51 protein-coding genes and 1 pseudogene (1 of these 52 running past the window's edge) are annotated in these 57,671 nt (G+C 60.8%); 30 read left to right on the plus strand and 22 right to left on the minus strand.

Annotation, left to right across the window (positions count from 1 at the left end):
* Nucleotides 1-137 precede the first annotated feature (137 nt).
* From hutC to PMI28_RS09020, 21 genes are all read left to right on the plus strand, one after another.
* Entirely contained in the window at nucleotides 138-848 is a 711-nt protein-coding gene (hutC, locus tag PMI28_RS09120) for a histidine utilization repressor (protein WP_177318976.1), read from the plus strand.
* Nucleotides 845-1,414: a HutD/Ves family protein gene (locus tag PMI28_RS09115; protein ID WP_007989244.1), complete on the plus strand. Its 570-nt coding sequence runs from the start codon at nucleotides 845-847 to the stop codon at nucleotides 1,412-1,414. The genes hutC and PMI28_RS09115 overlap by 4 nt, the downstream gene beginning before the upstream one ends.
* Nucleotides 1,415-1,934: 520 nt before the next feature.
* Entirely contained in the window at nucleotides 1,935-3,617 is a 1,683-nt protein-coding gene (gene hutU / locus PMI28_RS09110) for a urocanate hydratase (RefSeq protein WP_007989246.1), read from the plus strand.
* 136 nt (nucleotides 3,618-3,753) lie between these two features.
* Nucleotides 3,754-5,226 carry a purine-cytosine permease family protein gene (locus PMI28_RS09105; RefSeq protein WP_007989248.1) on the plus strand — a complete coding sequence of 491 codons (1,473 nt, stop codon included), beginning with the start codon at nucleotides 3,754-3,756 and terminating at the stop codon, nucleotides 5,224-5,226.
* A 69-nt stretch (nucleotides 5,227-5,295) separates the two neighbouring features.
* Nucleotides 5,296-6,264, plus strand: coding sequence for an ABC transporter substrate-binding protein (locus tag PMI28_RS09100; RefSeq protein WP_007989251.1), 969 nt, complete (start codon nucleotides 5,296-5,298; stop codon nucleotides 6,262-6,264).
* 70 nt (nucleotides 6,265-6,334) lie between these two features.
* Nucleotides 6,335-7,186: an ABC transporter permease gene (locus PMI28_RS09095; protein ID WP_007989253.1), complete on the plus strand. Its 852-nt coding sequence runs from the start codon at nucleotides 6,335-6,337 to the stop codon at nucleotides 7,184-7,186.
* Complete coding sequence (locus tag PMI28_RS09090; protein WP_007989255.1) at nucleotides 7,183-8,013, plus strand: quaternary amine ABC transporter ATP-binding protein; 831 nt, start codon at nucleotides 7,183-7,185, stop codon at nucleotides 8,011-8,013. Before PMI28_RS09095 ends, PMI28_RS09090 begins: the two co-directional genes overlap by 4 nt.
* A gap of 154 nt (nucleotides 8,014-8,167) precedes the next feature.
* Nucleotides 8,168-9,691: a histidine ammonia-lyase gene (hutH, locus tag PMI28_RS09085; protein ID WP_007989257.1), complete on the plus strand. Its 1,524-nt coding sequence runs from the start codon at nucleotides 8,168-8,170 to the stop codon at nucleotides 9,689-9,691.
* A 114-nt stretch (nucleotides 9,692-9,805) separates the two neighbouring features.
* A complete protein-coding gene (hutH, locus tag PMI28_RS09080) occupies nucleotides 9,806-11,338 on the plus strand; it encodes a histidine ammonia-lyase (RefSeq protein WP_007989259.1) in 1,533 nt (510 codons plus the stop codon).
* Nucleotides 11,339-11,447: 109 nt separating this feature from the next.
* The gene (locus PMI28_RS09075) at nucleotides 11,448-12,854 is read left to right on the plus strand and encodes an amino acid permease (protein WP_007989261.1); all 1,407 of its coding nucleotides are present in this window, start codon (nucleotides 11,448-11,450) and stop codon (nucleotides 12,852-12,854) included.
* A gap of 17 nt (nucleotides 12,855-12,871) precedes the next feature.
* Nucleotides 12,872-14,077, plus strand: a complete 1,206-nt coding sequence (gene hutI, locus PMI28_RS09070) for an imidazolonepropionase (protein WP_007989263.1) — start codon at nucleotides 12,872-12,874, stop codon at nucleotides 14,075-14,077.
* 10 nt (nucleotides 14,078-14,087) lie between these two features.
* On the plus strand, nucleotides 14,088-14,891 hold the full coding sequence (gene hutG / locus PMI28_RS09065; RefSeq protein WP_007989265.1) for an N-formylglutamate deformylase: 804 nt from the start codon (nucleotides 14,088-14,090) through the stop codon (nucleotides 14,889-14,891).
* Between the two features lie 259 nt (nucleotides 14,892-15,150).
* The gene (locus tag PMI28_RS09060; RefSeq protein ID WP_007989266.1) at nucleotides 15,151-16,107 is read left to right on the plus strand and encodes a choline ABC transporter substrate-binding protein; all 957 of its coding nucleotides are present in this window, start codon (nucleotides 15,151-15,153) and stop codon (nucleotides 16,105-16,107) included.
* A 147-nt stretch (nucleotides 16,108-16,254) separates the two neighbouring features.
* Nucleotides 16,255-17,160: an alpha/beta hydrolase gene (locus PMI28_RS09055; protein ID WP_033063495.1), complete on the plus strand. Its 906-nt coding sequence runs from the start codon at nucleotides 16,255-16,257 to the stop codon at nucleotides 17,158-17,160.
* 104 nt (nucleotides 17,161-17,264) lie between these two features.
* Nucleotides 17,265-18,236 carry a prolyl aminopeptidase gene (gene pip / locus PMI28_RS09050; RefSeq protein WP_007989268.1) on the plus strand — a complete coding sequence of 324 codons (972 nt, stop codon included), beginning with the start codon at nucleotides 17,265-17,267 and terminating at the stop codon, nucleotides 18,234-18,236.
* Nucleotides 18,233-18,670: a D-aminoacyl-tRNA deacylase gene (gene dtd, locus PMI28_RS09045; RefSeq protein WP_007989269.1), complete on the plus strand. Its 438-nt coding sequence runs from the start codon at nucleotides 18,233-18,235 to the stop codon at nucleotides 18,668-18,670. Before pip ends, dtd begins: the two co-directional genes overlap by 4 nt.
* A 321-nt stretch (nucleotides 18,671-18,991) precedes the next feature.
* The gene (locus tag PMI28_RS09040) at nucleotides 18,992-20,806 is read left to right on the plus strand and encodes a glucan biosynthesis protein G (protein WP_007989270.1); all 1,815 of its coding nucleotides are present in this window, start codon (nucleotides 18,992-18,994) and stop codon (nucleotides 20,804-20,806) included.
* The gene (gene mdoH, locus PMI28_RS09035; RefSeq protein ID WP_033063496.1) at nucleotides 20,799-23,369 is read left to right on the plus strand and encodes a glucans biosynthesis glucosyltransferase MdoH; all 2,571 of its coding nucleotides are present in this window, start codon (nucleotides 20,799-20,801) and stop codon (nucleotides 23,367-23,369) included. Before PMI28_RS09040 ends, mdoH begins: the two co-directional genes overlap by 8 nt.
* 295 nt (nucleotides 23,370-23,664) lie before the next feature.
* Complete coding sequence (locus tag PMI28_RS09030; RefSeq protein ID WP_007989272.1) at nucleotides 23,665-24,462, plus strand: transporter substrate-binding domain-containing protein; 798 nt, start codon at nucleotides 23,665-23,667, stop codon at nucleotides 24,460-24,462.
* Between the two features lie 147 nt (nucleotides 24,463-24,609).
* Nucleotides 24,610-25,569, plus strand: coding sequence for an amino acid ABC transporter permease (locus tag PMI28_RS09025; protein ID WP_033063497.1), 960 nt, complete (start codon nucleotides 24,610-24,612; stop codon nucleotides 25,567-25,569).
* Complete coding sequence (locus PMI28_RS09020) at nucleotides 25,562-26,296, plus strand: amino acid ABC transporter ATP-binding protein (protein ID WP_007989275.1); 735 nt, start codon at nucleotides 25,562-25,564, stop codon at nucleotides 26,294-26,296. Before PMI28_RS09025 ends, PMI28_RS09020 begins: the two co-directional genes overlap by 8 nt.
* Nucleotides 26,297-26,450: 154 nt before the next feature.
* On the opposite strand, the gene PMI28_RS31650 is transcribed toward PMI28_RS09020, so the two are convergent.
* The 11 genes and pseudogenes from PMI28_RS31650 to ubiE form a co-directional block, all read right to left on the minus strand.
* The gene (locus PMI28_RS31650) at nucleotides 26,451-27,323 is read right to left on the minus strand and encodes a methyl-accepting chemotaxis protein (RefSeq protein WP_443200732.1); all 873 of its coding nucleotides are present in this window, start codon (nucleotides 27,321-27,323) and stop codon (nucleotides 26,451-26,453) included.
* A pseudogene (locus PMI28_RS31655) lies at nucleotides 27,306-28,460 on the minus strand (methyl-accepting chemotaxis protein); the annotation flags it as partial. The pseudogene PMI28_RS31655 and the gene PMI28_RS31650, both read right to left, overlap by 18 nt.
* A gap of 149 nt (nucleotides 28,461-28,609) precedes the next feature.
* A complete protein-coding gene (locus tag PMI28_RS09010) occupies nucleotides 28,610-29,317 on the minus strand; it encodes a 16S rRNA (uracil(1498)-N(3))-methyltransferase (protein ID WP_007989277.1) in 708 nt (235 codons plus the stop codon).
* On the minus strand, nucleotides 29,314-30,108 hold the full coding sequence (tatC, locus tag PMI28_RS09005) for a twin-arginine translocase subunit TatC (RefSeq protein WP_007989278.1): 795 nt from the start codon (nucleotides 30,106-30,108) through the stop codon (nucleotides 29,314-29,316). The genes PMI28_RS09010 and tatC overlap by 4 nt, the downstream gene beginning before the upstream one ends.
* Entirely contained in the window at nucleotides 30,105-30,545 is a 441-nt protein-coding gene (gene tatB, locus PMI28_RS09000) for a Sec-independent protein translocase protein TatB (protein WP_007989279.1), read from the minus strand. Before tatB ends, tatC begins: the two co-directional genes overlap by 4 nt.
* A gap of 10 nt (nucleotides 30,546-30,555) precedes the next feature.
* The gene (locus tag PMI28_RS08995; RefSeq protein ID WP_007989280.1) at nucleotides 30,556-30,828 is read right to left on the minus strand and encodes a twin-arginine translocase TatA/TatE family subunit; all 273 of its coding nucleotides are present in this window, start codon (nucleotides 30,826-30,828) and stop codon (nucleotides 30,556-30,558) included.
* A gap of 25 nt (nucleotides 30,829-30,853) precedes the next feature.
* Nucleotides 30,854-31,186, minus strand: coding sequence for a phosphoribosyl-ATP diphosphatase (locus PMI28_RS08990; protein WP_007952422.1), 333 nt, complete (start codon nucleotides 31,184-31,186; stop codon nucleotides 30,854-30,856).
* Nucleotides 31,179-31,580 carry a phosphoribosyl-AMP cyclohydrolase gene (gene hisI / locus PMI28_RS08985; RefSeq protein WP_007989281.1) on the minus strand — a complete coding sequence of 134 codons (402 nt, stop codon included), beginning with the start codon at nucleotides 31,578-31,580 and terminating at the stop codon, nucleotides 31,179-31,181. Before hisI ends, PMI28_RS08990 begins: the two co-directional genes overlap by 8 nt.
* An 81-nt stretch (nucleotides 31,581-31,661) precedes the next feature.
* Nucleotides 31,662-33,266, minus strand: a complete 1,605-nt coding sequence (ubiB, locus tag PMI28_RS08980) for a ubiquinone biosynthesis regulatory protein kinase UbiB (protein WP_007989282.1) — start codon at nucleotides 33,264-33,266, stop codon at nucleotides 31,662-31,664.
* A complete protein-coding gene (locus PMI28_RS08975; protein WP_007989283.1) occupies nucleotides 33,263-33,886 on the minus strand; it encodes a ubiquinone biosynthesis accessory factor UbiJ in 624 nt (207 codons plus the stop codon). The genes ubiB and PMI28_RS08975 overlap by 4 nt, the downstream gene beginning before the upstream one ends.
* Nucleotides 33,886-34,656: a bifunctional demethylmenaquinone methyltransferase/2-methoxy-6-polyprenyl-1,4-benzoquinol methylase UbiE gene (gene ubiE / locus PMI28_RS08970; RefSeq protein ID WP_007989286.1), complete on the minus strand. Its 771-nt coding sequence runs from the start codon at nucleotides 34,654-34,656 to the stop codon at nucleotides 33,886-33,888. The genes PMI28_RS08975 and ubiE overlap by 1 nt, the downstream gene beginning before the upstream one ends.
* Nucleotides 34,657-34,811: 155 nt before the next feature.
* Here ubiE and PMI28_RS08965 point away from each other — a divergent pair, with 155 nt between their 5' ends.
* The 3 genes from PMI28_RS08965 (at nucleotide 34,812) to PMI28_RS08955 (ending at nucleotide 36,598) form a co-directional block, all read left to right on the plus strand.
* On the plus strand, nucleotides 34,812-35,087 hold the full coding sequence (locus PMI28_RS08965; protein WP_007989287.1) for a polyhydroxyalkanoic acid system family protein: 276 nt from the start codon (nucleotides 34,812-34,814) through the stop codon (nucleotides 35,085-35,087).
* A 244-nt stretch (nucleotides 35,088-35,331) separates the two neighbouring features.
* Complete coding sequence (locus tag PMI28_RS08960) at nucleotides 35,332-35,754, plus strand: phasin family protein (protein ID WP_007989288.1); 423 nt, start codon at nucleotides 35,332-35,334, stop codon at nucleotides 35,752-35,754.
* 10 nt (nucleotides 35,755-35,764) lie between these two features.
* The gene (locus tag PMI28_RS08955) at nucleotides 35,765-36,598 is read left to right on the plus strand and encodes a phasin family protein (RefSeq protein WP_007989289.1); all 834 of its coding nucleotides are present in this window, start codon (nucleotides 35,765-35,767) and stop codon (nucleotides 36,596-36,598) included.
* A gap of 178 nt (nucleotides 36,599-36,776) precedes the next feature.
* Here PMI28_RS08955 and PMI28_RS08950 read toward each other — a convergent pair whose 3' ends face one another.
* From PMI28_RS08950 to PMI28_RS08905, 10 genes are all read right to left on the minus strand, one after another.
* Nucleotides 36,777-37,397, minus strand: coding sequence for a TetR/AcrR family transcriptional regulator (locus tag PMI28_RS08950; RefSeq protein WP_007989290.1), 621 nt, complete (start codon nucleotides 37,395-37,397; stop codon nucleotides 36,777-36,779).
* 59 nt (nucleotides 37,398-37,456) lie between these two features.
* The gene (phaC, locus tag PMI28_RS08945; protein ID WP_007989291.1) at nucleotides 37,457-39,139 is read right to left on the minus strand and encodes a class II poly(R)-hydroxyalkanoic acid synthase; all 1,683 of its coding nucleotides are present in this window, start codon (nucleotides 39,137-39,139) and stop codon (nucleotides 37,457-37,459) included.
* Between the two features lie 115 nt (nucleotides 39,140-39,254).
* The gene (gene phaZ / locus PMI28_RS08940; RefSeq protein ID WP_007989292.1) at nucleotides 39,255-40,109 is read right to left on the minus strand and encodes a poly(3-hydroxyalkanoate) depolymerase; all 855 of its coding nucleotides are present in this window, start codon (nucleotides 40,107-40,109) and stop codon (nucleotides 39,255-39,257) included.
* A gap of 158 nt (nucleotides 40,110-40,267) precedes the next feature.
* On the minus strand, nucleotides 40,268-41,947 hold the full coding sequence (phaC, locus tag PMI28_RS08935) for a class II poly(R)-hydroxyalkanoic acid synthase (protein WP_007989293.1): 1,680 nt from the start codon (nucleotides 41,945-41,947) through the stop codon (nucleotides 40,268-40,270).
* 258 nt (nucleotides 41,948-42,205) lie between these two features.
* Nucleotides 42,206-42,583 carry a gamma-butyrobetaine hydroxylase-like domain-containing protein gene (locus PMI28_RS08930; protein WP_007989294.1) on the minus strand — a complete coding sequence of 126 codons (378 nt, stop codon included), beginning with the start codon at nucleotides 42,581-42,583 and terminating at the stop codon, nucleotides 42,206-42,208.
* Nucleotides 42,584-42,737: 154 nt separating this feature from the next.
* A complete protein-coding gene (gene hslU / locus PMI28_RS08925; RefSeq protein WP_007989295.1) occupies nucleotides 42,738-44,075 on the minus strand; it encodes an ATP-dependent protease ATPase subunit HslU in 1,338 nt (445 codons plus the stop codon).
* A gap of 54 nt (nucleotides 44,076-44,129) precedes the next feature.
* Nucleotides 44,130-44,660 carry an ATP-dependent protease subunit HslV gene (hslV, locus tag PMI28_RS08920; protein WP_007975582.1) on the minus strand — a complete coding sequence of 177 codons (531 nt, stop codon included), beginning with the start codon at nucleotides 44,658-44,660 and terminating at the stop codon, nucleotides 44,130-44,132.
* A 233-nt stretch (nucleotides 44,661-44,893) separates the two neighbouring features.
* Nucleotides 44,894-45,601 (minus strand): SPOR domain-containing protein, encoded by a 708-nt coding sequence (locus tag PMI28_RS08915; protein WP_007989297.1) that lies wholly within the window; start codon nucleotides 45,599-45,601, stop codon nucleotides 44,894-44,896.
* A 1-nt stretch (nucleotide 45,602) separates the two neighbouring features.
* Nucleotides 45,603-47,339, minus strand: coding sequence for an arginine--tRNA ligase (gene argS, locus PMI28_RS08910; protein WP_007989299.1), 1,737 nt, complete (start codon nucleotides 47,337-47,339; stop codon nucleotides 45,603-45,605).
* 236 nt (nucleotides 47,340-47,575) lie between these two features.
* Nucleotides 47,576-49,795 carry a primosomal protein N' gene (locus PMI28_RS08905; RefSeq protein WP_007989300.1) on the minus strand — a complete coding sequence of 740 codons (2,220 nt, stop codon included), beginning with the start codon at nucleotides 49,793-49,795 and terminating at the stop codon, nucleotides 47,576-47,578.
* Between the two features lie 288 nt (nucleotides 49,796-50,083).
* Here PMI28_RS08905 and rpmE point away from each other — a divergent pair, with 288 nt between their 5' ends.
* From rpmE to PMI28_RS08890, 3 genes are all read left to right on the plus strand, one after another.
* Entirely contained in the window at nucleotides 50,084-50,302 is a 219-nt protein-coding gene (gene rpmE, locus PMI28_RS08900; RefSeq protein WP_007989302.1) for a 50S ribosomal protein L31, read from the plus strand.
* A gap of 35 nt (nucleotides 50,303-50,337) precedes the next feature.
* Nucleotides 50,338-51,126: a thermonuclease family protein gene (locus PMI28_RS08895; protein ID WP_007989304.1), complete on the plus strand. Its 789-nt coding sequence runs from the start codon at nucleotides 50,338-50,340 to the stop codon at nucleotides 51,124-51,126.
* 182 nt (nucleotides 51,127-51,308) lie between these two features.
* On the plus strand, nucleotides 51,309-52,577 hold the full coding sequence (locus tag PMI28_RS08890) for a malic enzyme-like NAD(P)-binding protein (protein WP_007989306.1): 1,269 nt from the start codon (nucleotides 51,309-51,311) through the stop codon (nucleotides 52,575-52,577).
* Between the two features lie 240 nt (nucleotides 52,578-52,817).
* On the opposite strand, the gene PMI28_RS08885 is transcribed toward PMI28_RS08890, so the two are convergent.
* Nucleotides 52,818-55,256, minus strand: coding sequence for a penicillin-binding protein 1A (locus PMI28_RS08885; protein ID WP_443200733.1), 2,439 nt, complete (start codon nucleotides 55,254-55,256; stop codon nucleotides 52,818-52,820).
* Nucleotides 55,257-55,473: 217 nt separating this feature from the next.
* On the opposite strand from PMI28_RS08885, the gene PMI28_RS08880 reads away from it, so the two are divergent.
* The 3 genes in view from PMI28_RS08880 to pilO are tightly spaced (each overlapping or abutting the next) and all read left to right on the plus strand, a layout consistent with a single transcriptional unit that may run on beyond the window.
* Nucleotides 55,474-56,538: a pilus assembly protein PilM gene (locus PMI28_RS08880; RefSeq protein WP_007989312.1), complete on the plus strand. Its 1,065-nt coding sequence runs from the start codon at nucleotides 55,474-55,476 to the stop codon at nucleotides 56,536-56,538.
* Entirely contained in the window at nucleotides 56,538-57,104 is a 567-nt protein-coding gene (locus PMI28_RS08875; RefSeq protein WP_007989314.1) for a PilN domain-containing protein, read from the plus strand. The genes PMI28_RS08880 and PMI28_RS08875 overlap by 1 nt, the downstream gene beginning before the upstream one ends.
* Nucleotides 57,101-57,671 carry the 5' portion of a type 4a pilus biogenesis protein PilO gene (gene pilO / locus PMI28_RS08870; RefSeq protein WP_007989316.1) on the plus strand. The gene runs 53 nt beyond the window's last position, so only the first 571 of its 624 coding nucleotides appear in the window; it begins with the start codon at nucleotides 57,101-57,103; its stop codon lies beyond the right edge, outside the window. The genes PMI28_RS08875 and pilO overlap by 4 nt, the downstream gene beginning before the upstream one ends.

A 57,671-nucleotide genomic window follows, 5' to 3' on the forward strand; every position in this document is an offset into this window, starting at 1 on the left:
CCTCATCGTGTGTTATTTGTATATACATATACAGACGTTTGCCTGCCCGGTAAACTCCGGCAAGCTAGCGATATTCATTAAACGACCAAGGATTAACCGTGCCGACTCCGCCTCCAGTCTCTCCGTTGGCCGCGAACATGGGCGACAGTCCGGCGCCCTTGTACGCCCGCGTCAAACAAATGATCACCCAGCAAATCGACAGTGGAAACTGGCCGCCGCACTATCGTGTGCCGTCGGAAAGCGAACTGGTCAACCAGTTGGGCTTCAGCCGCATGACCATCAACCGCGCGCTGCGCGAGATGACCGCCGACGGTCTGCTGGTGCGCATGCAGGGTGTCGGCACGTTCGTCGCCGAGCCGAAAAGCCAGTCCGCCTTGTTCGAAGTGCACAACATTGCCGACGAAATCGCCTCCCGTGGCCATCGCCACACCTGCAAGGTGATCACCCTTGAAGAAGAGGCTGCCGGTTCCGAGCGTGCCCTGGCGCTGGACATGCGCGAAGGGCAGAAGGTGTTTCACTCGCTGATCGTGCATTTCGAAAACGATATCCCGGTGCAAATCGAAGACCGTTTCGTCAATGCGCTGGTGGCGCCGGAATACCTCAAGCAGGACTTCACCCTGCAAACGCCATACGCCTATCTCAACCAGGTCGCGCCGCTGACCGAAGGCGAGCACGTGGTCGAGGCGATCCTGGCCGAGCCGTCCGAATGCAAATTGCTGCAGATTGAAAAGGGCGAGCCGTGCCTGCTGATCCGTCGCCGCACCTGGTCCGGTCGCCAGCCGGTGACCGCCGCACGCTTGATCCACCCCGGTTCCCGTCATCGTCTGGAAGGACGCTTTCACAAATGAATCAGTTGAAGGTTTTACGCGCCAAAGATTACCCGCGCATGCCGTGGAAAAACGGCGGCGGCAGCACCGAAGAAATCACCCGCGATGCGGGCACCGGCCTGGATGGCTTTGGTTGGCGCCTGTCGATTGCCGACATTGGCGAATCGGGCGGGTTTTCCACGTTTGCCGGTTACGAGCGAGTGATCACCGTTTTGCAGGGCGACGGCATGACCCTGACGGTGGATGGCCAGGACACTCGGTCACTGTTACCGCTGGACCCGTTTGCCTTCAGCGGTGAAAGCAAGGTTTCCTGCAAATTGCTCGGTGGTCCGATTCGCGATTTCAACCTTATTTATGCGCCGCTGCGTTATAGCGCGCGGTTGCAGTGGTTGTCGGGCGAGCAGCGGTTTTTCAGTTCGGCGGGCACTGTGCTGGTGTTCAGCGTCTGCGATGCGCTGGAAGTGAATGTCGGTAACAGTGCCCAGCAATTGGGTCGCCATGACTGCCTGCAACTCGACGGTAACAACGGCCTGCTGGAAGTCTCCAGTAACGGCCCGTGCTGTGTGATTGAACTGATCGCACACTGATCCGGCACCTTTTCGCGGGCAATCCTGATCCTCTGTAGGAGCGAGCTTGCTCGCGAAGAACCTCAATGCACCACGGGGCATCTGGTTTTACGCGTATTCGTTCACGACTTTCGCGAGCAAGCTCGCTCCTACAGAGGGCCATGTTTGCCCGCGATGTCGTTTCTCTCCCTGCCCCCCGTTTCCCATCGCGCACCACTTTGTTACCGAATGCCCCAGCGTGGCGCAAAGCCACGTTCAAGTAACAAAATCCCATCGCCACAAAAATCTCTCCTGAAAAATTTCATCTTCGCCAGAACCCTTGTTCCAGGCGCTCTCCAGCCGTTTCAGAACTTTTCTTGAATGCTCATTCAGCAAGTTGGCCGCTTGATTGCATATGCTTGTATGTACAAGTAAAGACGTATGCGTATGAGTCGCGAGGACTCAACCATCGTCCACTGATTCGCCGGTGTGCACTGATGCCCATTGGCTTGCTCGCCCACTGCCTGGGTTGGTTTGGATTGATTGCTGAGGAGTTCTTTTCGTGACCGAGAATAAACGTACCAAGTTTCGCGACGTCGAAATCCGCGCTGCCCGCGGTAACAAGCTGACCGCCAAGAGCTGGCTGACCGAAGCGCCGCTGCGCATGCTGATGAACAACCTCGACCCGGAAGTCGCCGAGAACCCTAAGGAGCTGGTGGTTTACGGTGGTATCGGTCGCGCTGCACGTAACTGGGAATGCTACGACAAGATCGTCGAAAGCCTGACCAACCTGAACGACGACGAGACCCTGCTGGTGCAATCCGGCAAGCCGGTCGGCGTGTTCAAGACCCACGCTAACGCTCCGCGCGTACTGATCGCCAACTCCAACCTGGTGCCACACTGGGCGAGCTGGGAACACTTCAACGAACTCGACGCCAAAGGCCTGGCCATGTACGGCCAGATGACCGCCGGCAGCTGGATCTACATCGGCAGCCAGGGCATCGTCCAGGGCACCTACGAAACCTTCGTCGAAGCCGGTCGCCAACACTACAACGATGACCTGAAAGGCAAGTGGGTACTGACTGCTGGCCTGGGCGGCATGGGTGGCGCCCAGCCTCTGGCTGCAACCCTGGCCGGCGCTTGCTCGCTGAACATCGAATGCCAGCAGGTCAGCATCGATTTCCGTCTGAAAAGCCGCTATGTCGATGAGCAAGCCACCGACCTCGACGACGCTCTGGCCCGTATCGCCAAATACACCAAAGAAGGCAAGGCGATTTCCATCGCTCTGCTCGGCAACGCCGCTGAAATCCTTCCGGAACTGGTCAAGCGCGGCGTGCGCCCGGACATGGTCACCGACCAGACCAGCGCCCACGACCCGCTCAATGGCTACCTGCCTGCCGGCTGGACCTGGGACGAATACCGCGCTCGCGCCAAGACCGAGCCGGCCGCTGTGATCAAAGCCGCCAAGCAATCGATGGCCGTGCACGTCAAAGCGATGCTCGACTTCCAGAAGATGGGCATTCCGACCTTCGACTACGGCAACAACATCCGTCAGATGGCCCAGGAAGAAGGCGTGGAAAACGCATTCGACTTCCCAGGCTTCGTACCGGCTTACATCCGTCCGCTGTTCTGCCGTGGTATCGGCCCGTTCCGCTGGGCTGCACTGTCGGGCAACGCCGAAGACATCTACAAGACCGACGCCAAGGTAAAAGAGCTGATCCCGGACGACGCCCACCTGCACAACTGGCTGGACATGGCCCGCGAGCGCATCAGCTTCCAGGGTCTGCCGGCACGTATCTGCTGGGTTGGCCTGGGTCTGCGCGCCAAGCTGGGTCTGGCGTTCAACGAAATGGTGCGTAGCGGTGAGCTGTCCGCGCCGATCGTGATCGGTCGCGACCACCTGGACTCCGGTTCGGTGTCGAGCCCGAACCGCGAAACCGAATCGATGCAGGACGGTTCCGATGCCGTGTCCGACTGGCCACTGCTCAACGCCCTGCTCAACACCGCGAGCGGTGCGACCTGGGTTTCCCTGCACCACGGCGGCGGCGTCGGCATGGGCTTCTCCCAGCACTCGGGCATGGTGATTGTCTGCGACGGTACCGATGAAGCGGCCGAGCGTATCGCTCGCGTGCTGCACAACGACCCCGCCACCGGCGTTATGCGTCATGCCGATGCCGGTTATCAGATCGCGATCGACTGTGCCAAGGAACAAGGGCTGAACCTGCCGATGATTACCGGCAAGTAATGCTTGCCCCTGTAGGAGCGAGCTTGCTCGCGATGGCGTGTCAGTCGACGCAGCGGTGAATGACACACCATCGCGAGCAAGCTCGCTCCTACAGGGACCACACCAACCCAGAATAACAATCCATAGAGGTTGAACCATGGCTGTCACTGACGAACGTGCAGGCAACAAACCGTTGATCGAGAAGCGCTCGATCGACTACATCCCGGAAGCGGAAAGACACGGTCGTCTGTTTAGCCAGTTCACCCTGTGGATGGGTGCCAACCTGCAAATCACCGCGATTGTCACCGGGGCCCTGGCCGTGGTGCTGGGCGGTGACGTGTTCTGGTCGCTGATCGGCTTGTTGATCGGGCAACTGCTCGGCGGCGCCGTCATGGCGCTGCATGCCGCGCAAGGGCCCAAGCTTGGCCTGCCGCAGATGATTTCCAGTCGGGTCCAGTTCGGCGTGTATGGCGCGGCTATTCCGATCGTGCTGGTGTGCCTGATGTACCTCGGTTTCACCGCAACCGGTACTGTGCTGTCCGGCCAGGCGCTGGGCCAGTTGTTTGGGGTCAGCGACAGCGTCGGCATCCTGATTTTCGCCAGTGTCATCGTGCTGGTAACGGTGCTCGGTTATCGGGTGATCCATTGGATCGGCCGTGTTGCCAGTGTCATTGGCGTGATTGCCTTTGTTTATCTGTTCACTCGCCTGATGAGTCAGACCGACGTTGGCGCACTCCTGCAAATCCGCCACTTCAGCTGGAGCACCTTCCTGCTGGCGGTGTCGCTCGCAGCGTCCTGGCAAATCGCCTTCGGTCCTTACGTGGCGGACTATTCACGCTACCTGCCGAGCAAGATTTCCTCGGTGAAAACCTTTTTCGCCGCGGGCGCGGGTTCGGTGATTGGCGCACAAGTGGCGATGATCCTCGGCGTGTTTGCCGCCGCCTCGGCCAATGGGCAATTCGCCGGCCACGAAGTGGCGTACATCGTGGGTCTGGGCGGGACCGGTGCCACCGCTGCGTTGCTGTACTTCAGCATCGCGTTCGGCAAGGTGACCATCTCCACGCTTAACTCCTACGGCAGCTTCATGTGCATCGCGACCATCATCAGCGGTTTCCGTGGTGACCTGAAAGTCACGCGCTTGCAGCGTCTGGTCTTCGTGCTGGTCATCGTCGGTGCTGCGACCCTGATGGCGTTGCTCGGTCAGCACTCGTTCCTTGGTGCGTTCAAGTCCTTCATCCTGTTCTTGCTGGCATTCTTCACGCCATGGAGCGCAATCAACCTGGTGGACTACTACTGCATCACCCGCGAGCGCTATGACGTGCCGGCGCTGGCCGATCCGAACGGTCGCTACGGCCGTTGGAACCCCCTCGGTATCAGCGTCTATGTTTTCGGTGTACTGGTGCAGCTGCCGTTCATCTCCACCAAGTTCTACACCGGTCCGTTGGTGGCAGCTCTGGGTGATGTGGATATTTCCTGGATCATCGGTCTGGCGCTTCCAGCAGCCCTGTATTACGTGTGTGCAAAAAAATGGCACGGCACAGTGCCCGATCAACTGATTCTGCCGGTCGAGCAGGACAGCGTTGTACAACCTAAAAAAAGCGGGGCCGGTCGCGCTGCGGCGCAGGCCTGATTGGACGTTGCCAGGGCTGGATGCCTCTTGACTGCCGTAAGCCAATTCATGATTAGGAGCGTCACAACAATGAAATCGAACAAGACCCTGCTGACCACATTGCTTTCCATGGGCCTGTTGGCCAGCGCTGGCGCCACTCAGGCGGCGGGTTGGTGCGAGTCCGGCAAACCGGTGAAATTTGCCGGCCTGAACTGGGAAAGCGCCATGCTTCTGACCGACGTGCTGCAAGTCGTGCTGGAGAAAGGTTACGACTGCAAGACCGACAGCCTGCCAGGCAACTCCATCACCATGGAAAACGCCCTGAGCAGCAACGACATCCAGGTGTTTGCCGAAGAGTGGGTCGGCCGCAGCGAAGTCTGGAACAAGGCCGAGAAGGCCGGCAAAGTCGTCGGTGTTGGCGCGCCAGTGGTGGGTGCCGTCGAAGGCTGGTACGTCCCGCGCTACGTGATCGAAGGCGACGCCAAGCGCAAGCTGGAAGCCAAGGCCCCGGACCTGAAAAACATTGCCGACCTGGGCAAGTACTCGGCGATCTTCAAGGACGCCGAAGAGCCCTCCAAGGGCCGTTTCTACAACTGCCCGGCTGGCTGGACCTGTGAGCTCGATAACAGCGAAATGCTGAAAAGCTACGGCCTGGAAAGCACCTACACCAACTTCCGCCCAGGCACCGGCCCGGCGCTGGATGCCGCCGTACTGTCGAGCTACAAGCGTGGCGAGCCGATCCTGTTCTACTACTGGTCGCCAACGCCGCTGATGGGCCAGGTTGACGTGGTCAAACTCGAAGAGAAGCCAGGCGTGAACAAGACCGTGGATATCAAGGTCGGCCTGTCCAAGACTTTCCACGACGAAGCGCCTGAATTGGTGGCCGTGCTGGAAAAGGTCAACGTGCCGATCGACCTGCTGAACCAGAACCTGGGACGCATGACCAAAGAGCGGATCGAGTCGCCAAAACTGGCGAAGATCTTCTTGAAGGAACATCCTGAAGTCTGGCACGCGTGGGTGAGCGAAGACGCAGCCAAGAAAATCGACGCGGCCTTGTAGGTTGAGCTTCTCCGACTGTCGACAACGGCAGTCGGATGCTTGATCGCAACCCCTTGATTGAGAGTCTCTTATGTTTCCCGAAAGCTTTACCTTTTCTATCGCCGACTGGGTCAACGGTTGGGTCGATTCGCTGGTCACCAACTACGGCGACGTGTTCCGGCACATCTCCGACACCCTGTTGTGGGCCATCGTCAATCTTGAAAGCCTGCTGCGCGCTGCACCCTGGTGGCTGATGCTGGCCATCGTGGCGGGCGTGGCCTGGCACGCGACCCGTAAAGTCGTGACCACGGCGGTGATCGTCGGTCTGTTGTTCCTGGTGGGTGCGGTTGGCCTCTGGGACAAACTGATGCAGACCCTCGCGCTGATGATGGTGGCGACGGTCATTTCGGTGCTGATCGGCGTGCCGCTGGGCATCCTCTCGGCGCGCAGCAATCGCCTGCGTTCGGTGCTGATGCCGTTGCTGGACATCATGCAGACCATGCCGAGCTTCGTGTACCTGATCCCGGTGCTGATGCTGTTTGGCCTGGGCAAGGTCCCGGCGATTTTCGCCACGGTGATCTACGCCGCGCCACCGCTGATCCGTCTGACCGATCTGGGCATCCGCCAGGTCGACGGCGAAGTGATGGAAGCGATCAACGCCTTCGGTGCCAACCGCTGGCAGCAACTGTTCGGCGTGCAACTGCCGCTGGCCCTGCCGAGCATCATGGCGGGTATCAACCAGACCACCATGATGGCCCTGTCGATGGTGGTGATCGCCTCGATGATCGGTGCCCGTGGCTTGGGTGAAGACGTACTGGTAGGGATTCAGACCCTCAACGTCGGACGCGGCCTTGAAGCCGGTCTGGCGATCGTGATTCTGGCTGTTGTGATTGACCGCATTACACAGGCGTACGGTCGCGCACGGCATGAGGTGAGCAAATGAACAACGCAACCGTGAGCAAGATTGAAGTCAAGAACGTCTTCAAGATTTTCGGCAACCGTGCCAAGGACGCGCTGGCCATGGTCGGCCAGGGCAAGACCAAGGACCAGGTGCTGGCCGAAACCGGCTGCGTGGTCGGCGTGAACGACCTGTCGCTGAGCATCGGCAGCGGCGAGATCTTCGTGATCATGGGCCTGTCGGGTTCCGGCAAGTCGACCCTGGTGCGCCACTTCAACCGCCTGATCGACCCGACCAGCGGCGCGATCCTGGTGGACGGCGTGGACATCCTGCAATACGACATGGAAGCCCTGCGCGAATTTCGCCGGCGCAAGATCAGCATGGTGTTCCAGAGCTTCGGCCTGTTGCCGCACAAGAGCGTGCTGGACAACGTCGCCTACGGCCTGAAAATCCGTGGCGAAAGCAAAGCCATGTGCGCCGAGCGTGCGTTGCACTGGATCAACACCGTGGGCCTCAAGGGCTACGAAAACAAATACCCGCATCAGCTTTCCGGCGGCATGCGTCAGCGTGTGGGCCTGGCCCGCGCATTGGCGGCAGACACCGACATCATCCTGATGGACGAAGCTTTCAGTGCCCTCGACCCGCTGATCCGCGCGGAGATGCAGGACCAGTTGCTGGAACTGCAAAAGACCCTGCACAAGACCATCGTCTTCATCACCCACGACCTCGACGAGGCCGTGCGCATCGGCAACCGCATCGCGATCCTCAAGGACGGCCGCCTGATCCAGGTCGGCACGCCGAAAGAGATCCTGCATTCGCCGGCGGATGAGTATGTCGACCGCTTTGTGCAGCGTCGGGCGGCGGTGGTTTAAAGGTGGGTGGCGGGACCGCTTTTGTGGCGAGGGAGCTTGCTCCCGTTCGAGCGCGCAGCGGTCGCAAATTTTTTGGGGCTGCTACGCAGCCCAACGGGAGCAAGCTCCCTCGCCACAGGTGTCATGCGTTCCTAAATTTTGTATGAGGCTCCAGATGTCCCAGGCTGAAAAAATCGTTATCACCGAAGCGCAGGTCACTTGGCAGGATGTGGTCGCCGTGGCTCGTCATGGCGCACAGCTTGAGCTGTCGGCGCCGATCTGGGCGCGCATCGAAAACGCTCAGGCCATCGTCCAGCGCATCGTCACCAGCGGCGAACGTGCCTACGGCATCAACACCGGCCTGGGCGCGCTGTGCAACGTCTCGCTGCAGGACGAACAACTCAGCCAGTTGTCGCGCAATACCTTGCTCAGCCACGCCTGTGGCGTCGGTGCACCGCTCACCGACGAGCAGACCCGCTCGATCATGTGCGCCGCCATCGTCAACTACAGCCACGGCAAATCCGGCCTGCACCGTCAGGTCGTCGAAGCGCTGCTGGCACTGCTCAACCGGGGCATCACCCCGCAAGTGCCGTCCCAGGGTTCCGTGGGCTACCTGACCCACATGGCGCACATCGGCATCGCGCTGCTGGGTGTCGGCAATGTCAGCTATCGCGGTCAGATCGTTTCCGCGCAGCAAGCGCTGGCCGAAGAAGGCCTGCAACCGGTCAAGCTCGGAGCGAAAGATGGTTTGTGCCTGGTCAACGGCACACCGTGCATGACTGGCCTGAGCTGCCTGGCGATTGCCGATGCCACGCGCCTGCTGGAATGGGCCGATGTGATCGGTGCCATGAGCTTCGAAGCCCAGCGCGGGCAGATCGATGCGTTCGATGCCGAGATCATCGCGCTCAAGCCGCACCCAGGCATGCAACAGGTCGGGATCAACCTGCGCGCGTTGCTCGATGGCAGCGAAGTGATTGCCCAGAGCAAAGGCATTCGCACGCAAGACGCCCTGAGCATTCGCTCGATCCCGCAGGTGCACGGTGCCGCTCGTGACCAATTGGTACACGCGACCCGGCAGATCGAAACCGAACTCAACGGCGCCACCGACAACCCGCTGGTGCTGGGCACCGCGGACAATTACCGCGTGGTATCCCAGGCCAACCCCCATGGCCAGTCCGTAGCGATGGCGGCGGATTTGCTGGCGATCGCCATGGCAGAAATCGGCTCTATCGCCGAACGTCGCCTGGATCGCTTGATCAACCCGCACGTCAGCGGCTTGCCGGCGTTTCTGGTGGCCAATCCGGGTGTTAACTCCGGGATGATGATCGTCCAGTACGTCGCCGCTTCGCTGTGTGCGGAAAACCGCCAGTTGGCGCAACCGGCCGTACTCGACAACTACGTCACCTCGGGCCTGCAGGAAGACCACCTGAGCCTGGGCACCAACGCCGCGCTGAAGCTGCACCGCGCCCTGGAAAACTGCACGCAGATCCTCGCCATTGAGTACCTGCTGGCGGCCCAGGCGTTTGAATTCCTCAAGGAACAACGCTTCGGAGCCGGTACCGATGTTGCCTGGCGTCTGCTGCGCGAGCGGGTTCCGGCGTACGACCAGGACCGTTGGCTGGCACCGGACATCGCTGCCGCCGCCAGCGTTTTGAAAGACTCGACTTTGCTGCACAAGGCTTTACCGAACCTGCACTGATCCCAGTAACACCAGCGTGCCAAGGCGCGCCCCCCCAACAGAGGGGCGCGACGGACAACGGACATCTCCGGAGCGTCTGGTGAGTTAATAACTAACTCTCAAAAGGAGCATGAAATGACTGCGCTTAACCTGATTCCCGGCCAACTGAGCCTTGCCCAACTGCGTGATGTTTATCAGCAACCGGTCAAAGTCACTCTCGATCACAGCGCATCGCAGCAGATCGAAGCCAGCGTTGCCTGCGTGGAGCAAATCCTCGCCGAGAACCGCACCGCTTATGGCATCAATACCGGTTTCGGCCTGCTGGCCTCGACCCGCATTGCCAGCGAAGACCTGGAAAACCTGCAGCGCTCGCTGGTGCTGTCCCACGCCGCCGGTGTCGGCCAGCCGATCAGCGATGAGCTGGTGCGTTTGATCATGGTGCTCAAGGTCAACAGCCTGAGCCGTGGTTTCTCCGGCATCCGTCGTGTGGTGATCGACGCGCTGATCGCCCTGATCAACGCCGAGGTTTACCCGCACATTCCACTCAAAGGCTCGGTCGGTGCGTCCGGTGACCTGGCGCCTCTGGCCCACATGTCGCTGGTGCTGCTGGGCGAAGGCAAGGCTCGCTATAAAGGCGAATGGATGGAAGCCACCGAAGCGCTGAAAGTCGCCGGTCTTGCACCGCTGACCCTGGCGGCGAAAGAAGGCCTGGCGCTGCTCAACGGCACTCAAGTGTCCACCGCTTTTGCCCTGCGTGGCCTGTTCGAAGGCGAAGACCTGTTCGCCGGTGCTCTGGCCCTGGGCGGCCTGACCGTTGAAGCGGTACTGGGTTCGCGCTCGCCGTTCGACGCACGCATCCACGCTGCCCGTGGCCAGAAAGGCCAGATCGACGCCGCAGCCGCTTATCGCGATCTGCTGGGCGAGCGCAGCGAAGTTTCCGACTCCCACGAAAACTGCGAGAAGGTCCAGGACCCGTACTCCCTGCGCTGCCAGCCGCAAGTCATGGGCGCGTGCCTGACCCAGTTCCGTCAGGCTGCCGAAGTGCTTGCTATTGAAGCCAACGCCGTCTCCGACAACCCGCTGGTGTTCGCGGCGGAAGGCGACGTGATTTCCGGCGGCAACTTCCACGCCGAACCTGTGGCCATGGCCGCTGACAACATGGCGTTGGCCATCGCTGAAATCGGTTCCCTGAGCGAGCGCCGTATCTCGCTGATGATGGACAAGCACATGTCGCAACTGCCGCCATTCCTGGTGGCCAACGGTGGCGTGAACTCCGGCTTCATGATCGCCCAGGTGACCGCAGCGGCCTTGGCCAGCGAGAACAAGGCGTTGTCCCATCCACATTCGGTGGACAGCCTGCCGACTTCCGCGAACCAGGAAGACCACGTGTCGATGGCCCCGGCAGCGGGCAAGCGTCTGTGGGAAATGGCCGAGAACACCCGCGGGATTCTTGCCGTTGAATGGCTGGCGGCGGCTCAGGGCCTGGACCTGCGCGACGGCCTGAAAACCTCGCCAAAACTGGAAAAGGCCCGCGCCATCCTGCGTAACGAAGTGCCGTTCTATGAGAAGGACCGCTTCTTCGCGCCGGACATCAATGCGGCGTCTGAATTGTTGGCCTCGCGCTGCCTGAACGAGCTGGTGACGGCGAAGTTGCTGCCTAGCCTGTAATGGCCCCTTCGCGAGCAAGCTCGCTCCCACATTGGAATGCGTACTCCTGTGGGAGCGGGCTTGCTCGCGATTCGATTTAGCGTCGAATAACAATAATTAGGGACGAGAAATGCAGCAGCCAGAAAAAGGTTTGAAACGCGGGCTTTCTGCCCGACATATTCGCTTCATGGCGCTGGGGTCGGCGATCGGCACCGGGCTGTTTTATGGATCTGCCTCGGCCATTCAAATGGCCGGGCCTGCGGTACTGCTCGCTTACCTGATCGGTGGCGCGGCGGTGTTCATGGTCATGCGCGCCCTCGGCGAGATGGCGGTGCACAACCCGGTGGCTGGTTCTTTTGGTCAGTACGCCAGCACCTATCTGGGGCCGATGGCCGGTTTCATCCTCGGGTGGACCTACGCGTTCGAGATGGTCATCGTTGGTATGGCCGACGTCACCGCGTTCGGCATTTATATGGGTTTCTGGTTTCCGGAAGTCTCCCGCTGGATCTGGGTGCTGGGCATCGTTTCGGTGGTCGGCGGCTTGAACCTGTGCAACGTCAAAGTCTTCGGTGAAATGGAGTTCTGGCTGTCGCTGCTCAAGGTCGCGGCCATCGTCGCGATGATCCTGGGTGGTTTCGGCATCATGCTGTTCGGCATCAGTACGGCCCCCGGCCAAGCGACTGACATCAGCAATCTCTGGACCCAGGGCGGCTTCATGCCCAATGGCGTGGGCGGCCTGATCGCTTCGTTCGCGGTGGTGATGTTTGCATTCGGCGGCATTGAAATTATCGGCGTGACGGCCGGTGAAGCCAAAGACCCGCAGCACGTGCTGCCTCGGGCGATCAATGCCGTACCGTTGCGGATCCTGCTGTTCTACGTGCTGACGATGCTCGTGCTGATGTCGATCTTTCCATGGCAGCAGATCGGCAGCCAAGGCAGTCCGTTTGTGCAGATTTTCGACAACCTGGGGATCAGTTCGGCGGCGACCATCCTCAATATCGTAGTGATCTCGGCGGCAGTATCGGCGATCAACAGCGACATCTTCGGCGCTGGCCGCATGATGTATGGCCTGGCACAGCAAGGGCACGCACCCAAGGGTTTTGCCCGTTTGTCGCGCAATGGCGTGCCATGGTTGACGGTGGTGGTAATGAGCTGCGCACTGTTGCTGGGTGTGCTGCTGAACTACCTGATCCCGGAAAACGTATTTCTGTTGATCGCGTCCATCGCTACTTTTGCGACGGTGTGGGTCTGGTTGATGATTTTGCTCACCCAGGTGGCCATGCGTCGCTCCATGAGCGCAGAGCAGGTCGCACAGTTGAAGTTCCCGGTGCCATTCTGGCCCTACGCGCCAATGGCGGCGATTGCCTTCATGCTGTTTGTCTTCGGCGTGCTGGGCTATTTCCCGGACACCCAGGCGGCTCTGATCGTCGGTGTGGTCTGGATTGTATTGTTGGTGCTGGCCTACCTGATGTGGGTAAAGCCTGCGGCAGGGCAGGCAGCACGGGTAGAGCAGGAACCTGCTTTTTCTCATCGATAACCTAACGGAGGCCAAGGATGAAAACGCTCTGGCAACACTGTCACGTCGCAACCATGGCGCAAGGCGTCTACTCGATCATCGAGGATGCGGCCATCGTGACGTCCGGTGCGCACATTGAGTGGGTCGGCCCGCGTAGCGAACTGCCGTCCGGCGAATACCAGGCGGTCAATGATCTCAACGGGGCCTGGGTTACCCCGGGCCTGATCGACTGCCACACCCACACGGTGTTCGGTGGTAACCGCAGTGGCGAATTCGAACAGCGCCTGCAAGGCGTCAGCTATGCGGAAATTGCCGCGGCCGGTGGCGGCATTGCCAGCACGGTGCGTGCCACTCGTGCGGCCAGTGAAGACGAGCTGTTCGCCAGCGCCGCCAAGCGCTTGAAGAGCCTGATGCGCGATGGCGTGACCACGGTCGAGATGAAATCCGGTTACGGTCTGGACCTGGCCAGCGAACGCAAGATTCTGCGGGTCATCCGTCGCCTCGGCGCCGAATTGCCGATCAGTGTGCGCAGCACTTGTCTGGCCGCTCACGCCTTGCCGCCGGAATATGCGGATCGCGCCGATGACTACATCGAGCACATCTGCGCCGAAATGCTTCCGGCCCTGGCTGCCGAAGGGTTGGTGGATGCGGTGGATGCTTTTTGCGAGTACCTGGCGTTTTCCCCTGCGCAGGTCGAGCGGGTGTTCATTACCGCACAAGAGCTCGGCTTGCCGGTGAAGCTGCATGCCGAGCAATTGTCGTCGCTGCACGGTTCGAGCCTGGCGGCGCGTTACCACGCACTGTCGGCCGATCACCTGGAATTCATGACCGAAGACGACGCCATCGCCATGGCCAAGTCCGGCACCGTTGCGGTGTTGCTGCCCGGCGCTTTCTATTTCCTGCGGGAAACCCAGTTGCCGCCGATGGAAGCGCTGCGCAAACACGGGGTAAAGATTGCCATCGCCAGCGACCTCAACCCAGGCACCTCGCCTGCGTTGTCGTTGCGCCTGATGCTGAATATGGCTTGCACCTGTTTCCGCATGACCCCGGAAGAAGCCCTGGCCGGTGCAACCATACATGCCGCCACGGCACTGGGTATGGCCGAAACTCACGGGTCGCTGGAGGCTGGCAAGTTCGCGGACTTCGTCGCCTGGCAAATCGATCGTCCGGCCGACCTGTCGTATTGGCTGGGCGGTGACCTGGAAAAACGCGTCGTGCGTCACGGCGTCGAAACAAACGTTTAGGAGAACAGTTGTGGACAAGGTTCTGAACTTCAAACAAGGCCGCGTACCGCTGCTGATCAGCATGCCTCACGCCGGTGTGCGTCTGACACCTGCGGTCGAGGCCGGGTTGATCCCACAGGCGAAAAGCCTGCCGGACACCGACTGGCACATCCCGCAGCTGTACGATTTCGCCGCTGAACTGGGCGCCAGCACCCTGGCCGCCGAGTATTCGCGATTCGTCATCGACCTGAACCGTCCATCCGACGACAAACCGTTGTACGTCGGTGCGACCACCGGCTTGTACCCGGCCACGCTGTTCGACGGCGTGCCGTTGTTCCGCGAAGGGCTGGAGCCTTCGAAAGAGGAGCGCGCCACCTATCTGGAGCAGATCTGGACGCCGTACCACAGCACCTTGCAGCAGGAACTGGCGCGGTTGAAAGCCGAGTTCGGCTACGCACTGTTGTTCGATGCGCACTCGATCCGCTCGCTGATCCCGCACCTGTTCGACGGCAAACTGCCGGACTTCAACCTTGGCACATTCAATGGCGCCAGTTGCGATCCACAGTTGGCCAGTCAGCTGGAAGCCATCTGCGCGCTTCACGACAATTACACCCACGTGCTGAACGGGCGCTTCAAAGGCGGCCACATCACTCGCCATTACGGCAATCCGGCCGAGAACATCCACGCCGTACAACTGGAACTGGGGCAGTGCACGTACATGGAAGAGTTCGAGCCGTTCCGTTATCGCCCGGACCTGGCGGAGCCGACGCGTGTGGTGCTCAAGGAGTTGCTGCAAGGTCTGCTGGCCTGGGGCGAGAAGCACTACAACCGTTAAACCCCTTCGCATAACCCTGTGGGAGCGGGCTTGCTCGCGAAGGCGGTGGATCAGTCGACACTTGTATTGACAGACACACCGCCTTCGCGAGCAAGCCCGCTCCCACAGGTTATGCGTTCGGTTGGGCAGGACAGTCGCCACCGTGCAAAACACGGTCGCCACAGGTCGCTTTCATCGCTCGTCTGCTGCGTAATGTTCTGGCCACGGTGCACTAGACACCGGCCCGACAATAATCCGCTGCCGCACGAGAATGCTCTCTATGACAAGCCCCAAAGGTCTGTTCACCCGCTGTCTCTCAATCCTCTGCGGCACCGCTCTGTTGAGCGCTGGCGCCATGGCGGCGGACGACGCCTCCTGCAAAACCGTGCGCATGGGCGTGGTCAACTGGACCGACGTGATCGCCACCAGCGGCATGGCCGATGTGCTGCTCAACGGTCTCGGCTACGAAAGCAAGCAAACCAGCGCCGTGCAGCAAATCATCTTTGCCGGCATCCGCGACAAGCGCCTGGACATCTTCCTGGGTTACTGGAAACCGGCGATGGATAAAAACATCGCACCGTTCGTGGCGGCCAATCAGGTGAAGGTCATGGACAAGCCGAGCCTGGCCGATGCCCAGGCCACCCTCGCGGTCCCTGACTATGTGGCAGCGGCCGGCCTGAAAACCTTCGCCGACATCGCCAGGTTCAAGGACCAGCTAGGTGGCAAGATCTACGGCATCGAGCCGGGCAGCGGCGCCAACACCACCATCAAGACCATGATCGAGACCAATCACTTCGGCCTGAAGGACTTCAAGCTGATCGAGTCCGGCGAAGCCGGGATGCTGGCGGCCGTGCAACGGGCGGTGAATCGCAAGGAGTTCGTGGTGTTCGTCGGCTGGACCCCGCACCCGATGAACATCAACATGAAGATCGCCTATCTGACCGGCAGCGAAGACGTTTACGGGCCGAACGAAGGCGCAGCGACCGTCTCCAGCGTGACTGCCCCGGATTACGCCGAGCGCTGCCCGAACGTCAATCGACTGCTGGAGAACCTGACGTTCACCGCCGCCCAGGAAAGCCAGTTGATGGTGCCGATCATGGAGCGTCAAACCGCTCAGGATGTCGCGAAAAAATGGCTGCGTGACCATCCCGAAGACTTGCAGCGCTGGCTAGCAGGGGTCAGCAGTTTTGATGGCAAGGACGGCATCGCCACGGTCCAGGCCAGCCTGAAGAACTGACATCAAAACCTGTGGGAGCGGGCTTGCTCGCGAAGGCGGATTGGCAGTCGACATAGAGGTTGAATGTGCTGGCCTCTTCGCGAGCAAGCCCGCTCCCACAGGAACCTGGTCTTCCCATGCACCTCTGAAAAGGCTGACACCCGGCTCATGGCTCCTTACCCTCTTTCCGAGCAGATGACGGCATTCGTCGAGAAAACCGTCAGTTTCAACAGCACCGACAGCAGCATCACCGGGTTGCGCCAGGCCTACAGCGAGATGTGCCGGGCGTTTACCCCGGCGCGCCCCGCCGGATTGTATGTGGTCGATTTCGAGTTGGCCGGTGTTGCTGTGCGTTCCTATCAGCCACCGGCCAGCGGTGCGTCGTGCATCGTTTATCTGCATGGCGGCGGCTGGGTGGTGGGGGACCTGGATTCCCACGATTTCATTTGCGCCGAACTGGCCTCGACCCTCGGTGTACTGGTGATTGCCGTAGATTACCGCCTGGCGCCGGAGCATCCGTTTCCCGCCGCGTTCGATGATTGCCTGAAAGTCTGGCGAGCACTGCGCACCGGGCCGTTTCAACTCGACCCTGCGCGTACGCTGGTGGCCGGCGACAGTGCCGGTGGCAACCTCGCGGCGGCATTGTGCCTGGCGCTGCGCGATGCCGGCGAGCCGGTGCCGTGCGCACAGGTTCTGATCTATCCGGGGTTGGGCGGCGATCATCGGCTGCCGTCGCGCAGTGAGTGCATCGACGCGCCGTTACTCAGCAGCAGTGACGTCGATTGTTATCACGCGCTTTACCTGCGTGGCACCCGCCATCCGAACGCCTGCGCCATGCCATTGCTGGCCAGGGATTTCGGCGGACTGCCACCGGCATTGATCGCTGTGGCGCAATTCGATCCGTTGCGTGATGACGGCGTGCTGTATGCCGAGCGACTGAATGCGGCAGGCGTGGCTGCTACGCTTTATGTCGGCGAGGGCCTGGTCCATGGCTGTTTGCGCGCACGCGGGCAGGTGGCCGAGGTCGATGCGCTGTACGAAACCCTGTTCAGTTACCTGGCGGCAAAACTCTGACTTCGCACGGGCATGCTCATTGACGTAATTCGGGTTTATGATGCCGGACGGCAGAATAATAGAAGTCCCCCCAGGGATGAACTCGACCCCTTACGGAGTGCGCAATGCAGACTTTGTACCCACAGATCAAACCCTACGCCCGGCACGATCTGGCTGTCGATGCAACCCACACCCTGTACGTCGACGAAAGCGGTTCACCGGAAGGTTTGCCGGTGGTGTTCATCCACGGCGGCCCCGGCGCCGGATGTGATGCCCAGAGTCGTTGCTTCTTCGATCCCAACCTCTATCGCATTGTCACTTTCGATCAGCGTGGTTGCGGTCGCTCCACCCCCCACGCCAGCCTGGAAAACAACACCACCTGGGATCTGGTCGCCGACCTTGAGCGGATTCGCCAGCATCTGGGCATCGACAAATGGGTACTGTTTGGCGGCTCCTGGGGTTCGACCCTCGCACTGGCCTACGCTCAAACCCACCCTGAGCGGGTACACGGCCTGATCCTGCGCGGGATCTTTCTCTGCCGTCCGCAGGAAATCGAATGGTTCTACCAGGCCGGCGCCAGCCGTCTGTTCCCCGACTACTGGCAGGACTACATCGCGCCGATCCCTCTGGACGAGCGCGGCGACTTGCTCACCGCGTTCCACAAGCGACTGGTCGGCAACGACCAGATTGCCCAGATGCACGCGGCCAAGGCCTGGTCCACCTGGGAGGGCCGCACCGCGACCCTGCGTCCTAACCCGCTGGTCGTCGATCGCTTCTCCGAGCCACAACGGGCATTGTCGATTGCCCGCATCGAATGCCACTACTTCAGCAACCACGCCTTCATGGAGCCGAACCAGCTGATCCGCAACATGGGCAAGATCGCCCATTTGCCCGGCGTGATCATCCATGGCCGCTATGACGTGATCTGCCCGCTGGATAACGCCTGGGAACTGCATCAAGCCTGGCCGAACAGCGAACTGCAGGTCATCCGCGATGCCGGTCATGCCGCTTCCGAACCGGGAATCACCGACGCGCTGGTACGCGCCGCCGATCAGATGGCCCGGCGTCTGCTCGACCTGCCGCCAGAAGAAGCATGAAGGGCCTGCTGCAGCGCGTGCGCGGCGCGCGGGTGGAGGTTGCGGGCGAAGTCGTGGGTGCCGTCGATCAGGGGTTGCTGGTCCTGGTAGCCGTCGAGCCCGACGACACGCGGGCCAGCGCCGACAAACTTCTTAATAAGCTGCTTAACTATCGGGTGTTCAGTGACGCTGAGGGCAAGATGAATCTGTCCCTGGCGGATGTGGGCGGCGGGCTGCTGCTGGTCTCTCAGTTCACTCTGGCCGCCGATACTAAAAACGGGTTGCGTCCGAGTTTCTCGACCGCGGCCCCTCCGGCGCTGGGCGAGGAGTTATTCGACTATCTATTAAGTAAAGCGAAACAGGTGCATGGCACTGTGGCATCAGGTAGATTCGGCGCGGATATGCAGGTGCACCTGGTCAATGATGGCCCGGTAACCTTCCTGTTACAGACCTGAAAGCGCTTGAAACAAGTTTTTACGCTCATTTCGACTGAAAACAGGGTTTTTTCGCGATAAATACTTTGTTACCCCTGATGCGTTGTAACGCGGCCTACTAGATAATCGCGCGCTACGGGGATCAGCGTTCGTTGGTCCATTTTGACTTAGGTAGAGACTTGTCCGGATCCGATTGGGGAATCATTTCGCCCCAGCGGAGTCGGAACAATGCTCGCCAACTTGGCAAGAGTGGTTTGCAAGGGCGGTTTTTTCATACCGCACACCGTGCAGACCCTTTAACTGGCCGTTGGTTTTTTGATCTGTTTTCGGCGAGGGTTGCTCGTGATTGTTAGTCCCTGTAACGCACCAAAATTGTCTGCCAAACGGTTGCGCAGCGCCCTGGTAGCGGGCTCTGCATTGCTCTGCCTGCTCAGCGCCGGCCAGCTTTGGGCATTCAGTCTGGATGATGTATCGGCCAAGGCAAAAGAGCTGGCCGCGCAGAAATACGAAGCGCCGCGCAGTAACCTGCCGAACGAGTTCCGCGACATGAAATTCGCGGACTATCAGAAAATTCGTTTTCTGACGGAAAAAGCCGAATGGGCCGATCAGAAGACGCCGTTCAAGCTGTCCTTCTATCACCAGGGCATGCATTTCGATACGCCGGTGAAAATCAACGAAATCACGGCGAACACCGTCGAAGAGATCAAATACGACCCGAGTCGTTTCGACTTCGGCGACATGAAATTCGATCCCAAGGCCACTGAGCAACTGGGCTATGCCGGTTTCCGTGTGCTGTACCCGATCAACAAGGCCGACAAGCAAGACGAAATCATGACCATGCTCGGCGCGAGCTACTTCCGCGTCGTCGGCAAGGGCCACGTCTATGGTTTGTCCGCTCGCGGCATGGCGCTCGATACCGCATTGCCGTCCGGCGAAGAATTCCCGCGTTTCCGCGAGTTCTGGATTCAGCAGCCCAAGCCAGGCGACAAGCACCTGGTGATCTTCGCCCTGCTGGACTCTCCTCGTGCCACCGGTGCCTATCGCCTGATTCTGCGTCCGGGCAGCGACACCATCGTCGACGTCAAGGCGCAGATGTTCCTGCGTGACAAGGTGGGCAAACTGGGTATCGCCCCGTTGACCAGCATGTACCTGTTCGGCGCCAACCAGCCGTCGAAAGTGCTGAACTACCGTCGCGAGCTGCACGACTCCAGCGGCCTGGCGATCCATGCCGGCAACGGCGAGTGGATCTGGCGTCCGCTGAACAACCCGAAACACCTGGCCGTGAGCAACTTCAGCGTGGAAAACCCGCGTGGGTTCGGTCTGCTGCAACGTGGCCGCGACTTCAGCCACTATGAAGACCTCGACGATCGCTACGACAAACGCCCTAGTGCCTGGATCGAACCGAAAGGCGAGTGGGGCAAGGGCACCGTCGATCTGGTCGAAATTCCGACCGCCGACGAAACCAACGACAATATCGTTGCGTTCTGGAACCCGGAAAAACTGCCGGAACCTGGCCAGCCGCTCGATGTCGCTTATCGTATGCACTGGACCATGGACGAGTCGGCGATTCACGCGCCGGACAGCGCCTGGGTCAAACAGACCCTGCGTTCCACTGGTGACGTCAAACAGTCCAACCTGATTCGTCAGCCGGACGGCAGCGTTGCCTACCTGGTGGACTTCGAAGGCCCGTCCCTGGCGGCATTGCCGGCAGAAGCGGAGGTTCGCAGCCAGGTCAGCGTCGGCGACAACGCCGAACTGGTGGAAAACAGCGTGCGCTACAACCCTGAAACCAAGGGCTGGCGCCTGACCCTGCGGATGAAGATCAAGGATCCGGGCAAGGCCACCGAGATGCGTGCCGCGCTGGTGCAGAACATCGTGCCGGCGGATCTGGCCAAGACGTCGATTCCGTCGTCAAATTCGTCGGTTGCCAAGGCCGACAAGGTTGCCGCCAAGCAACAAGAGAAAGAGGACAAGGAAGCCAAGCAAGCGGAGGCCAAGCAGGCTGACGCGAAGCCTGTTGCAGATGCCAAGGACAAGGCCAATAAAGACGCCAAGCAGCCTGCCGCTGCCGACGCGGCCCCAGCCACACCGGAATCGGCCCCGACTGAAGAAGTCCTGACCGAGACCTGGAGCTATCAGTTGCCTGCCGATGAGTAACTCTCAAGTACGGCCAGAATCTCTTTCCGAGTATCTGGCGCATTTGCCGATGACCGACGAGCAGCGCGCGGAACTCGCGGGCTGCCAGTCTTTCAGCGAATTGCATGAACGCCTGTCGTCATCGACGTTCGATGCCCCGACCGAAGCCGCCCAGGCTTCGGTCGGCAAACGCCTGACCCTGAGCACCGCCGAAGAGCTGCAGGACGCGGAAATGCTGGCGCTCGACGCCAACGGCCGGGTCTGCCTCAAGGCGACTCCGCCTATTCGTCGGACCAAGGTTGTGCCGGAGCCGTGGCGCACCAACATTCTGGTGCGCGGCTGGCGTCGGATGACCGGTCGCACCAACCCGCCGAAGCCGCCGAAGGACGAACGGGTGCTGCCGGCTGCGCGCTGGCGCACGGTCGGTTCGATCCGTCGCTATATTCTGCTGCTGCTGATGCTCGGCCAGACCATCGTCGCCGGCTGGTACATGAAAGGCATCATGCCGTACCAGGGCTGGTCGTTCGTCGACCTCAACGAAGTGCTGCACCAACCGCTGATGCAAACCGCCACGCAGGTGCTGCCGTATGCGTTGCAGACCAGCATCCTGATCCTGTTCGGGATTCTGTTCTGCTGGGTATCGGCCGGTTTCTGGACCGCGCTGATGGGCTTCCTCGAGTTGCTCACCGGTCACGACAAGTACCGTATCTCCGGTAAAAGTGCGGGCAACGAGCCGATTCCAAAGGATGCGCGTACCGCCCTGGTGATGCCGATCTGCAACGAAGACGTGCCTCGGGTATTCGCCGGCCTGCGGGCGACCTTCGAGTCGGTTGCGGCCACGGGTGACCTGGACCGCTTCGACTTCTTCGTCCTCAGTGACAGTAACGACGCCGATATCTGCGTCGCCGAGCAACAGGCCTGGCTGGACGTCTGCCGCGAAGCCGGTGGCTTCGGCAAGATCTTCTATCGCCGCCGCCGTCGTCGCGTAAAACGTAAAAGCGGCAACCTCGACGACTTCTGCCGTCGTTGGGGCGGTGACTACAAGTACATGGTCGTACTCGATGCCGACTCCGTGATGAGCGGCGAGTGCCTGACCAGTCTGGTGCGCCTGATGGAAGCCACGCCGGATGCCGGGATCATCCAGACCGCGCCGCGTGCGTCGGGCATGGACACCTTGTATGCGCGCATGCAGCAGTTCGCCACTCGTGTGTATGGCCCGCTGTTCACCGCCGGTCTGCACTTCTGGCAACTGGGCGAGTCGCACTACTGGGGCCACAACGCGATCATCCGCATGAAGCCGTTCATCGATCACTGCGCCCTGGCGCCGTTGCCCGGTAAAGGTGCATTCTCCGGTGCGATCCTGTCCCACGACTTCGTCGAAGCCGCGCTGATGCGCCGTGCCGGCTGGGGCGTGTGGATTGCCTACGACTTGCCGGGCAGCTATGAAGAACTGCCGCCAAACCTGCTGGACGAACTCAAGCGTGACCGTCGCTGGTGCCACGGTAACCTGATGAACTTCCGCCTGTTCCTGGTCAAGGGCATGCACCCGGTGCACCGTGCGGTGTTCCTGACCGGCGTGATGTCCTATCTGTCGGCGCCGTTGTGGTTCTTCTTCCTGGTGTTGTCGACCGCGCTGCTGGCGGTCAACACGCTGATGGAGCCGCAGTACTTCCTGGAACCGCGCCAGCTCTATCCGCTGTGGCCGCAATGGCACCCGGACAAGGCGATTGCGCTGTTCTCGACGACCATCGTGCTGCTGTTCCTGCCGAAGCTGTTGAGCATCATCCTGATCTGGGCCAAGGGTGCGAAAGAGTTCGGCGGCAAGTTCAAGGTGACCCTGTCGATGCTGCTGGAGATGCTGTTCTCCATGCTGCTGGCACCGGTGCGGATGATTTTCCACACCCGTTTCGTCCTCGCCGCGTTCCTCGGCTGGGCCGCGACCTGGAACTCGCCGCAACGCGACGACGACTCCACGCCGTGGAGCGAAGCGGTCAAGCGCCACGGTCCGCAAACCTTGCTGGGCTTCTTCTGGGCCATGCTGGTGATCTGGCTGAACCCGAGCTTCCTGTGGTGGCTGGTGCCGATTGTCGGTTCGTTGATGCTGTCGATCCCGGTATCGGTGATCTCCAGCCGTGTCGGCCTGGGCCTCAAGTCCCGTGACGAGAGCCTGTTCCTGATCCCTGAGGAATACAATCCGCCGCAGGCATTGCTGGCCACTGACCAGTACACCCACGAAAACCGCTGGCACGCACTGAATGACGGTTTCGTCCGTTCGGTGGTCGATCCACAGCAGAACGCCCTGGCGTGCTCGCTGGCGACCTCGCGTCACCGTGAGGCCGAGCCGATTGAATGGCTGCGGGTCGAGCGGGTACGCCATGCAATGAAAGTCGGTCCTGAAGGGCTGACCAACAACGAGCGTGTGCAGTTGCTCAGTGACCCGGTGGCCCTGGCCCGCCTGCATGAGCAGGTCTGGAGCGAAGGTCATGCCGAGTGGCTGGACGCGTGGCGCAAGTCGGTCAAGGCCGACCCCCATGCACCGCTGCTGCCGCTCAAGCCGCTGAGCGTCCAGCCTCAGTTGGCCTGAAAGAAATGTAGGAGCGAGCTTGCTCGCGATGGACTCAAGAGCGCCGCGTTTAGTCAGTAAGCGCGCGTTATCGTTAACGACCATCGCGAGCAAGCTCGCTCCTACACAAGCCCCGCTACCCAGCGGGGTTTTTTTTGCCTGATCGTTCCCAAACCCTTGTGCAAACGGGCGAGTAGTTTAGGATCCGTCCCCGAATTGGTGTGCCCGGATAATTTTTGTCCGTATTGGTGCGTTTCCTCCCGGGGAGCCGCCATTTTTGCGCGCCTCACAACGCAATGGTTTTGGGGACTTGATGATGAAGAAGTATCTGTCGATGCTGCTGGTCGGCGTCACGGCACTGGTTGCAGTCAACGCGGCGCAGGCCGGTGCCATCGATGACGCGGTCAAGCGCGGCACGTTGAAAGTCGGCATGGACCCGACCTACATGCCGTTCGAAATGACCAACAAGCGTGGCGAAATCATCGGTTTCGAAGTCGACATTCTCAAAGCCATGTCCAAGGCCATGGGTGTCAAGCTGGAGCTGGTGTCCACCGGTTACGACGGCATCATCCCGGCCCTGCTGACCGACAAGTTCGACATGATCGGCAGCGGCATGACCCTGACCCAGGAACGCAACCTGCGCCTGAACTTCAGCGAACCGTTCATCGTGGTCGGCCAGACGCTGCTGATCCGCAATGAGCTGGAAGGCACTATCCAGTCCTATAAAGACCTGAACACTGCCGACTATCGCATCACCTCCAAACTCGGCACCACCGGCGAAATGGTTGCCAAAAAGCTCATCTCCAAAGCCAAGTACCACGGTTACGACAACGAGCAGGAAGCGGTGCTCGACGTGGTCAACGGCAAGGCTGACGCCTTCATCTACGACGCGCCGTACAACGTCGTGGCAGTGAACAAGGTCGGCAACGGCAAACTGGTGTTCCTCGACAAGCCGTTCACCTACGAACCGCTGGCTTTCGGTTTGAAGAAGGGTGATTACGACAGCATCAACTTCATCAACAACTTCCTGCACCAGATCCACGAAGACGGCACCTACGATCGCATCCATGACAAGTGGTTCAAGAGCAGCGAGTGGCTCAAGGACATGGAATAAGGCCCGGTCAGACAGACCGAGTTGTCCCATTCGCGAGCAAGCCCGCTCCCACACTGGATTTGTGGTTAACACAGATCAAATGTGGGAGCGGGCTTGCTCGCGAAGATGGCCTCACCGGCGATAAAAATTTCGGAACCTGCAAACTCAATGAAACAGAAAAAAGCCCAATGGCCCTGGCACGTCCTGACCGTGCTGGTGCTCATCGGCCTGGCCGGCGCGTTGTATTACGCCACCTCGCTGATGTCCTACGAATGGCGCTGGAACCGCGTTCCGCAATATTTCGCCTACCACGCCGAAGAGTCCCAGCGCGCCGCCGACATTTCCACCGTCAGCGAACTGGTACGCAAGGGTGACAAGGCTGAAGTGACCCTGCGCAACGACGCCGGCACCGAGCAGCACCTGATCGTCGACGACAACAGCCTGCAAGTCGCCCAAGGCGATGATGTGGCCGAGGGCGATGTGATTGGCGTGACCCGCCATTGGGCCGCAGGACCGCTGATGTGGGGCCTCTGGACCACTTTATGGTTGTCCGTGGTGTCCGGCGTTCTCGGGCTGCTGATCGGTCTGGTCACCGGCCTGTGCCGGCTGTCGAACAACCCGACCCTGCGCGATCTCTCGACCATTTATGTCGAGCTGGTGCGCGGTACGCCGCTGCTGGTGCAGATCTTCATTTTCTACTTCTTCATCGGCACGGTGATGAACCTGTCCCGGGAATTTGCCGGGATTGCCGCGCTGTCGCTGTTCACTGGCGCCTATGTGGCGGAAATCATCCGCTCCGGCGTGCAGTCCATCGCCCGTGGTCAGAACGAAGCCGCACGGTCCCTGGGTTTGAGCGCCGGCCAGTCAATGCGTCATGTAGTGCTGCCGCAAGCTTTCAAACGCGTGCTGCCACCGCTGGCCGGGCAGTTCATCAGCCTGGTGAAGGACACCTCGCTGGTGTCGGTGATTGCGATTACCGAGCTGCTGAAAAGCGGTCGTGAAGTCATCACTACCTCGTTTTCACCATTCGAAATCCTGTTCTGCGTTGCGGGGCTGTATTTGTTGATCAACCTGCCGCTGTCGAAAATCGCCGGCCGGCTTGAGCGGAGGCTCGCGCAAAGTGATTGAAGTCCGCGATCTGGTAAAAGTCTTCGACACCCGTGGCCAGGTGGTGCGCGCGGTGGATAACGTCAGCACAACGGTCGCCAAGGGCGAAGTGCTGGTGGTGATCGGTCCGTCCGGCTCCGGCAAGTCGACCTTTCTGCGCTGCCTCAATGGCCTGGAAACCTTCGATTCCGGCTCGGTGAGTATCGACGGCCTGCAACTGGCCGACCCGAAAACCGATGTGAACGCCTATCGCCGCGAAGTCGGCATGGTGTTCCAGCATTTCAACCTGTTCCCGCACATGACCGTGCTGGAAAACCTCTGCCTGGCGCAGAAAGTCGTGCGCAAACGCGGCAAAAAGGAACGCGAGGCCAAGGCCATGGCGTTGCTGGAAAAGGTCGGGATTGCGCAGAAGGCCAACGAGTTTCCGTCGCGTCTGTCTGGCGGCCAGCAACAGCGCGTGGCGATTGCCCGGGCGCTGGCGATGGAGCCGAAGGTCATGCTGTTCGACGAGCCGACCTCGGCTCTCGACCCGGAAATGGTCGGCGAAGTGCTGGACGTGATGAAAAACCTGGCCGTGGAAGGCATGACGATGGTTTGCGTCACCCACGAAATGGGCTTCGCCCGGGAAGTGGCGGATCGGGTGCTGTTCTTCGATCACGGCAAGTTGCTGGAAGATGCTGCGCCTGCGGAATTCTTCGATGCGCCGAAGGATCTGCGGGCACAGGCGTTTTTGCGGCAGGTTTTGTAACCTCGGAATCTGACAGACCGCTTTCGCGAGCAAGCCCGCTCCCACAGTGATTGGGTTGACCACAACTTTTGTGTTCGACGCAAAACCTGTGGGAGCGGGCTTGCTCGCGAAGGCGTCACCTCGGTCGCAAGTGGACCGAGGCCTGCTAATCACCTCAAACCTTGAACCTGCCCACCAGCATCTGCAAATGCGTCCCCAACCGCGCCAGCTCAACGCTGGAGGCCGCGGTCTCTTCACTCGCGGCCGAGGTCTGGTCCGACACGTCCCGCACGTTCAGCACGCTGCGGTTGATCTCTTCGGCCACGGCGCTTTGCTGTTCGGCGGCAGCGGCGATCTGCTGGTTCATCGCCTGAATCGCCGAGACAGTGCGAGTGATGCTTTCCAGTGAACCACCGGCGCGGCGGGTCAGTTCGACACTGCTCTCGGTCAGATTGCGGCTGTTGTCCATGATGGTCGCCACCTGCTGCGTGCCGTTTTGCAGGCCGAGGATCAGCTCTTCAATCTCTTCGGTGGACTTCTGGGTGCGCTGGGCCAGGCTGCGGACTTCGTCTGCGACCACGGCAAAACCACGTCCGGCTTCACCGGCCCGGGCGGCTTCAATCGCGGCGTTGAGCGCGAGCAGGTTGGTTTGCTGGGCCACCGATTTGATCACGTCGAGCACGCTGCCGATCTTGTCGCTTTCGCGCTTGAGTTCGCCCATGGCCTCGGTGGAGTGGCCGACTTCCGCGGCCAGGCGTTCGATCTGGGCGATGGCCTCACCCACCACTTTGTCGCCCTCGCGGGCCTGCTGGTCGGCAGCAACGGCGGCTTCGGAGGCTTCTTCGGCGTTGCGCGCGACCTCCTGCACGGTGGCGGCCATTTCGTTCATGGCAGTCGCGACCTGATCGGTCTCGACTTTCTGGCTGTTGACCCCGGCGCTGGTCTGCTCGGTGACGGCGGACAGCTCTTCGGCCGCGCTGGCGATCTGCGTGACGCCATCGCTGATGCCGCCGATCAGTTCGCGCAAGCCTTGGGTCATGCTCTGCATGGCACGCTGCAACTGGCCGAGTTCGTCACGGCGCTGCGACGTCAGGTTGTGGGTCAGGTCGCCACTGGCCACGCGTTCAGCGACAGCCAGGGTCTGGTTCAATGGAACGATGATCTGCCGGGTGATCGCCCAGGCGGCCAGCAGGCCGAAGGCGATGGCCAGAACAGTGGCGAGGGCCAGCATGTTCTTGGCATGGGCGGCGTCGGTGTCGCGCACGACGGTTTGCGAAACGGTGAGTTTCTTGCTCATGTCCAACAGGATTTCGCCTTGGGCGGACATGCGCACCAGGGCCTTGGCGCTGGCCACCTGGGAGTCGCGGAACTGGCTGACCGCGGCGCGGTAGGCCTTCAGCGAATCAGTCGCCTGTTGCAGGTTGGCAATGTGTTCTCCGGGCAGCTTGGCGGGCAGGCTCTCGAGGTTCTTCAGGGCGTTGTCGATCGCGTCGAGGGCTGGCTGTTCGGCTTCGCTCTTGCCGCTGTAGGTGTAGCCGCGAACCTGGAAGCGCGCCTGCTGGATCAGTTTGCTCAGGTCGATCACGCTGTTGAACGCCGCCACGCTGTCGCCTTGCAGCATGGATTTTTCCACTTCGGCGACGCGGGCCACGGCGTTGTCGGCGGTGGCGCCGAGTTTGCTGCGGGCGTCTTCACGCTGGGCGCCGGCCTGGGTCATGTCGCTAAAGGCACGACGGTATTCGGCGACAGCGGCCAGTTGTTGATCGACCATGGCCGTATCAGCCGGTTGCTCGATCAGGCCGCGGGCAGTCTGCAGGCCGCTTTCGAGTTTGCCCAACAGATCGTTGACGGCGCCGGGACCTTGTTCGCCGCGACGCATTTCGTAATCCAGGCGGGCGATGCGCAGGTCCTTGGTCAGGTCGTTGAGGCTGGCGATGAACCCCAGTTTATCGCCACGGCTGGTCACGCCGCTCAGGCCGCTCCAGCCGGTGAAGGTGATCAGCAGGGTCAGTGCCAGCACCAGGCCGAAGCCGATCCCCAGCTTGCGTTTGACGCTGACGTTTCCCAGATTCTCGGCTAGCCATTGATACATGCTGAAACTCCCCGGACCACAATTTGGTTTTATGGGGTGTTTATCGGCAGATGGGTGGGGTTCTGTAGGGGCGGATAGTCGGCTTGCGGTCATCACATGTAGCAGCTGGCGAAGCCTGCGTTCGGCTGCGCAGCAGTCGTCTATACGCTGTACTCAGTCAACCAGAATGACTGAGGTGCCGGGTTTTGCGACTGCTTCGCAGCCGAACGCAGGCTTCGCCAGCTGCTACGGGTTATGCGTAGTTAGAAAAGGCGTGCCAGCAGCGCGGTCACGGCGGTTTCGACGCGAAGAATGCGCTCGCCCAGTTGCACCGGTTGCAGGCCGGACTTGCCCAGCAGGTCGATCTCGTAGGGAATCCAGCCACCCTCGGGGCCGATGGCCAGGGTCACCGGTTCGCTGAGTGCGCGAGGGCAGGGCGGGTAATTGCCCGGGTGCCCCACCAGGCCGAGGGTGCCTTCGGTGATGGCAGGCAGGCGGTCTTCGACGAACGGCTTGAAGCGCTTCTCGATGACGACTTCCGGCAGCACGCTGTCCCGGGCCTGTTCGAGGCCGAGGATCAATTGCTCGCGAATCGCTTCCGGTTCCAGGAACGGGGTCTGCCAGAAGCTCTTCTCGACGCGATAGCTGTTGACCAGCACGATACGCGGCACACCCATGGCTGCCACAGTCTGAAACACCCTGCGCAGCATTTTGGGCCGCGGCAGGGCCAGTACCAGGGTCAATGGCAGCTTGGCCGGTGGCAGCTGGTCGAGGGTGACGCGCAATTCCGCTTCGCCGGCGTCCAGGCGCAACACTTCGGCCGAGCCCATCAGCCCGCCGATCCGCCCGACGCGCATGCTGTCACCCACTTCGCAGCGGTGGACTTCCTGCATGTGCGTCAGCCGGCGATCACGCAGGATCACCCGGTCGGCCGCAATGAAGTCGGCCTCGATGAGGAGCAGCAGGTTCACGCTTGGGTCGCTGGCGGCTGGTCGTTGTGATCGTCAGCCGGTTGGTCGTCCGGATGCTCGCCACGCTTGCTGATCAGGCTGCCGAACAGGATGCCGATCTCGAACAACAGCCACATCGGCACGGCCAGCAGGGTCTGCGAGAAGATGTCCGGCGGCGTCAGGATCATGCCGACCACGAAGCAGCCGATGATCACGTACGGGCGGATCTTCTTCAGGTATTTGACGTCGACCACGCCGATCCACACCAGCAGCACCACGGCCACCGGAATTTCGAACGCCACGCCAAAGGCGAAGAACAGCGTCATGACGAAATCGAGGTAGCTGGTGATGTCGGTCATCATTTCCACGCCGGCCGGGGTGGCGGAGGCGAAGAACTTGAAGATCAGCGGGAACACCAGGAAGTAGGCGAAGGCCATGCCGGCGTAGAACAAAAAGATGCTGGAGACCAGCAAGGGCACGGCAATGCGTTTTTCATGCTTGTACAGGCCGGGGGCGATGAAACCCCAGATCTGGTGCAGGATCACCGGGATCGCCAGGAACAGCGAAACCATCATGGTCAGCTTCAGCGGCGTCAGGAACGGCGACGACACGTCGGTGGCAATCATCGTCGCGCCGGCGGGCAGGTACGCACGCAGCGGCGTCGAGACGAAGGTGTAGATCTGCTGGGTGAAGGCAAACAGGCCGGCGAAGATGATGAAAATCGCCGCTACACAGCGCAGCAGTCGGGTACGCAACTCGGTGAGGTGCGAAACCAGCGGCATGTGCTGGTCGTTTTCAGGAAGATCGCTCATGGGGCTCGCGGCGGCAGTGTTGGGTCATGAGGGGCTGGCGCAACAGGCGCAGCCGCAGGTGTGACGGGTTCAACCGGTGTGGTTGCAACAACGGGTGCAGGTTCTGCCGCTGCAGCAGGTGCTGCGACGCTGGCGGCGGGAACCTGAATCGTCTGCTCTCCCACATGCTCGACCGGTGTCGGCTCCTGCTGGGTCGGCGTGAAGATTTTCCGCGCCTCCTGCTCAAGCGACAGGATGTGCTCGTTGTGCAGTTGCCGACGAATCTCGTCAGCACCGATTTCACGTTCAACTTCCTGTTTGATCGCGTTGAAGCTGCGCTTCAGGCGCCCGACCCACAGGCCAGCGGTGCGCGCAGCGCCCGGCAAGCGCTCGGGACCCAGCACCAGCAGGGCAACGAGGCCGACGAGCAGCAGTTCAGAGAAGCTGATACCAAACATTAGTCTGCGCTCACACGTCTTTGCGGATCGGCTCTTCGACTTTCTGCGCCTGCACGTCGATGGTGTGCGGCTGGTTCACAGAGGCCTGTGGTTGTACCGGCGGAACCGGTTGGGCCGGGGTCGCGTTCGGGTCGGCCGGTTTTTCGTCGTCGTTCATGGCTTTCTTGAAACCCTTGATCGACTCGCCGACATCAGTGCCGAGGTTTTTCAGTTTCTTGGTGCCGAATACCAGTACCACGACAACCAGAATGACGATCCAGTGTTTCCAGTCAAAAATGCCCATGCTGCTGCTCCTCTCTAATAGTTATTCAGGCGGACGGACGCGAGGCTTTCTCAACGTGTCCGGAGAGACCGAAACGACGGTCCAGTTCATCGAGTACAGCCTGTGGATGCTGCCCCAATTGGGCGAGCATGACCATGCTGTGGAACCACAGATCGGCGGTTTCGTAGATCACATCGCTGCAGTCACCGCTGACGGCGGCATCCTTGGCGGCAATGATGGTCTCGACCGACTCTTCGCCGACTTTTTCCAGAATCTTGTTCAAGCCCTTGTGGTACAGGCTGGCGACATACGAGCTGTCGGCGGCGGCGCCTTTGCGCTCTTCCAGTACCTGGGCCAGACGGGTCAGAGTGTCACTCATGTTTGTGTCCTGCGGAGTAGATGGCGTGCGGATCTTTCAGGACCGGGTCGACCGTTGTCCAGTCGCCGTTCTCGTAGACGCGATAGAAGCAGCTCTGGCGGCCGGTATGGCAGGCAATGTCACCGATCTGCTCGACCATCAGGATGATCACGTCGGCGTCGCAGTCCAGGCGCATCTCGTGCAGGGTTTGCACATGGCCGGACTCTTCGCCCTTGCGCCACAGCTTGCCACGGGAACGCGACCAGTAAATGGCGCGGTTCTCGGCAGCGGTCAGTTCCAGTGCTTCGCGGTTCATCCAGGCCATCATCAGGACGCGCCCGGTCTTGTGATCCTGGGCGATGGCCGGCACCAGGCCGTCAGCGTCCCACTTGATCTCGTCCAGCCAGTTTTTCATCTTCGACTCCGACAGCGAGCTCCACACTTCAATAGTCGAGCTCAGGCGTTGAAACAGTGTGCCAGTCGTTCACGCAACTGGCTATCGGCGAACGACCAGATACAAACCGACGGCCATCATGATGCCAGCTGGCCAATAGTCCAACTGATTCAGCGGCCCGCCAGCGGCAAGGATCGCGCCACCGGCCAGATGGGCTGTGCCGAGCAGGCGCAGGAACCAGTCGTCGCGACGTCGATGCCACGCTGGCGGTGGATCGCTGGCGTGGGGCTGGGACAGGCGTTCGAGCAAATCGCGGGTCATGTTGGCCAGGTGCGGGATCTGTTCGATCTGGCTCTGCACGTTGCCAAACAGGGCTTTAGGGCTGACCCGCTCGCGCATCCAGCGTTCGAGGAACGGCTGCGCGGTGTTCCACAGGTCGAGGTCCGGGTACAGCTGGCGGCCCAGGCCTTCGATGTTCAGCAGGGTTTTTTGCAGCAAGACCAACTGCGGCTGCACTTCCATGTTGAAGCGGCGCGCGGTCTGGAACAGGCGCATCAGCACCTGGCCGAAGGAAATATCCTTTAACGGTTTTTCGAAGATCGGCTCGCACACGGTACGGATCGCCGCTTCGAATTCGTTGAGTTTGGTTTCCGCCGGCACCCAGCCCGAATCGATGTGCAACTGCGCCACGCGCCGGTAATCGCGCTTGAAGAAGGCGAACAGGTTGCGCGCCAGGTAGTCCTGGTCTTCCGGGGTCAGGCTGCCGACGATGCCGCAGTCGATTGCAATGTACTGCGGGCTCCACGGGTTCACGGTGCTGACGAAGATGTTGCCCGGGTGCATGTCGGCATGGAAGAAGCTGTCGCGGAACACCTGGGTGAAGAAGATTTCCACGCCGCGTTCGGCAAGTATTTTCATGTCGGTGCGCTGGTCGGCCAGGGTTGCCAGGTCGGTGACCTGGATACCGTAGATGCGCTCCATCACCAGCACTTTCGGCCGGCACCAGTCCCAATACACTTGCGGTACGTACAGCAGCGGCGAACCGTCGAAGTTGCGCTTCAACTGGCTGGCGTTGGCGGCCTCGCGCAGCAGGTCGAGTTCGTCGTAGATGGTTTTTTCGTAGTCGCTGACCACGTCCACCGGGTGCAGCAGGCGGGCATCGGCCGAGAGTTTTTCGGCGGCGCGGGCGAGGATGAACAGCCACGCCAGGTCCTGGGCGATGACTGGCTTCAAGCCCGGACGAATCACTTTGACGACGACTTCTTCACCGGTTTTCAGCTGCGCGGCATGCACTTGCGCCACCGAGGCCGAGGCCAGCGGCTCGACATCGAAACGGCTGAACACGTCGCTGATTTTCTTGCCCAGCTGTTCTTCGATCAGCTTGACCGACACTTGCGAATCGAACGGCGGCACGCGGTCCTGCAACATCATCAGCTCATCGGCGATGTCTTCCGGCAGCAGGTCGCGACGGGTGGAGAGGATCTGCCCGAACTTAATGAAAATCGGCCCCAGGTCCTGCAGCGCCAGGCGCAAGCGCGCGCCACGGCTCAGGTCCAGGGTCTTGCGCGGGAACCAGCGCCACGGCAACGCGTAACGCAGCGCCCGCAGAAACCAGGGCAGTGGCAGGGCGAACAGCAGGTCATCGAGGCGGTAGCGGATCACGACGCGCTGGATGCGCAACAAACGGCGGACGGCAAGCAGCTTCATGCGTTATCGCTTGGGTCGAGGGATCGGGAAAGGCGCTCGAAACGCGCCTCGAGACGTTCCAGATCGAGTTTGATCTGGTCCAGTTCACTGAATCGGGCTTCAGCTTCGCGCTGACCGACAAGGGTGCGCGATTCTTCGGCCAGGTATTCGCCGAGGTTCTGGCCCAGGCTGGCGAACCCTTGCTGATACCAGCGGGCGCGGCTGCGCAGATGACCGCCGACCAGTTGCGTGGCCACCGGGCCGAGCCAGCGCGAGAGTTCGTACTCCCAGTCCAGTTCGAGGTCCTGAAGGATCGCCGCCAGTTCCAGCAGCACACCGCTGTCGCCGTCGAGCTCGACTTCCGGGCTGTGCAATACCGAGGTCTTGTCCTTGCTCATCGCCAGTTTCAACAGGCTCGAGGCCGGTGCACGCAAGGTGCAGTCGGCGCCGGTTTCCCACTGGGAGGCGAGCATCAGGCCTTCGTCGCTGGGCAGGATGAACAGTTGCAGCGCCGGGCTGCGGCAATCGACGGCAATCACCCGGCCGCTCAAATGCGCCAGCCGCGGCAGCGCCGTGCTATCGAGACGCAGCACCCGGTTCAGGCCGAGTTCAACGCTGGCAAGCAGCCCGGCGAGCAGCATCAGGGCTTGATGCCGCGGTGCAGGGCAACGATGCCTGCGGTCATGTTGTGATAGGTCACGCGGTCGAAGCCGGCCTCGACCATCATCGACTTCAGGGTTTCCTGGTTCGGGTGCATGCGGATCGATTCGGCCAGGTAGCGATAGCTTTCCGAGTCGTTGGTGATCAGCTTGCCCATCAGCGGCATGAAGGCGAACGAGTAGGCGTCGTAGGCCTTGGACATCAGCGCGTTGGTCGGCTTGGAGAATTCCAGCACCAGCAAACGGCCACCCGGCTTGAGCACGCGCAGCATCGAGCGCAGGGCATCTTCCTTGTGGGTCACGTTGCGCAGGCCGAAGGCGATGGTCACGCAGTCGAAATGGTTGTCCGGGAACGGCAGTTTTTCCGCATCGGCCTGGACGAATTCGACGTTACCGGCCACACCGAGGTCCAGCAGGCGGTCACGGCCGACCTTGAGCATGGATTCGTTGATGTCGGCCAATACGACCTGGCCGGTCGGGCCGACGAGGTGCGAGAATTTTCTGGTCAGGTCGCCAGTGCCGCCGGCGATGTCCAGCACGCGGTTACCGGTGCGCACGCCCGACAGTTCAATCGCGAAACGCTTCCACAGACGGTGCATGCCGCCCGACAGAAGGTCGTTCATCAGGTCGTACTTGGCGGCTACCGAGTGGAAAACCTCAGCGACTTTTTCCGCTTTCTGGCTTTCCGGAACGTTTTTGAAGCCGAAGTGAGTGGTGGGTTCGGCATCGCTGCCTTTGCGCTGATCAGTCATATCGCTGTCACCAAAAGAGAATGCGCGACATTCTAATCCCCAAGGCATGCTTTGTCTTGGCAAGGCTGAAGGTAAGATGGGCAACCATCGGGACGTTTTGACGCAGCAGAGGTCAAGATGCCTCGGGAAAGCACCCATAAAGCAGGAGTCATTTGATGGCCCATATTAGTGTTGAACGTGCCCATGGCCTGGGTAAGGCAGCGGCTCGCGAAAAGGCCGACAAGCTGGCGCAGAAACTTTCCGATCAATATGGTCTGGAGCCGCAGTGGTCCGGCGACACCCTGAACCTCAAGCGCTCGGGTGTGAAGGGCGCGGTGCATGTCGCCGAGGACTCGATTCGCGTCGATGTGGAACTGGGCCTGATGATGTCGGCCATGAGCGGCATGATCAAGGCGGAAATCGAAAAGGCGCTGGACAAGGTCCTGGTCTGATTTTCTGCTTGAATTGAGATCCCCTGTGGGAGCGGGCTTGCTCGCGAAGGCGGTGTGTCAGTGAAATTTTCATCTACTGACCCACCGCCTTCGCGAGCAAGCCCGCTCCCACATTTAGTTTGCGGTGCTCTCAAAGGTCTATGTCAGTTGTTAGGGTGCCGTTTCTAATTTTTCTCCCTACTTTGTGCCAGAGCCCGACACTTATCCGGGCAGTTCCTCAAACCTTCTGCGCGTGAGGTGCACCATGGCCAAAGTTATTGTGAAGAAAAAAACCGACGCAACGACGAGCACGCTGAGCGACGTCAAATCCTATGCCCGCAAGATCTGGCTGGCAGGCCTGGGTGCCTACACCAAGGTCGGCCAAGAGGGCGGCGAGTACTTTCAAGAGCTGATCAAGGCTGGTCAGGTTGTTGAAAAGAAAGGCAAAAAAGTAGTCGCTGAGAAACTTGAAGCGGCGAATGCCGAGATCGATGAAGCCAAGAGTGAAGTGAGCACTTTCAAAGGCAAGGTCGAAGTTCAACTCGACAGGGTCGAGAAGGCGTTCGACACGCGTGTCGCAAGTGCCTTGAATCGTATCGGCATTCCGTCTAAACATGACGTTGAGACACTCTCTGCTAAGCTCGATGAGCTGACGGCATTGCTCGAACGTGTCGCGCGTAAATCTTAAGGAGAACGGGATGGCTGGCAAAAAGAATACTGAAAAAGAAGGCAGCTCGTGGATCGGGAAAGTCGAAGACTACTCCCGCAAAATCTGGCTGGCTGGCTTAGGCGTGTACTCGAAGATCGACACTGACGGCAGCAAGCTCTTCGATGCATTGGTAAAGGACGGCGAGAAAGCCGAGAAGCTCACCAAAAGCGCTGTTGGCAAGACAGTCGACGCCGCCAAGGACACCGCTTCTTCGGCCAAATCGCGCATCAGCGGCGTGAAAGATCGTGCACTGGGCAAGTGGGATGAACTGGAAGGGGCTTTCGACAAGCGTCTGAACAGTGCCATTTCGCGTCTGGGCGTACCGAGCCGCAACGAAGTCAAAGCACTGCACAGCAAGGTCGATACCCTGACCAAGCAAATCGAAAAACTGACCGGTGCCAAGGTTGCGCCTGTTGCGGCGAAAACCGCAGCAGCCAAGCCTGCTGCCAAACCGGCCGCCAAAACGGCTGCCAAGCCACTGGCAAAAGCGGCGGCTAAACCTGCTGCCAAGCCTGCGGCTAAAACTGCAGCGGCCAAACCAGCCGCCGCCAAAACCGTCGCCAAACCAGCGGCTAAACCGGCCGCCAAGCCTGCAGCAAAAACTGCCGCGGCCAAGCCGGCAGCCAAGCCTGCTGTTGCGAAAAAACCTGCAGTGAAGAAGCCGGCAGCTCCAAAAGCCGCCGCGCCAAAACCAGCAGTGGCAGCTGCCAAACCGGCAACCCCGGCAGCTCCGGTCAGCGCATCGAACTCCGCGACCGCGCCAACCCCTGCTGTCACCCCGACTGCCGCGCCAGCTCCATCGACGCCAACCAGTCAGTCCTGATTTTCAGGGCTCAAGAAAACGCCCGGCCTTCACAGGCCGGGCGTTTTTGTTTGTGAGTGCATTCTGGAACACGACAGAGATCCCCTGTGGGAGCGGGCTTGCTCGCGAAAGCGGTGTGTCAGCCGACATCAATGCTGAATGATGAACAGCCTTCGCGAGCAAGCCCGCTCCCACATTTTTAATCGTGGTCTTCCAGATATTCCATCGCCATCTGTTCGGTCGCAGCCTTGATCGACGGCAGCAAGTGTGGCGCCACCAGCATCATGATCTGGTAAACCACCAGCCGCACCTCGCCTTCGCGGTCGAGAATCCGCTGATAGTCCAGTGAAAACAGCAGCGTCATGGTGATCTGTTCCACCAGTTGCCCCAGTGCCTGGGTATCGCTGACCAACAACCCTTGCGCCTGCAATCGTGCCAGCAGCGACGCCAGTGTGCGCTTGAGTGCATTGAGCAGGCTGCGAATGCCCTTGGCCAGTTTCGGCAGGCGACCGGCGAGGTTCGACAGGTCCTGGAACAGAAACCGGTAGTGGGACAGGCGTTCGACGATCAAGTGCAGGAACAGCCAGTAGTCCTCCGGCGCCAGTTCGACATCGGCCGGTGGGTCGAGCAAGGGGGCCAGTTCGCCCTGAAAGCGCTCGAATAGCCCAAGAATCAGCGGTTCCTTGCCGTGGAAGTGATAGTAGAGGTTGCCCGGGCTGATGCCCATTTCATTGGCAACTTCCATGGTGGAGACATTCGGTTCGCCCTTTTGATTGAACAACTGCAGGGCACATTCGAGGATCCGGTCGCGGGTTTTCATCCAGTCTTCTTAATGATCGGGTCTTGCCACGGCCGACAGAGGCCGTGGCTCGTTGAACGTCAGCGCACGCGCACGTAAGTACCGGGTGCTGCCTCCATCGGTGGGTAGTTCTGGTTGCCGAGCGCCATGTGGGTGTCCTTCTGCGCACCGGAGCGTTCCTGAATCCAGCTCAGCCATTGGGTCCACCAACTGCCGTCGACACGCTTGGCATCGTAGTACCAGGCACGGGGGTCGCTGCTCAGTTTGCCGTTCTCGACGTAGTTGGCTTTCGGGTTGCTCGGTGGGTTGAGAATGCTCTGCACATGACCGCTGTTGGACAGCACGAAGCGCCGTTCGCCACCGAGCAGCAGCGTCGAGCGATACACCGCATCCCACGGCGTGATGTGATCGTTGATGCCGGCGACGCTGAAGCTGTCGACGGTGACTTTCTGCAAATCGATCGGCGTGCCACACACTTCCAGTCCGCCCGGGTGGGTCAGCGGGTTGTGCTTGAAGAAGTCCAGCAGGTCGCCATGCAGGGCGGCCGGCAGGCGCGTGTTGTCGTTGTTCCAGTAGAGGATGTCGAACGCCGGTGGCTCCTTGCCCAACAGGTAGTTGTTGACGAAGTAGCTCCAGATCAAATCGTTGGGGCGCATCCAGGCGAAGACCTTGGCCATGTCGCGGCCGTCCAGTACACCCCGCTGATAGGAGCGGCGCTTGGCGGCCTCGAGGGTCTGTTCGTCGGCGAACAGTGTGGCCGGACTGTCCAGCTCGCTGTCGAGCAGGCTCACCAGATAAGTCGCGCTGGACACCCTGCGCAACTGCCGCTTGGCCTGCAAATGACCCTGCAGCGCGGCAATGGTCAGCCCGCCGGCGCAAGCGCCCATCAGGTTGACCTCGCGTGCGCCGGTGATCGCCCGGCACACATTCATGGCCTCTTCCACGGCTTCCACGTAGGTCGAGAGCCCCCATTCGCGGTGACGCACATCGGGGTTGCGCCAACTGATCACGAAGGTTTGCAGGCCGTTTTTCAGGGCGTACTGGACGAAACTGTTGTGGGGGCTCAGATCGAAAATGTAGTACTTGTTGATTTGCGGCGGTACCACCAGTAGGGGCTTGGAATACTGCTTTTCGCTCATCGGCTTGTACTGGATCAACTCCAGCAGCTCGTTGCGAAACACCACGGCACCGGTGGTGGTGGCGACCGTCTTGCCAACCTCGAACGCTTGCTTGGTGACTTGTCGGGGCAGGCCATCGTTGTGCAGCAGATCGTCCACCAAATGGCCAATGCCACGCACCAGGCTGTTGCCACCGGAATTGAACAGTTCCTTGACCGCCAGTGGATTGAGCAGGGTGTTGGATGGCGATACGGCGTCGTTGAGCAAGGCGAAAGCGAAGTGGGCGCGGGCGCGGTCGTCCGGGCTCATGTTGCTCTCGTCGATCCAGCTTTTGACCTGTTTCTGCCAACTCAGATAGGCCTGCAGGCTACGGCGATAAAACGGGTTGAGGCTCCACGCCGGGTCGGCGAAGCGAGCGTCTTGCGGGTTGGTCGGGTGCAGGGTTTCACCCAGCAGCACACGGCCAAGCTGACCGCCGAGTTTAAGGGCATGCCGGGCGCTGTGCAGTGGATTGCGCAAGCCATGGGCGGCCACACTGCGCAGGGTCGACAACAGATCCCGGCCGCGCAGGCCGGTAATCGCACTCTGTGCATTGATGAACGCGGCGGGAGTCGGTAAGGAATCCCTCGCTGGTTTCTCGCGCATGAGTCAACACTCCTTCGTCTTCAGGCTAAAAACAAACATACCGAACCAGAACACCATAGACGCTGTAACGGGTTGTTGCGCGGCGTGGCGTCCTGCCAACCGCTGATGCAGCTGTTTAGCCGCCCAATGGCGCCGGACGCGGATGCATCACCGCGCGTTGGCGCTCCTCTTCCAGGAATTTCATGATGATCGGGGCCACCGCTTCGGCCCGGGTGATCAAGAACAAATGCCCGTCATCGATGATGTGCAACTGGGTGTTGGGAATCCGCCAGGCCAGCAAGCGCATGTTGATCAACGGGATCAGCGGATCGTCATCGCCGGCCAGTACCAGGGTCGGCTGGCGGATCTTGTGCAGCCAGTGAATGCTGGTCCAGCCGAGGCCGGCGAACAACTGCCAGTAGTAACCGAGCTTGCCCGCTGAACGCACCTTGGCCGCATGGCTCGCGGCCAGCGTCGGGTCGCGACGGAACGAGCCACCGTAGATCATTGGCGCAATGCGGATCACGTGGGATGGCTGGATGTAACGCCGAGGGCTGGCCATCATCCACAACACTTTCGGTTTGCCCGGCACCATCACCGCACCCGCTGCCGTCGCCGCCAGCACGAGTTTCTTGCAGCGTTCCGGATAGTCGTAAGCGAACTGCTGGGCCAGGGCGCCACCCCAGGACACGCCGATGACGTTGACCTGCCCGTAGTCGAGATAGTCGAGCATCCGCGCCGTGAGTTTCGCCAGCCCCGGAAAACGATATGGCCGGTTCGGCGTCGACGAACCACCGACACCGGGTACGTCGAAGCAGATGACTTCCAGGTCCGGATCCAGCGCCGCGACGAACGGGAACACCAGCTCCAGGTTGGCGCCGATGCCGTTGAAAATCAGCAGGGGCGTCAAGTGAGGCTTGCCGGGGCGTACCGCCGTGCGGAGCGTCTGGCCATCCAGGTCGACGGTACGAAAAATGAAGGGTTGCGGCATGCTTCAGGCCCTGTGGGTCGCTCTCTTGAATTCTTCCTCGACTCCCATGTGGGAGCGGGCTTGCTCGCGAAAGCGGTCGATCATTGAACAATGACGTCGACTGACACGACGCCTTCGCGAGCAAGCCCGCTCCCACAAGGGGGGGCGAGGTGTGTCAGTTACCGCTCATGCACGTAAGTGCCCGGTGCGGCTTCCCCCTCCGGGTAGGCCTTGTTGCCGAGTTTCGTCGGTGCTTTTTTCAGGTTGCCCGAACGCTGCGCCTGCCAGGCCTGCCAGTGCAGCCACCAGGAGTCGGCGTGTTTGGTCGACTCTTCTTGCCAGTCATCGGCATTGGCAGTCATTTCGGTGCTGGTCATGTACCGCGACTTCGGATTGCCCGGCGGGTTCAGAATGCTCTGGATATGCCCGCTGGTGGACAGCACGAACTCAACGTTGCCGCCGAACAGTTGCGCCGATTTGTAGCAGGAGCGCCACGGAGTGATGTGATCGTTGGTACCGGCCAGCGAGAAGATGTCGGCGGTGACCTTCTTCAGGTCAATCGGCGTGCCGCACACTTCCAGTGCATCGGCACGGGTCAACGGGTTACTTTTGAACATCTCGATCAGGTCGCCATGGAACGCGGCGGGCAACCGGGTGGTGTCGTTGTTCCAGAACAGAATGTCGAATACCGGCGGCTCGTTACCCAACAGGTAGTTGTTGACCCAGTAGTTCCAGATCAGGTCGTTGGGACGCATCCAGGCGAAGACTTTCGCCATGTCGCGGCCTTCGAGGACGCCGGCCTGGTAGGAATGGCGCTTGGCGGCTTCGAGGGTTTGCTCGTCGACGAACAGGGCCACGTCGCTGTCCAGGGTGGTGTCGAGCACGCTGACCAGCAGGGTCAGGGCGTTGACCTTGTTCTCGCCGATTGCCGCGTAGTGACCCAGCAGCGCGGTGCAGGTGATGCCGCCGGAGCAGGCTCCGAGCATGTTCACGTCTTTGCTGCCGGTGATTGCGGTGACCACATCAACCGCTTCCTTGAGCGCCTCGATGTAGGTCGACAGGCCCCACTCGCGCTGCTCCTTGGTCGGGTTGCGCCAGCTGACGATGAAGGTCTGCACGTTGTTGCGCAGGCAGAACCGCGCCAGGCTTTTTTCCGGACTCAGGTCGAAAACGTAGAACTTGTTGATTTGCGGCGGCACCACCAACAGTGGGCGCTCATGCACCTGCTCGGTGATCGGCTTGTACTGGATCAGCTCCAGCACGTCGTTGCGAAAGACCACTGCACCCTCGGTCACACCCAGGGTCTTGCCGACCTCGAATGCGCCCATGTTGACCTGGCTCGGCATGCCGCCGTTGTGCACCAGGTCCTTGGCCAGGTGCGAGAGGCCATCAAGCAGGCTTTTACCGCCGGTTTCGAAGAAGCGCTTGACCGCCGCCGGGTTGGCCGCCGTGTTGGTCGGGGCGAAAGCTTCGGTCATGAGGTTGATCACGAAATGCCCGCGGCTGACGTCCTTGGGCGGCAGGTTGCTGTCGCCGATCCAGTCGTGGAGTTCCTTGCGCCACGCCAGGTAGGTTTGCAGATAACGTTTGTAGAGCGGGTTCTGGCTCCAGGCCGGATCCGCGAAGCGACGGTCATCGCTGGTCGGTTGCAGTTCGGATTTGCCAAGCAGCACGTTCTTGAGTTCAAGGCCGAAATGAGCGACATGCCTGGCGCTGTGAATCGGTTGTTTGATGGCCTGCCTGAGCACCATTCGAGCAGAAGCCAGTAGATCCTTGCCACGCAGCCCAACGACAGGATTCAGCCCCAAGGTGTTTTCCGAAGCTTGATTCTTCAAGTCATCGTTATTCTTGTTACTCATCTACGACGCTCCATTGTCCTGAGACGAGTACCGGGTTCTGCTGTGTAGTCACACAGTCAGTGCCTGGTACTACTGCTCGGGTGACCGTTAATACTGCATCGCTGCATTTTCAATGCAGAGAGCACTGCAGGGAACTTGCCAGTTCCATTGGTTACCCGAGTTTAATTTTTTTCGCAAGCAGGCCAGTCGGCGGCCCTGAAGCGGAGCATTCAAACAGATGAAATTAGAAAATGCCCTCTAAAGAGCAAGAGGCTCAGACTAGAGCATCAGCTTGACGACAGATTCGTTCGGGTCGCGGGTTTTTCCGGCGGCTTTGAGCTCGGCCAGATAATCGTCCCAGAGTGCGTCATAACGTCGCCCCAGTTCGTAGAGGTATTCCCAGGTGAACAGGCCGCTGTCGTGGCCATCGTCGAAGGTCAGTTTCAGTGCGTACTGACCGGCCGGTTCTACCTTGGTCAGGCCTACGTTGATCTTGCCAAATTGCAGGATGGGTTTGCCGTGGCCCTGGACCTCGGCGGAAGGAGAGTGCACGCGCAGGAACTCGGCGGGCAGGGTGTATTCCTCGCCGGACGCGTATTTCAGCGACAGGGTTTTCGAGGCTTTGTGCAGCTTGATGTCGGTGGGGAGTTGGGTCATGAGTGGATGTCCGATTGTGTGTGGGACCCCGATTCAAATGTGGGAGCGGGCTTGCTCGCGAAGGGGCCTTAACATTCAACAGTGATGTCGATTGTCAGACCGCTTTCGCGAGCAAGCCCGCTCCCACAGGGTCCGTCATCGCTGTAAGTATGGCTTACAGGATATAACGGGACAGGTCTTCGTTCTGCGCCAATTCGCCCAGGTGGCTGTTGACGTAGTCGGCGTCGATCAGGATCACCTTGTCGTCATGGGCGCTGGCCAGGTCGCCGGCGCTGAACGACACCTCTTCGAGCAGGCGCTCGAGCAGGGTGTGCAGGCGACGGGCACCGATGTTTTCGGTTTTCTCGTTGACCTGCCAGGCGATCTCCGCGATGCGCTTGATGCCGCTCGGCTGGAACTCGATGCCCAGGCCTTCGGTTTTCAACAGGGCGCAATATTGCTCGGTAAGCGAGGCGTGCGGTTCGCTGAGGATGCGTTCGAAGTCCTCCGGCGAAAGGGCCTTGAGTTCGACTCGGATCGGCAGACGGCCTTGCAGCTCGGGCACCAGATCGCTCGGCTTGCTCAGGTGGAAGGCACCAGAAGCAATGAACAGGATGTGGTCAGTCTTGACCATGCCCAGTTTGGTGTTGACGGTGCAGCCTTCAATCAGCGGCAGCAAGTCACGCTGTACACCTTCGCGAGATACATCGACGCCACCGGAATTGCCACGCTTGGCGACCTTGTCGATTTCGTCGATGAACACGATGCCGTGCTGCTCGACCGCTTCCAGGGCCTTGGCCTTCAACTCTTCATCGTTGACCAGGCGACTGGCTTCTTCGTCGCGCACCAGTTTCAGCGCTTCCTTGACCTTGAGCTTGCGGCTCTTGCGCTTGCCCTTGCCCATGTTGGCGAACAGGCTTTGCAGCTGGTTGGTCATTTCTTCCATGCCCGGTGGCGCGGAGATATCGACGCCGGCCATTTCGGCGACTTCGATTTCGATCTCCTTGTCATCCAGCTGGCCTTCGCGCAGGCGCTTGCGGAACAGCTGGCGGGTGTTGGAATCGGCAGTCGGGGCATCGTCGCTGCTGAAGCCCATGCGTGCCGGTGGCAGCAGGGCATCGAGGATGCGCTCTTCGGCGGCGTCTTCGGCGCGGTGGCGAACCTTGACGATTTCCTGTTCGCGCAGCAGCTTGATCGCGGCGTCGGCCAGGTCACGAATGATCGATTCGACATCGCGGCCGACATAGCCGACTTCGGTGAACTTGGTCGCTTCGACCTTGATGAACGGCGCATTGGCCAGTTTGGCCAGGCGACGGGCGATCTCGGTTTTACCGACACCGGTCGGGCCGATCATCAGGATGTTCTTTGGCGTTACTTCAACGCGCAGCTCTTCAGGCAGCTGCATGCGGCGCCAGCGGTTGCGCAGGGCAATGGCGACGGCGCGCTTGGCATCGTCCTGGCCGATGATGTGGCGGTTGAGTTCGTGGACGATTTCGCGGGGAGTCATGGACATAATATTCAGTGGACCTCAAGCAAGAATGAGCCGTGGTGCGATGGCTGCACGGGCTTACTCGGCGCAGTCCTGCTCCTCAATGGTCTGGGTGTGGTTGGTGAATACACAGATGTCGCCGGCGATACCGAGGGCGGTTTCGACGATTTCCCGGGCCGACAGATCGGTCTTTTTCAGCAGTGCGCTGGCGGCGGCCTGGGCGTAGGCGCCACCGGAACCCATGGCGATCAGGCCGTCTTCCGGTTCAACCACATCGCCGTTGCCGGTGATGATCAGGGACGCATCTTTGTTGGCGACCGCGAGCATCGCTTCGAGGCGGCTCAGGGAGCGGTCGGTGCGCCATTCTTTGGCGAGTTCGACGGCGGCGCGAACCAGGTGGCCCTGATGCTTTTCAAGCTGGCCTTCGAAGCGTTCGAAGAGGGTAAAGGCGTCAGCGGTGGCGCCGGCAAAACCGGCGATGACCTGGCCGTGGTACAGGCGACGAACTTTTTTCGCGTTGCCTTTCATCACGGTATTACCAAGGGAAACCTGGCCGTCGCCGCCCATGACGACTTTGCCGTGGCGGCGAACTGAAACGATGGTGGTCAAGGGAAGAGTCTCCACGCAGCGGGGCGAAAATGCCTTATGCCCATTCATATGGGGGTGGTGGAGTGGATTTCAACTGTAAGGCGAGAGAGGGGACGAGTGGTGTGAGCCAGATGGGGGTGGTGGCGTTTGCCGGGGCCCCTTCGCGAGCAAGCCCGCTCCCACATTGGATTGCGGTCGAATGTGGGAGCGGGCTTGCTCGCGAAGAACGATGACGCGGTGCCTGTGGCAGTCGATCAGCGGCTCTGGCGTTGTTGTAACAGCAAGTTGCTGAAGCCTGCGCCGGCCAGTTGTTTCTGGGCGGTGGTCAGTTGTTCACGGTTGCTGAACGGACCGACCAGCACCCGATACCAGGTTTCGTCCTTCACCGTGCCGGACTCAACTGCCACAGCCTGGCCCAGCAAGATGATCTGCGCCCGAACCTTGTCTGCGTCAGCCTCCTTGCGGAACGAACCGGCTTGCAGGAAGAACCTGGTTACTGGCGCCGCTTTGACCGGCGGCGCTGGCGGAGGCGTGATCCCGGCCAGGGCTGCCTGGGCGCGAGCCGTGTCGATCTTCGCCGCTTCGGCCGGCGTGACCGGTGTCGTCGGAATGGCCGGCACTTGCGGCGTCGGCAGGGTTTTTTCCGGCACGGCATCGGGCGGCACGATGACTTCCGACTCTGGCAGCAAGGTGTAGAAGTCGTACTTCGGTTTCACCGGTTGCGTCGGGCTCGGCGGGGTCTTGTTGGCCTCGGCGATCTTGCCGGCTTTCTGCTGTTGCTCGACCTTTTCACGCTTGACCGTGTCGCTGCCCTTGCCCGGCTCCAGTTTCATCAGGAACACGATGAAGGCGCCGACCGTCAGGCCAATCGCCATCCACAACCAACCCGGGATCGGTTGCTTTGCAGGAGCTTGGTAACGGCTGGCGCCACGTTTGGGTGCAGGTTTTTTCTTGGCAGCCAACTTACATACGCTCCAGAGTTTCCAGGCCCAAGAGTTCCAGGCCTTGCTTGAGTGTGCGCCCGGTCAGCGCGGCGAGGCGCAGACGGCTCTGCATTTGTGCCGGGGTATCGGCGGCGAGAATCGGGCAGTTCTCGTAGAAGCTGGAGAACAGGCCGGCGACGTCGTACAGGTAAGTGCAGAGAATGTGCGGCGTGCCTTTCTCCGACACGTTGTTCAGCACTTCGCCGAACTGTGCCAGTTTCGCTGCCAGCTCCAGTTCGTGAGCCGCTTCGAGAACGATCTGGCCTTCGACTTCGCTGAAGTCCTTGCCGAGTTTGCGGAACACACCGGCCACGCGGGTGTAGGCGTACAGCAGGTACGGCGCGGTGTTGCCTTCGAAGTTCAGCATCTGGTCGAAGTTGAAGCTGTAGTCGCTGGTGCGGTGCTTGGACAGGTCGGCGTATTTCACTGCGCCGATGCCCACGACCTTGGCGATGTTGCGCAGCTCGGCTTCGGCCAGCTCCGGGTTCTTGTCCTTGACCAGGGTGTAGGCGCGCTCCTGGGCTTCGGTCAGCAGGTCGATCAGCTTCACGGTGCCGCCATCACGGGTCTTGAACGGACGGCCGTCAGCGCCGTTCATGGTGCCGAAGCCCATGTGTTCCATTTCCATCGGATGGGTCACGAAGCCAGCCTTGCGCGCCACGGCGAACACTTGCTGGAAGTGCAGGGCCTGACGCTGGTCGACGAAGTACAGTGCGCGATCAGCCTTGAGTTTGCCGCTGCGGTAGCGCACGGCGGCCAGGTCGGTGGTGGCGTAGAGGTAGCCGCCGTCAGCCTTGACGATGATCACCGGCAGCGGGTCGCCGTCGGCATTCTTGAATTCGTCGAGGAACACGCACTGGGCGCCGTTGCTCTCGACCAGCATGCCCGCCGCCTTCAAGTCGTTGACCACGTTGATCAGGTCGTCGTTGTAGGCACTTTCGCCCATTACGTCGGCCATGGTCAGTTTGACGTTGAGCAGCTCGTAGATCTTCTGGCAGTGGGACAGCGAAATGTCCTTGAACTTGGTCCACAACGCCAGGCAGTCGGCATCGCCGGCCTGCAGCTTGACCACCAGGCCACGGGCGCGGTCGGCGAACTCTTCGGATTCGTCGAAGCGTTGCTTGGCGGCGCGGTAGAAGTTCTCCAAGTCCGACAGCTCGTCGCTGGTGATCGGATTTTCCTGCAGATAAGCCATCAGCATGCCGAACTGGGTGCCCCAGTCGCCGACGTGGTTCTGACGGATCACGGTATCGCCGAGGAATTCCAGCACCCGGGCCACGCCGTCGCCGATGATGGTCGAGCGCAAGTGGCCGACGTGCATCTCTTTGGCCAGGTTCGGGGCCGACAGGTCGACTACGGTGCGCTGCACCGGGCCGGCCTTGCGTACGCCGATGTGGGCGTCGGCCAGGGCGGCGTCCAGGCGTGAGGCCAGGGCATCGGTGTTCTGGAAGAAGTTCAGGAAGCCAGGGCCGGCGATTTCGGTCTTGGAGACGTTTTCGTCAGTCGGCAGTGCGGCGATGATTTTTTCCGCCAGGTCGCGCGGCTTCATGCCGGCCGGCTTGGCCAGCATCATTGCGATGTTGCTGGCGAAGTCGCCGTTTTTCTTGTCGCGGGAGTTTTCCACCTGGATCGCCGGCGACAGCCCTTCAGGCAACACACCTTCGTTGACGAGTTGGGTGATGGCTTGCTGGATCAACTGGCGAATGGTGTCTTTCATGGTCTTCTCTTTCGACCGCAGGCGCGGCGGCGCATCATGCGCTGGTGGAAAAACTGGGCATTATCCGTTGCGAAGACGGGCTTGCCAACCTTAGCAGGCAGGATGTGGATGTGTGGTGACAATTAGGGCCCCTTCGCGAGCAAGCCCGCTCCCACAGGTTCTGTGGTGGACACAAATTGTATGCCCACTGAAATACCATTGTGGGAGCGGGCTTGCTCGCGAAAGCGATCTCAAAATCAATACAAATCGACCGGATCAACATCCAAAGACCAGCGCACCGCCCGCCCGCTCGGCATCTGCTCCAGCACCAACAACCAACTGGCCAGCAATCGATGCAACGGTGCCCGCGCCGTAGCCTGCAACAACAGCTGCGCACGATAGCGCCCGGCCCGCCGCTCCATCGGCGCCGGCACCGGTCCGAGCAGCTCAATGCCGGTCAGGTTTTGTTCGGCCAGCAAACGCTCCGCCTCGCTGCACGCCTCATCCAGGAAGCCTTCGGCCTGACCCGGTTTGTGCGCCTCGGCCCGCAACAGCGCCAGGTGCGCAAACGGCGGCAACCCGGCCGCACGGCGTTCGCTCAAGGCCTGTTCGGCGAAGGCGAAGTAGCCCTGCTCGGTCAACTGCACCAGCAGCGGATGGTCGGCCAGGTGCGTCTGGATAATCACTTTGCCCGGCTCCTCGGCACGGCCTGCGCGACCAGCGACCTGGACGATCAACTGCGCCATGCGCTCGCTGGCGCGGAAATCACCGGAAAACAGGCCACCGTCGGCGTCGAGGATCGATACCAGCGTCACCCGTGGAAAGTGGTGGCCTTTGGCAAGCATTTGCGTGCCGATCAAAATGCACGGCTGACCTTTTTGAATGGTCGCGAACAACTGGTTCATCGCGTCCTTGCGCGACGTACTGTCGCGGTCGACCCGCAGCACCGGATAGTCCGGGAACAGAATCGCCAGGCGCTCCTCGGCCCGTTCGGTACCGGCGCCCACGGGGCGCAAATCGACCTTGTTGCACTTCGGGCACTGGCGCGGCACGCGCTCGACGTAGCCGCAATGGTGGCAGCGCAATTCTCCGTAACGTTGATGCACGGTCATCCGCGCATCGCAACGCTGGCACTCGGACATCCAGCCGCAGTCATGGCACAGCAGGGTCGGGGCGAAGCCGCGGCGGTTGAGGAACACCAGGACTTGTTGCCCGGCGGCCAGGGTCTGGCCGATGGCTTGTTGCATGGGGCCGGAGATGCCGCTGTCCAGCGGGCGACTTTTGACGTCCAGGCGCAGGAAGCGCGGCTGTTTGGCCCCGCCGGCGCGCTCATTCAGGCGCAGCAGCCCGTAGCGGCCGGTGTAGGCGTTGTGCAGGCTTTCCAGCGAAGGGGTGGCGGAGCCGAGGACAATCGGGATGTTTTCCTGTCGCGCCCGCACCAGCGCCAGATCGCGGGCGTGGTAGCGCAAACCTTCCTGCTGTTTATAGGAACCGTCGTGCTCTTCGTCGATGATGATCAGGCCGGGGTTTTTCATCGGCGTGAACAGGGCCGAGCGGGTGCCGATAATAATGTCGGCCTCACCGTCCCGGGCGGCCAGCCAGGCATCGAGGCGTTCACGGTCATTGACCGCCGAATGGATCAACGCGATGCGGGCATTGAAACGCTGTTCGAAGCGCGCCAGGGTCTGTGGGCCGAGGTTGATTTCCGGGATCAACACCAGCGCCTGCTTGCCGGCCTCGAGGGTTTCGCGGATCAACTGTAAATAGACTTCGGTCTTGCCGCTGCCGGTGACGCCGGCCAACAGGAACGCGTGATAGCTGTCGAACCCGGCCCGAATCGCCTCATAGGCGGCGCGTTGCTCCGGGTTCAGCGGGAGTTCCGGTTGCGCCAGCCAGTGTTCGTGGCGTGCACCGGGGGCGTGCCGACGGATCTCGACCTGCACCAGCTCCTTGGCCAGCAGCAAATCCAGGCTGTCCTTGCTCAGCATCAGTTTGCTCAGCAATTGATGGGCGACGCCGTGGGGATGCTGGGCCAGCGTGGCCAGGGCTTCGCGCTGGCGCGGGGCACGGGCGATGCGCGGATCATCGAGGCTGGCGCCCGGTGCGGCGGACCAGAAACGTTCCTGGCGCGCTTCGGCCAGCTCACCCTGGCGCAGTAGCACCGGCAGCGCCCAGCTCAAGGTGTCGCCGAGGCTGTGCTGATAATACTGGGACGTCCACAGGCACAGCTTGAACAGCGCGGGCGGCAGCGGTGGCGTGGCATCGAGCAGGGCCAGGGCCGGCTTGAGTTTCTCGGCCGGCACCTCGCTGGTGTTGGTGACTTCCACCAGGATCCCGATCATTTCGCGCCGGCCGAACGGCACCCGCAGGCGCATGCCAGGGTGCAACTGGACGCGCAGGACGCCGGCCGGAGCGCGGTAGTCGAACAGGCGGCGCAGGGGCGAAGGCAGGGCGAGGCGCAGAATGGCGTCGGGCACGCGGGGGGATCTCGATAAACAGGCAATATGGGGTTTGGCACATAACTTGTGGGAGCGGGCTTGCTCGCGAATGCAGTGTGCCAGTCGGCATTCAAGTCGTCTGACACACCGCTTTCGCGAGCAAGCCCGCTCCCACAGGGGGTCGCGTATTGGGGCGGGAGCCTAGCAGACGACTGGTTTGAGGGACAGCTTGCGTGAATGGGATTGTCTGGTAGAATCCGCGGCCTAATTACGTGCGGTATTCAACAATAGTGTTGGGTGGCGGCACGCTAGCCCGAGGAAAACACCATGAAAGCTGATATCCATCCAGAATACCCGGCAGTTGCTGTTACCTGCAGCTGCGGCAACAAGTTCGAAACCCGTTCGACCTTCGGCAAAGCCATGGCGATCGACGTTTGCAACGAATGCCACCCGTTCTACACCGGTAAGCAGAAGACTCTGGACACCGGTGGTCGCGTTCAGAAGTTCGCCGACCGTTTCGGTGCTTTCGGCGCGAAAAAGGCCTAAGGCCGATCAACTTGGGAAGCCGCTGCGGTTTTTCCATGCTGATGAAAAAGGCGTCCCTTGCGGGCGCCTTTTTTGTGTCCGCAATTTGGCTTTCCGCCGCCCAGGCCTTTTGCCCGGCTCCCGCCGACCTGGCCACGGTTGCGGTGCAGCGAGTCGTGGATGGTGACACCCTGCGCCTGAGAGATGGCCGCAGCGTGCGCATGATCGGCTTGAACACGCCGGAGCTGGGCAAGAAGGGCCGCTCCGACGAACCGTTCGCCGTGGCGGCGCGCAAGCGACTCGAAGCCCTGGTGGCGGCAAGCGACGGGCAGGTGGGTTTGCTGCCAGGCAAAGAAAGCCAAGACCATTACGGCCGCACCCTGGCCCATGTCTACGGTGCCGATGGCGCCAACCTCGAAGCGCAAATGCTCGCCGAAGGCCTGGGTTTTCTGGTGGCCGTGGCACCGAATGTCGATTTGGTCGCCTGTCAGCAAGCAGCGGAACGCAGCGCTCGACAGGCCGGGCTCGGGTTGTGGCGCCAGTCACCTGTGCTGAAAGCGGAGCAGATCACTACCTCCGGTTTTGCCGTGCTCAGCGGTCGTGTGAGCAGGGTGCAGCGTAATCGCGGCGGGGTTTGGATCGAGTTGCAGGATTCGGTTGTATTACGCGTTGCACCCAATCTGCTGGCGCGTTTCGATGTGAATTCGCTGGAAAGTCTCAAAGGCAAGCAAGTCGAGGCGCGCGGCTGGGTGCTGGATCGCTCGCGCAAGGGTGGTCTCAAGGAGGGGCAGGCGCGCTGGATGTTGCCCTTGACCGATCCGGCGATGCTCCAAGTGGTGCAGTGATTAAAAATTGTAGACATTTTTTCTTTCGATTGTGAACAGTCTATCCCTTATGTTCCGTGGCTCTTGGCCCAAAGTCGTAGGGTGGGGCGCTTGACAGGGGTGACCGGTCAGTCTTGTGGGGACTTTGCGAGGCGCGTATCCTCGCTGACCAGTCTGTCCAACAGTAAAAGCGGAATGCCAAAATGTCTGATCTGAAAACTGCCGCTCTCGAATATCATGCCAATCCTCGTCCAGGGAAGCTGAGTGTCGAGCTCACCAAGGCCACTGCTACCGCTCGCGACTTGTCGCTGGCCTACAGCCCGGGCGTAGCCGAACCAGTACGCGAGATCGCCCGCGATCCTGAACTGGCCTACAAGTACACCGGCAAAGGCAACCTGGTTGCAGTCATTTCCGATGGCACCGCGATTCTCGGCCTGGGTAACCTCGGCCCATTGGCCTCCAAGCCAGTGATGGAAGGTAAAGGCGTACTGTTCAAGCGCTTCGCCGGCATCGACGTTTTCGACATCGAAGTCGACTCCGAAAGCCCGCAAGCCTTCATTGACACCGTGAAGCGCATCTCCATCACTTTCGGTGGCATCAACCTGGAAGACATCAAGGCACCAGAGTGCTTTGAAATCGAGCGCGCTCTGATCGAGCAGTGCGACATCCCGGTATTCCACGATGACCAGCACGGCACCGCTATCGTGACCGCCGCCGGCATGATCAACGCCCTGGAAATCGCTGGCAAAACCCTGCCGGAAGCCAAGATCGTCTGCCTGGGTGCCGGCGCCGCCGCCATCTCCTGCATGAAGTTGCTGGTGAGCATGGGTGCCAACATCGAAAACATCTACATGGTCGACCGTACCGGCGTGATCCACTCCGGCCGTGACGACCTGAACCAGTACAAGGCTGTGTTCGCTCACGCGACCGACAAGCGCACCCTGGCTGACGCCCTGCAAGGCGCTGACGTGTTCGTAGGCCTGTCCGGCCCGAACCTGCTGAGCCCTGAAGGCCTGCTGTCCATGGCGGCCAACCCGATCGTGTTCGCGTGCTCCAACCCTGATCCGGAAATCTCCCCGGAGCTGGCACACGCTACCCGTAGCGACGTGATCATGGCCACCGGTCGTTCCGACTACCCGAACCAGGTCAACAACGTACTGGGCTTCCCGTTCATCTTCCGTGGTGCCCTGGACGTTCGCGCCAAGCGCATCAACGAAGAAATGAAAGTGGCTGCGGCCAACGCCCTGCGTGAACTGGCCAAGCTGCCAGTGCCTCAGGAAGTGTGCGACGCCTACGGCGGCATCAAGCTGGAATTCGGCCGTGAGTACATCATTCCGAAGCCAATGGATGCCCGTCTGATCACCCTGATCTCCGATGCCGTGGCTAAAGCCGCCATCGAGACCGGTGTGGCGACCCTGCCGTATCCGAAGAACTACCCGCTGAAAAGCGTGGATGACGTGTTCAACGGCTAAGCTGTTGTAGCGTTCAACCGAAAACCCCGGCTCTTGATTGTGCCGGGGTTTTTTTATGCCTGTGGTTTTTGTGGTGTCTGTGACGACCTCTTCGCGAGCAAGCCCGTTCCCACAGGAGAATGCGTTCCAATGTGGGAGCGGGCTTGCTCGCGAAGAGGCCGGACCAGACAGCATCAAAACCGGTAGGCAAAAAAAGCCCCGCACTTCTTTCGAAGGCGGGGCTTTTGATCATTGCTGCAATCAGAACAAATCGATCGGCGCCGCTTCATCCGCCGGCAGCGGGCTGCCCGGCACATTGCCGTTGCCCAGTTCGTTGACCGACGGGGGCGTGTCTTCAGCCTTGAACAGCTCGAAGTAGGCGCCAGGCGTGCCTGGGGTTGCCGCGCGACCGCTGACCGGGTCGACGCGCAGGCTCAGGATGCCTTCAGGCTCTGGCTGCGTGTGCGGCGGCAGGCCCTTGAGCGCGGCGCCCATGTAGTTCATCCAGATCGGCAGTGCGACGGTACCGCCGAACTCCTTGCGGCCCAGGCTTTCCGGCTGGTCGAAACCGGTCCATACGGTCGTCACGTAATCGGCGTTGTAACCGGAGAACCAGGCGTCCTTCGATTCGTTGGTCGTGCCGGTCTTGCCGGCAATGTCTGGGCGGCCCAGGGCCAGCGCACGACGACCGGTGCCGAGCTTGATCACATCCTCAAGCATGCTGTTGAGAATGAATGTGGTACGTCCGTCGACGATGCGTTCGGCCACGGCCGGAGCTTGTGGCGCCGGCGTGGTGCCCGGGGCTTCACCCGGTGTCACATTGACCGTGAAGGCCTCGGCGACCGGTGCAGCAATGCCGTCACTGGCCGCGCCACCCTTGGGCACGCTCGGCGGGTTGGCGACGAACAGCGTGTCGCCGTTGCGGCTTTCGATCTTGTCGATGATGTACGGGGTGATCTTGTAGCCGCCGTTGGCGAAAGCGCTCCAGCCAGTGGCGATCTCCATTGGCGTCAGGGTCGCGGTGCCCAGGGCCAGCGACAGGTTGGGTGGCAGGTCCTGCTTGTTGAAGCCAAAGCGCGTGATGTAGTCAATGGTCTTGCCAACGCCCATCGCTTGCAGCAAGCGGATCGACACCAGGTTGCGCGACTTGTACAGCGCTTCACGCAAACGGATTGGGCCGAGGAAGGTGTTGGTGTCGTTTTTTGGTCGCCATACCTTGTCCAGGTACTCATCGACGAACACGATCGGTGCGTCGTTTACCAGGCTGGAGGCGGTGTAGCCGTTATCCAGTGCGGCGCTGTAGATGAACGGTTTGAAGCTCGAACCCGGCTGGCGCTTGGCCTGCAATGCGCGGTTGTAGTTGCTTTGCTCGAAGGCGAAACCGCCGACCAGAGAACGAATGGCGCCGTTCTGTGGGTCCAGGGAAACCAGTGCGCCCTGGGCCTGCGGGATCTGGCTGAACTTCAGCGAGTTGTCCGGCTGACGCTGTACGCGGATCAGATCGCCGACCTGCGCAACGTCCGAAGGTTGCTTCGGATTGGCGCCCATGCTGTTGGTATTCAGGAACGGACGGGCCCATTTCATGGTGTCCCAGCTCACGTGTTCCTGGCCGGTGCGGGTCAGTACTTGCAGGCCGTTCTTGTCGACCTGGGTCACGATGGCCGGTTCCAGGCTGCTGATGGTGCGTTGTTTGGTCAGCTCGATTGCCCAGGCTTCGCGAGTCTTGCCCGGCAGCCGCGACTCGGGTCCGCGATAGCCGTGGCGCTGATCGTAGGTCATCAGGCCTTCGTGGACTGCGGTGTTGGCCAGTTCCTGGAGGTCGCTCGGTACGGTGGTGGTCACGCGGAAGCCTTCGGTATAGGCGTCGCTGCCATAACGTCCGACCATTTCGGCGCGGGCCATTTCGGCGATGTATGGCGCGTTCACTTCCGGGGTCGGCACGTGATAGCTGGCGTTCAGCGGCTCGTTGATCGCGGCGGTGTAGTCGGCCTCGCTGATTTTCCCGAGCTTGTACATGCGCCCCAGGATCCAGTCGCGACGCTCCTTGCTGCGCGCCGGGTTGGCCAGCGGGTTGAAGCGCGACGGCGCCTTTGGCAGGCCGGCAATCATCGCCATTTGCGCCAGGCTGACATCGCGGATCGACTTGCCGTAATAGACCTGCGCCGCCGCCTCGATACCGTAGGCGCGGTTACCCAGATAGATCTTGTTGACGTACAGCTCGAGGATCTCGTCCTTGGTCAGCTGCCGTTCGATCTGCAGGGCCAGGAGGATCTCGGTGGTCTTGCGCGAAAAGCTGCGTTCGCTGGTCAGGAAGAAGTTCTTCGCCACCTGCATGGTGATCGTGCTGCCGCCGGACTGGATGTGCCCGCTTTTGACCAGTTGGGTAGCGGCACGCATCAGGCTGCTGGGGTCGACGCCATAGTGGTTGGCGAAATTGTCGTCTTCAGCACTTAGTAACGCATTAATGAAATTGGGGGGAATGTCGGCGAAACGGATCGGTGTGCGGCGCATTTCGCCGAATTCTGCAATCAACTTGTTATCGCTGCTGTAGACCCGCAAAGGAATCTGCAACTGGATGCTTCTCAGCGCCTCCACGGACGGTAGTCCGGGACTAAGGTAGAGATACGCCCCGCTCAGACCCAGAAGGAGTCCGCAGAAAACCGCGACGATGGACCAACCGAAAAACTTCAGCAGACGAATCAAGGCTTTTGGATATCCAGGGCAAAAATGAATTGGGCAACAGGGTTCAAGCTAAATGAGAACGACCCGCGCTTGAGCAAATGCGGAAAAAAAACGCTGGGCATTATAAGCATTTTTCTGCTCGGGAGCGTCATTGGCGCTGCTGTCAAGACGGGTGGATTGAACGCAATGGACATTGCAGAGTCCGTAACTCACGGATAGTCATAGGGAATTGGTAGTGCTAGGACTTTTCAACAAAAAATCCAATACGCTCTTGGGAATCGATATCAGCTCCACCTCGGTGAAACTTCTGGAGTTGAGCCGTCAAGGTGAGCGCTACCGGGTCGAGGCTTATGCGGTGGAGCCGTTGCCGGTCGGTGCGGTGATCGAAAAGAATATCGCTGAGCTCGAAGGCGTGGGGTTGGCCCTCACTCGCGTGCTGGTCAAGGCCAGAACCGGCCTCAAGAACGTGGCGGTGGCCGTGGCAGGCTCGGCGGTCATCACCAAGACCATCGAGATGGATGCCGGTCTTTCCGACGACGAGATGGAAAGCCAGCTGAAGTTCGAGGCTGATCAGTACATTCCTTATCCCCTGGACGAAGTCGCGATCGACTTTGAAGTCCAGGGCGCCTCGGTGCGCAATCCCGAGCGCGTCAATGTATTGCTCGCCGCTTGCCGCAAGGAAAACGTCGAAGTGCGCGAGGCAGTCCTGACACTGGCGGGGCTGACCGCCCGCGTGGTCGATGTCGAGGCCTACGCGCTGGAGCGCTCATTCGGGTTGCTGGCCAGTCGGCTCGCGGTTTCCCGGGAACGTTTGACGGTCGCGGTGGTGGATATCGGCGCCACCATGACCACCCTGAGCGTGCTGCACGGCGGACGGATTATCTATACCCGCGAACAACTGTTCGGCGGTCGGCAGTTGACCGAGGAAATCCAGCGCCGCTATGGCCTGACGCCGGAGCAGGCGGATCTGGCGAAAAAACAGGGTGGTCTGCCGGATGACTATGACGATGAGGTCTTGCAGCCGTTTCGCGAAGCGCTGGTGCAGCAGGTGTCGCGTTCGTTGCAGTTCTTCTTTGCCAGCGGCCAGTACAACGCCGTCGACCATATCCTGCTCGCCGGCGGAACCGCTTCGGTCCCGGGGCTGGAGCGTTTGATCGGGCAGCAATTGGGTACTCCGACCCAGGTCGCGAACCCTTTTTCCGAAATGATTCTGGGCAGCAAGGTCAATGGTGCTGCCCTGGCGAGTGATGCCCCGGCGTTGATGATTGCCTGCGGTCTGGCTCTCAGGAGCTTCGACTGATGGCGCGGATCAACCTTTTACCTTGGCGCGAGGAGCGGCGTGAAGCCCGTCGCAAGCGCTTCCTGTTGGTCATGATGGCCGTAGTGGCGGGTACGGTGGGCGTGGTACTGGTGGCGAATCAGGCCATCAGCGGCGCCATCGACCGGCAAGTCGCCCGCAACGATTACATCGGCAAGCAAATTGCCGTGGTGGACGAGCGGATCAAGCAGATCAGCGACCTCAAGGAGCGCCGTCAGCAACTCATCGAGCGCATGCGCATCATCCAGGACCTGCAAGGCAATCGGCCGATCAGCGGGCGAATGTTTGACCAGTTGGCGCGCGCACTGCCCGATGGCGTGTACTTCACCGAAGTGAAAATGACCGGCAAGACCTTGTCCATCACCGGCGCGGCGCAATCCAACAACCGTGTTTCAGACTTGATGCGCAACCTGGAGGCGTCAGACTGGTTCGATGCGCCGAGCCTGACCGAGGTCAAGGCCACGACTGCCGGCCAGGTGGATCAGGCCAGCGTCTTCCAGTTGACCGTACGCCAGACTCGACCCGCAACACCGGAGGGGGGCAAATGAGTCCGTCCGAATGGTTCGAAGGGTTGCGCAAGATCGACATCAATGATCTGGATACCAGCAACACCGGTTCCTGGCCGCCGGCGATCAAGATTCTGGTGGCCGGTTTGCTCATGCTCCTGGTACTGGCCCTGGGCTACAGCTTTTCCACCCGCGAACTTGAGAGTCAGCTTGATCTCAAGCGCGAGGAAGAATCGACGCTCAAGGAACAGTTTGCTATCAAGGCGCGCGCCGCGGCGAACCTGGAGCTCTATACCCAGCAGTTGAAAGAAATGGAGAACTCCTTCGGCGTGCTGTTGCGGCAATTGCCCAGTGACACGGAAGTCCCGGGCTTACTGGAAGACATCACGCGTACGGGGCTGGGCAGCGGCCTGGAGTTTGAAGAGATCAAGCTGTTGCCGGAGGTCGCCCAGCCGTTCTACATCGAACTGCCGATCCAGATCACCGTCGTCGGTGCCTATCACGACCTGGCCATGTTCGTCAGCGGTGTGGCCGGATTGCCGCGCATCGTCACCCTGCATGACTTCGACCTTGCACCGGTCAACCCTGAAGGCGGGCCGAAGCTGCGCC

The organism is Pseudomonas sp. GM48, from assembly GCF_000282335.1.
Taxonomy (GTDB): Bacteria; Pseudomonadota; Gammaproteobacteria; order Pseudomonadales; family Pseudomonadaceae; genus Aquipseudomonas.

Coding starts and splice junctions, on each gene's coding strand:
- hutC (WP_177318976.1), top strand. CDS start 138: ATGGGCGACAGTCCGGCGCCCTTGTACGCCCGCGTCAAACAAATGATC.
- PMI28_RS09115 (WP_007989244.1), top strand. CDS start 845: ATGAATCAGTTGAAGGTTTTACGCGCCAAAGATTACCCGCGCATGCCG.
- PMI28_RS09105 (WP_007989248.1), top strand. CDS start 3,754: ATGGCTGTCACTGACGAACGTGCAGGCAACAAACCGTTGATCGAGAAG.
- PMI28_RS09100 (WP_007989251.1), top strand. CDS start 5,296: ATGAAATCGAACAAGACCCTGCTGACCACATTGCTTTCCATGGGCCTG.
- PMI28_RS09095 (WP_007989253.1), top strand. CDS start 6,335: ATGTTTCCCGAAAGCTTTACCTTTTCTATCGCCGACTGGGTCAACGGT.
- PMI28_RS09090 (WP_007989255.1), top strand. CDS start 7,183: ATGAACAACGCAACCGTGAGCAAGATTGAAGTCAAGAACGTCTTCAAG.
- hutH (WP_007989257.1), top strand. CDS start 8,168: ATGTCCCAGGCTGAAAAAATCGTTATCACCGAAGCGCAGGTCACTTGG.
- hutH (WP_007989259.1), top strand. CDS start 9,806: ATGACTGCGCTTAACCTGATTCCCGGCCAACTGAGCCTTGCCCAACTG.
- PMI28_RS09075 (WP_007989261.1), top strand. CDS start 11,448: ATGCAGCAGCCAGAAAAAGGTTTGAAACGCGGGCTTTCTGCCCGACAT.
- hutI (WP_007989263.1), top strand. CDS start 12,872: ATGAAAACGCTCTGGCAACACTGTCACGTCGCAACCATGGCGCAAGGC.
- PMI28_RS09060 (WP_007989266.1), top strand. CDS start 15,151: ATGACAAGCCCCAAAGGTCTGTTCACCCGCTGTCTCTCAATCCTCTGC.
- PMI28_RS09055 (WP_033063495.1), top strand. CDS start 16,255: ATGGCTCCTTACCCTCTTTCCGAGCAGATGACGGCATTCGTCGAGAAA.
- pip (WP_007989268.1), top strand. CDS start 17,265: ATGCAGACTTTGTACCCACAGATCAAACCCTACGCCCGGCACGATCTG.
- dtd (WP_007989269.1), top strand. CDS start 18,233: ATGAAGGGCCTGCTGCAGCGCGTGCGCGGCGCGCGGGTGGAGGTTGCG.
- mdoH (WP_033063496.1), top strand. CDS start 20,799: ATGAGTAACTCTCAAGTACGGCCAGAATCTCTTTCCGAGTATCTGGCG.
- PMI28_RS09030 (WP_007989272.1), top strand. CDS start 23,665: ATGAAGAAGTATCTGTCGATGCTGCTGGTCGGCGTCACGGCACTGGTT.
- PMI28_RS09025 (WP_033063497.1), top strand. CDS start 24,610: ATGAAACAGAAAAAAGCCCAATGGCCCTGGCACGTCCTGACCGTGCTG.
- PMI28_RS31650 (WP_443200732.1), bottom strand. CDS start 27,323: ATGCAGAGCATGACCCAAGGCTTGCGCGAACTGATCGGCGGCATCAGC.
- tatC (WP_007989278.1), bottom strand. CDS start 30,108: ATGAGCGATCTTCCTGAAAACGACCAGCACATGCCGCTGGTTTCGCAC.
- tatB (WP_007989279.1), bottom strand. CDS start 30,545: ATGTTTGGTATCAGCTTCTCTGAACTGCTGCTCGTCGGCCTCGTTGCC.
- PMI28_RS08995 (WP_007989280.1), bottom strand. CDS start 30,828: ATGGGCATTTTTGACTGGAAACACTGGATCGTCATTCTGGTTGTCGTG.
- PMI28_RS08990 (WP_007952422.1), bottom strand. CDS start 31,186: ATGAGTGACACTCTGACCCGTCTGGCCCAGGTACTGGAAGAGCGCAAA.
- hisI (WP_007989281.1), bottom strand. CDS start 31,580: ATGAAAAACTGGCTGGACGAGATCAAGTGGGACGCTGACGGCCTGGTG.
- ubiB (WP_007989282.1), bottom strand. CDS start 33,266: ATGAAGCTGCTTGCCGTCCGCCGTTTGTTGCGCATCCAGCGCGTCGTG.
- PMI28_RS08975 (WP_007989283.1), bottom strand. CDS start 33,886: ATGCTGCTCGCCGGGCTGCTTGCCAGCGTTGAACTCGGCCTGAACCGG.
- ubiE (WP_007989286.1), bottom strand. CDS start 34,656: ATGACTGATCAGCGCAAAGGCAGCGATGCCGAACCCACCACTCACTTC.
- PMI28_RS08965 (WP_007989287.1), top strand. CDS start 34,812: ATGGCCCATATTAGTGTTGAACGTGCCCATGGCCTGGGTAAGGCAGCG.
- PMI28_RS08960 (WP_007989288.1), top strand. CDS start 35,332: ATGGCCAAAGTTATTGTGAAGAAAAAAACCGACGCAACGACGAGCACG.
- PMI28_RS08955 (WP_007989289.1), top strand. CDS start 35,765: ATGGCTGGCAAAAAGAATACTGAAAAAGAAGGCAGCTCGTGGATCGGG.
- PMI28_RS08950 (WP_007989290.1), bottom strand. CDS start 37,397: ATGAAAACCCGCGACCGGATCCTCGAATGTGCCCTGCAGTTGTTCAAT.
- phaC (WP_007989291.1), bottom strand. CDS start 39,139: ATGCGCGAGAAACCAGCGAGGGATTCCTTACCGACTCCCGCCGCGTTC.
- phaZ (WP_007989292.1), bottom strand. CDS start 40,109: ATGCCGCAACCCTTCATTTTTCGTACCGTCGACCTGGATGGCCAGACG.
- phaC (WP_007989293.1), bottom strand. CDS start 41,947: ATGAGTAACAAGAATAACGATGACTTGAAGAATCAAGCTTCGGAAAAC.
- PMI28_RS08930 (WP_007989294.1), bottom strand. CDS start 42,583: ATGACCCAACTCCCCACCGACATCAAGCTGCACAAAGCCTCGAAAACC.
- hslU (WP_007989295.1), bottom strand. CDS start 44,075: ATGTCCATGACTCCCCGCGAAATCGTCCACGAACTCAACCGCCACATC.
- argS (WP_007989299.1), bottom strand. CDS start 47,339: ATGAAAGACACCATTCGCCAGTTGATCCAGCAAGCCATCACCCAACTC.
- rpmE (WP_007989302.1), top strand. CDS start 50,084: ATGAAAGCTGATATCCATCCAGAATACCCGGCAGTTGCTGTTACCTGC.
- PMI28_RS08895 (WP_007989304.1), top strand. CDS start 50,338: ATGCTGATGAAAAAGGCGTCCCTTGCGGGCGCCTTTTTTGTGTCCGCA.
- PMI28_RS08890 (WP_007989306.1), top strand. CDS start 51,309: ATGTCTGATCTGAAAACTGCCGCTCTCGAATATCATGCCAATCCTCGT.
- PMI28_RS08875 (WP_007989314.1), top strand. CDS start 56,538: ATGGCGCGGATCAACCTTTTACCTTGGCGCGAGGAGCGGCGTGAAGCC.